Genomic DNA, 57,671 nt, shown 5'->3' on the forward strand with positions numbered 1-57,671 from the left:
GGCGTGGTTGACCGCTCACCGGCGTTTGGCCAGGGACTACGAGCGTGACCCCGCGGTGTCCGAGGCCATGGTGCGCTGGGCCGCGATTGGCCAGATGGCCCGCCGTCTCGCACGTGGACAAGATTCCGTCCGCCAGCGTGCCTGGACGGGCCAGGACCTCATTCCCTGACCCTTCTCAAACACGCTCTTAAGGTTCGTTCGATGATCCTGTTCAGCTCATTTGCGACAGGTGCGGTCTATTTCGTCCAAGGGGAAGATCGGTCCGCGTTTGAATTCTGCGAAGGCATATGTTCCCGAATCCCTATTCGTTCGCTTCTTTATCGAGTTTTTGGCGGAATCAATCGGGGATGTGTTCGTCGTCGCAGGGAAAATATTTGAGATCGTTGGCGTATCCCCGGTGTATCCCCACGCGGCGGGAAGAGAATGGGAGGATATTCGTCGTAGTTATATTCGACGTGGAAATTTCCAGGTCGAGTGATTGTGAATTTAATCGAAAAACAAGTCCCCTCTCCTTCTTGATGCATTCCTGCGCGTAAGTTGTCGAGAGAAGGTCCGGTAGTGCGGGGGCCCCAGTCTGCTATGTTCTTTCCATGTGCATCGCGCACTTGAAATTTAGAAGAGCCATGGTCGATTGCGGAATTGTTTCTATAAATTACCTTTCCCATCTTTGTGGTGCCCGCAAAATGATGGATCGACAGATCTCCTTGATGAGGTCGAGTTATTGGGTGTGGTCAGTATAGCCTCGTTTGGAATATTTACTCACCAAAGGATGTTCATTTTGTCAATCAAGTGGCGGTAGGTTGCTGTATCTCTGAGGTTCCATGGGGCACCATTAATGTTCCATTCCGTATTAAAGGCGGATGGTGGGGGTGTCGATGAACTTGCCAGATTTGGGTGGGTGTTCGATCTGGGGCGTGCTGGGATCGAACTCGCTAGTGATCTTCGCCTGGATGTCAGGTTTTCTAGATTTTAAGGAAATTGCATCGTTCCATTCGCCATTATTGAAATCCGTATTATTGAAGTTGTGCCACTCGTCTCCGTGTTTCAGTAGTCCGCGCCAGCTGCGCTCCAAGTTATAGAATGATCCGTCGATCGTCCCGAGTTCTTCGGAGAGTCGGTCAGAGAAGGCGATATTGCTCCGATTTTGGTTGATGTCGAAGCGCATGGGAGGCATGTTAAGAAGTTCTCCCGGGCCGAAAAACTGTGTGCCGAAGAGATGCCCTCCCTGAAATTCAACTTTCTGATATTGCGGAACCTCTCCCGGTTCCGGCCATCGTTTTTCTGTCCCTGGGCTCCTCATAGGATTTTCGTTGGAAGCGGTCAGAGGAGAGGCAGGCTACTCCAGGGAAGGTCTGTAAACCAAGGGGTGATCATCATTATCGAACCGTGATGCTATCTCCCATTTTGTCCTCCGGGCGAGAAGGTCAAAGAAGGCCTGAACCTTTTCGGGCGCGTCCATCCATCGAGCCTGGTCAACATCTATGACTGTGGGGTAGTCGTCGCTGGCGTCGGCTTCGATTCCGATCGTAATTCTTCCCATTTCTGGGCGCACCCCCTCGAAGGAAAATCGGAAGTCGCCTTCGATGATTTCCTGCTCTGAGGTCAATTCTGGGAATTCTCGAATTTCATTCAAAGCATCATCGAGCTCGGCGGAAATCCAGATGAATTCTACTCTCGACATGCCACTCCTTAGGGCCAGATAATAACGTAACCGTCGCCAATGATGATCAATTCATCTAGGTCTCCTCCATTTTGATGCAGAGTCCGCCCAATGGATTGCATGACTGTTTCGCTGTCGACTTGAGGTCCACGCAAATCCAAGGCCATCATGCTCGACTGCTTCCTCCCTTTTCGGATGTTCGCTTCAATGGCCCGGGGGCTACTGGATTCGAGAATTTTGAATTCAATTGTTTTTTCTGTGCCCGAAATGACGGCATCCGGAGTTGTTCTCCCATCCACTGTCGATTCAGCGACCGACTGAACCCTTATTCCGTGATCCAAGAGGAATTGTGCAACTTCTCGCTCCTTGGGCTCAAAGCTTTCCCAGCCTTCATCGATCAGGCCGTCGCGTCGCAGGTCGTCAACCGCAACTTGGGATTCTGAATATCGGCCCGGAGTAGTCTGATCGGGACGAGGGACTCTGCCTTCCGTGTCCACCTTATTCGGGAAAACATCCAGTAATCTTTCCTGGTTTTGCGTCGGCGAGTTCGTGGCATCCTCGCCATCGCCGGTGCCGTCACCACGGTCGTTGGTGCCGTCATCGCCGAGTCCGGTGCGGTCGTGGGGAGGTTGGTCGCCCCCACCTTCGCCTCCGCTGCCGGTGGCGGGTGTGGGGCGCTCGGTCTCCTCGTGTGGACCGGTCCTGCCCCTTGCATCATTATCGTGGTGCTGGTCGGGAAGGTCGTCCTGGCGGTCGGACCCATCATCGCGGGGGCCTTGACCGCCCTCCTCGTTCCGGGGAGCGCTGGAGCCCTCGGATTGGGGGTCGTTGCCAGAACGCGGCTTCGACGTGGAAGTCTCCAGCTCCCGTTCGGGGTTTCTCGGTGCGTCCATGTCTTCGCGTCGAGACGGGGATGCTGACTGATCGTCCCCCGTGGGACGACGTTGAGAGTCTTCGCTGCGGGGACGGTCTGTCGACCCCTCGCCTTCCTGCGACGGGCTGCTCTCGCCCCGATGTGGTGTGGTCGGGCCCTGAGGGGCCGGGGCGCCACCGGAAGTGGGCCGGTCTGGAGTGGGTGACGGCGTGGGTCGGTGCTGCTCGGGATCGAGCAGCGATTCCTGCGTCATCGCGAGTTGGTCGGCGAAACGTTCGTTGGTCGACGTGGCGCCATCCGGGCGATCCTGAGGGAGCGGGCTGCTGGGCCAGCCCTCGGCCCCGGGCCCACCACGCGCCCTGAAATCGTCGGAGCTCCCTGAACCGGTTCCGCCAGAGCCGGTGCCAGGGGAACCGTCGGAGCCGGAACCGCCGGTTGGCGCGTCCACCCCCGACCCGAGCACGATCTTGACCAGCTTGAGCGGCAGGCCACCGGTCATCATGACGGCGTTCGCGGCGATGGTGGTGTTGGAGTAGGCGACTCCGTCATCACGAGTGGACCAGGCGGTGTGACCTTCGATCAACTCGTCCTTGGTGGCCTCCATGTTGCCGAGCCACCGGTCCCACCCGGCACCGGCACCTTCTTGTCCCCCTTCGCCCGGTTCCCACAACCACCCGTGTTCGTCGTGGATGCCGATCAGGGCTGCCGCGTCCAACCTCGCGTCGTTCCAGGCGGCCTTGGCGTTGTCCCACTGGCCGGGCAGATCCATGCGCCACCCGTTGTCCGCGTGCCAGTAGCCGAGTTTGGACACCACTCCGACCGCCGAGCCCCACAACGCGTCGGTGATCACTGTGTCCCAAAGGGCTTGTCCGTAGGGATTGTCGAACTTCGCCAGTTCGGGGTGGAACTCACTGCCGGCCCAGGCGGTGAGATCGTTGGCGAACTGGTTCGCGCCCTCGTAGCCGAAGTCGGTGTTGATCTCACCGGCATCGGTGGGCAACCCGTAGACGAGAGTGTTGTCTCCACTCGCCTGGTCGGGTGAGGCGTAGGCGGGTCCGTCGAAGAGGTTCGAGATCCGGGTGGCGCAGTCGTTCTCGGCTTCGTTGAAGGTGGCCCAGGTCGTGTTGACCGCGCTCTTGAGCCGGAGGTTCTCCGCGAAGGCCCACTCATCGGTCTCATCGTCCTTGGTCAACCACCACACCTTGTTGTCATGGTTGCGGTTCCAAAGACTCTGAGCCTCGATCTTGAGGGTGTTGAGTTCGCTTCGGGCGGTCTTGGCGGCTTCGGCGAGATCCTCCAGCGCGCCGGCGACGGTGGACAGGTCGGTTTCCAGGCCATCACCACGGTCCACGACCGGGTCCATCTTGGCGAAGAGCGTCTCGCTCTCGGGGGCCTCGTAGTGGGCTTGAAGACCCTGCCAGGTGGAACGCATGTCCTCGGCCCCACTGGCGATGTCCTCCCCGCCGCTGCGTAGCGTTTCAGCGGCGTAGTTGAGGGACCACACGTCGGTCAGGGGATAGGGGATGGCCTCAGGGTCGATCAGCGTGAACGGATTCGGGTCCACGCCGTCCTGGGGCTCGGTGGGTTCGAAACTCACCAGGAAGCCTTCCGGGGGAACTGGAGCGGGGGGTGGGGTGGGGGTGATGCTCAGGGGAGGTCAGAGGTCGAGGTTCTCAGCTGTACCAGCCTGACGTTGCGCTTCGGCGGCCATGTCCTCCTGGCCCTGGGTATAGGCCGTGGTGGCGTCGGTGGCTCCTTGCAGGCACGACAGGCTCCCTGTGAACATGGAGTCGGTCTCGCCGCTGAAGTGTTCGAAGAATCCGGACAGGGCCGATTCCACCGGTGGGCTCTTGGCATTGGACAACGCCATGTCGATCCCGTCCGAAGTGGAGTCGATGGTGGAGGAGAAGCCGCCACCCTCCAAACCGAGTTGGTCACCGAGGTCGGTCAGCACCAGCGAGACCCCGTAGACGTCGATGCTCCATTCACTCATCGCTCCTCCTCGTCGGGGGTGGGGGTGAATCGGTGCGGGTGGAACTCCGCTCCGGGGTCGCTCTCCACTCGGCCGGCGGCGATACGGTCGGCCTCGACCATGTCCTGCTCGATGACATGGGCCCTCAGGCGGTTCAACGCGGTGCGAACACCGCCGACGGCCTTGGCCATCCGCTGCCCGATGGGTTTGGTGCCGGGCTCGTTCGTACCGAATTCGGAGGACCGTAGGTCCCCGGGGCGCTCATTCGTGGGTGTGGGGCGCGCAAGTCCGGAGACGGCATCGTCACCGGTGCCCTCCGGGGGCTCGGCCATCTCGAATTTCATCCACAGGTTCCTTGCGTCCGTTCCCGGCTCCACACGAGCCAGCCGCCTTGTGTCAGCAGTATGCACACATGGGGTGACTCTCCATGAGTGGTCATGGTTCGCCGGAAAGCGGTTGAAAGGAATTGAAGGGGCGATTGCCTGCCCTCCGTCACAAGGCGTGCAGGTGAGCGGGGACATGAATCTGAAGTCGTGATGTACGTCACTTCTTGGCAGGGTGATTTTATGGGGATTTGTGAAGGGCACCGCGCATCGGACTGGAGGGGGCGGGTCCCTTCGTGCCTGTGGGATCAGGCCGATGCGGACAGGTAGGCCGATTGCCGCCGTGCGAGTTCCAGGGCGCGCATGGGCGCGGCCGCGTCTTCCAACACCGGATACCAAACCGACTGCCGGTCGCCCTCACCAAGGAGCACACCCGGAATCGGTCCGGCCTGGGCGGCTCCGGGACCGATACGGAGCAGGTGCTCTGGGCCTATCGCCATGCCGACCGGAACGGCGGGTCCCGTCCACACCGGTTCGTAGGTGAGGTCGGGGCGACCGGGAAGCCGGCGCACACGCAACGCCTCCAAAAGCCCCGCCCCGGCCAAGGCCTCCACCAGAGTGGGTAGTCCCTCGAAAGGCACCGTGTTCTCGTTCTCGAACCCGATGACCACCGAAATCCGTTCCAGGACCTGCCTTCCACGCCAGGAGAGACGGAACTGTCCCGAGAACGCGGGTTCTCGCCCCAGCGGTCCGGACAGGTACAGGATCCATGGCCGGGGTCTGCGTTGAAGAGCCGGTTTCGCGATGCGTGCACGGTCCCAGGCCATGAGGGCGGGCTCGTGGGGGCCCCAGACCGATGGTTTCGCTCCGGTGAGGTGCTCGGTGATGATCTGCGTGGCCCGCCCCAACTCCGGGGTGAAGGGGTCTTGATGCAGAACGGACACGTCCACCACCAGGTGGGTTCCCGATGTTTCGGCGAAGTCGGCGAGGAACCCGGAGACCGGTGCCGCGTCGGGGTGCCTTTCGGTCCAGTTCGGCCCGATCGGTTCCTTGACCGGCCGGAAACCGTAGGTCTTGTCCCAGTGCACGGCCAATCCGGTGAGGCCGTCGAAGTGTCCACCATCCTCGCCCTGAACGACCCAGCGCCCCGAAGGTCCGGCCAGGAAGGCGCGGGTCGCGTAGGTGAGCCGCGTGGTGGCGGGGGTGAGCACCTGGAGCGTTTTCTCCCGTCCGTGGGTGGCCACCGTGTCGCTGAGCCAGGAGGAGAACGGGACCACGTCCCGGTCCTGGGCGACCAGGAGCGCCCGGTCCGCAGTTCGCTCGGCCGCGGGGTGCTGGGTGTCCTCCCACAGGTCGAAGTCGGCGATCCCTGAGGTCCACACCGCCCCGCCGAGTCGTAGCGCGAGTCCATCGGAGAACCTGTGCGCGACCTCACGGCCCTGTTCGTCGGGGCGTGCGCGGATCTCCACCCACCAGTAGGACTCCGGGAGGCCGGCCACGACGTCCTCACCGAGCAGACGGACTACGTCGTCGGTTCGTTCCACCTCCCGGCCGGGCTCCAGGGTGGCCAGCAATCGTCCGTCCTGGTCTCGAACCTGGAGGACGTCGGTGTTCCCGTGCCAGTGCAGTCGCAGTTCCGGGTCGACGTCCTGCAAGGCGTGCACCATCGCCTGTTCATCGGGTCGTCCGGCGACCAGGGCCACCACGTCGTAGCTCAACGACTCTCCTTCGTTGTCCGGTGGGGGTGACCGGCCATCGTCCGAAACAGCCACGGGCGGGCCACTTTTCGTGGCTGAGCATAACCAGATCCTCACGGAACATCCGACGCGTCCCCTTGAGCCCACGCTCCCCACCGGCCAGCGCGGTCGGCTTCCGATCTGGGAAGCCGACCACCGTACGTGTTCGCGGATCCTGTCCCGGTCCTCGGGAAAGACGGTTTCCCATTCCTGCTCCAGGGGGATCCAAGCGGCCGGTTGGCCGTCCTCCCCGGCCAGAGGAAGCTCCCGGCCGATGGTCGCCACGTACGAGAGCCCCAGTGAGGGATCCCAGTCCGAACGGTAGGAACGAACACTGACGGCGGCGGGCACGGGATCGAGGTCCCCGGCCACGCCGGTTTCCTCCAGGAGTTCGCGAGCGGCCGCTTCGATCGGTGTTTCCCCGAAGTCGACCTTGCCCCCGGGAGGTACCCATCCGCGCCGGCGGTGCCGAACGAGCAGGACATGGCGGTGCTCGTGATCGAGTGCCCAGACCTCCGCCGCGATGGGGGCCATGGGTCCGTGGCGCGCTTCCTCCAACCAGGCTCGGGCGTCATCGAACTCGCGGGTGGCCCGAAGAGCGTCGAACGGCACCGCGTCCATGGTTCTCGGGGAGATGGGGGCGTGCGTCATTCGAGCCACTGTAGAGGGGAGGAACTCGCCTTCACGCTCACCGAAGCCGACATCGACGGTGTGGAGTTCCTCGTCGGGACGGAGCTCGCGGCCGAGGAAGCGCACCTGATGAGCGTCGTGGAGGTCGTCGGCCTCGTGGTGGCCACCGTGGTCCTGTTCGTCATGTTGGGCACGTTCGTCGGCGTCGGCGTGGGTGTGCTGTTGACCGTGTCCGCCTCGGCGTTCGTGGAAATGATGGCCATCACGCCGACACTCGGGCTGATGCTCGGTCTGGCGGTGGGCATCGACTACGCGCTGTTCATCCTGCACCGACACCGAACCCAGCTCAAAGAGGGCATGAGCGTGGCCGACTCCGTCCCGCTGGCGAACGGCACGGCCGGCAACGCGGTGTTGTTCGCCGGTGCCACCGTCATCATCGCGCTGCCCACGTCGGGCCGTCGCCGACCTTCCCGGCGGCCTTCGAGACGATGCCGCCCAGCAGTACCGGATCGACATCGCCGAGGAACTCGGGCGGCACCCCGGCATCGTTTCGGTGGTGCCCGCCGCCCTCAACGACGAGAACACGGTCGCCGCGTTCCAGGTCATCCCGGTGGACGGCCCCACCGCCGAATCCACCGAAGCGCTGGTGCACGAGTTCCGCGACGGCGACCCGCTGGAGGGGACCCGACTGGACGAGGTGGAACTGTCGGTCGCTGGATGGCCCGCGGCCAACATCGACATCTCCGACATCATCGCCGACGCGCTGCCTCTCTACCTGGTGTTGGTCATCGTCCTCTCACTGGTGCTGATGGTCATGGTGTTCCGGTCGCTGCTGCTGCCGCTGATCGCCACCCTCGGCTTCGTCGGATCCTTCGCCGGGGCGATGGGAGCCGCCGTCGCGGTGTTCCAGTGGGGTTGGTTCGGTGAGCTCTTCCCGTTCGGAGACCCCGCACCCGTGCTCACCTTCATGCCGGTCATCGCGGTCGGTGTGCTCTTCGGTCTGGCCATGGACTACCAGCTCTTCACCGCCTCGAGGATGCGCGAGGCCTACGTCCAGGGCTCGGACCCGCGGCTCGCGGTCCGACAGGGCCTGCGCGCGGGACGCTCGGTCGTGGTCGCGGCCGCACTGGTCATGGCGTCGATCTTCGCGGGCTTCGCGTTCGGCCCGGACCCGATGTCGGCCCCCTTGGGGTTGGGGTTGATCGTGGGGGTGCTCATCGACGCCTTCGTGGTCCGACTGTTGTTGGTGCCCGCCCTGCTGCACCTGTGCGGACCCGCCGCCTGGTACATCCCGAAATGGCTCGACCCGATCCTGCCCGACGTCGATGTGGAGGGTGTGGCACTGGAGCGGCCCCAGGCCGCCAAAGCCTCGGACGGGCCCGCCGAACGAGTGGGAGCGGGCCGGGACTGAACCGGTTTCGTCAGGTGGCCACCGGGCCGGCGAAGACCGGCGGTCGCCGATCTGTGAGTCCGCCGCGTCGGCTCGCGTGCGGGGCAGGCCGAGGGCGAAGCGGGCCCGCGCGCGGGGTCGCCCGTGGCTGTCGTGCGTGACCCGAGTGGCGGAATGGATACACCCGGGGGTATGTTGTCGTCCACAGGGTGAAAGGAGGCCGACATGAAGCCTGAAATGGTGGGCGACGCGATCACGCGACTCAAACGTGCCCAGGGTCAACTCTCCGGTGTCATCTCCATGATGGAGGAGGGGGAGGACTGCGCGGCCGTCCTGCAGCAGTTGGCCGCGGTCTCCCGCGCCCTGGACCGGGCCGGGTTCAAGATCGTTGCGAGCGGTATGCGGCACTGCAACGCCGCGCGCGAGCGGGGTGAGGAGCCCGAGCTCACCGAGGAGGAGCTGGAGAAGCTCTTCCTGGCCCTGGCCTGACGCTTCGCGGGCGCGCGACCTCACGGGCCCGCGCCCGCGAAGCGAACCTCTGTAGGGACAGCCTTGTCCTCGACCGGGGTGTACCCCTGACGTTCGGATACTCCCCCCGGTATAGAGCGACCCCGGCCGTCCGACGCTTTCCCGAACCAAGGTCCCCATCCGTTCCCCGGATACTCCCCGGGGTATTCGGATCGGATCCGCCACCACGAAAGGAAAACCATGAGCGACCACGACATCGACGCGCGCGCCGTGCGCGACCTCCTCGAAACCGATCCGCACACCCTGCTCGTGGACGTGCGCACCCCCGCCGAATACGAGAGCTCCCACATCCCCGGTGCGATCAACCTGCCCCTGGGGCGCGTGGACGCGCACCTGGAGCGCATCGTCGCCGACGCCGGGGGCCGGCTCGTCCTGGTCTGTCAGTCCGGAAGTCGGGCCGGGCAATGCCGGGACAAACTGGCCGGGGCCGGGCTGAGCGACACGGTCGTGATGAACGGCGGCATGAACGCCTGGGCGGCCCAGGGCGCCCCCGTCGTTCGGGGCCGTGAGAAGTGGGCGCTCGAACGCCAGGTCCGGTTGGTGGCCGGCGTCATCGTCCTGACCTCAGTACTCGCCTCCTTGGTGTGGCCCCCCGCGGTGGCCCTCGCCGGGATCGTCGGCGCCGGTCTGGCCTTCGCGGCCATCACCGACACCTGCGCCATGGGCATGGCGTTGGCGCGCCTGCCCTACAACCAGCCGTACAACGACGTCGACATCGAGGACTCCCTCTCGCGGATCGGCGCTCGCCGTTGAGCGTCGTGGGCAGGGGTGAACTCTGTCCCTCGGATACTCCCCGGAGTATCCGGTCCGTGCGAGCACGCCACATCGAACTCTCCACACCGAACACTTCGACCAAGGAGCAAGCATGTTGCTGGAACGCGTCTACGATCACGACCTCTCCCAGGCCGGCTACTTCATCGGCTGTCAGGCCAGGGGAGAGGCCATCGTGGTCGACGCCCGCCGAGACATCGACGACTACCTCGACCTGGCCCGCGCACACGGCATGCGGATCGTGGCCGTGACCGAGACCCACATCCACGCCGACTACCTCTCCGGCACCCGTGAACTCGCGGCGGCGACCGGCGCCACTGTGTACGTCTCCGGGGAAGGCGGCCAGGACTGGCAGTACGGCTTCGAGGCGCAGCGGCTCCGCGACGGAGACACCATCACCGTCGGCAACGTCACCGTGCGGGCACGCCACACACCCGGACACACACCCGAACACCTGTCGTTCCTGGTCACCGATGGTGCCTTCAGTCGGGAACCGGGCTACATGCTCTCCGGCGACTTCGTCTTCGCGGGGGACCTGGGCCGCCCCGACCTGCTCGACGAGGCCGCCGGAGGGGTCGACACCCGGTTCGAGGGCGCACGTCTGCTCTTCACCAGTCTGCGCGAGGTGTTCTCGACCCTGCCCGACCACGTACAGGTCCTGCCCGGGCACGGCGCGGGCAGTGCCTGCGGTAAGGCCCTCGGCGCGCTCCCGGCCACCACGGTCGGCTATGAACGGCTCAACGCCTGGTGGGGGCCGTACCTGCGCGAAGACGACATGGACGGCTTCGTGGAGGAACTGCTCGACGGCCAACCCGACGTCCACGCCTACTTCGCGCGGATGAAACGTCAGAACAAGGAAGGCCCGCGGGTCCTGGGGCCGCTCACTCCGCCGCCCGAACTCGGCGTCGAGGAGATCCGACGGTCCCTGGACCAGGACGAGATCGTCCTCGTGGACACCCGATCCCACACCGATGTCCACCGGGGAACCGTGGCCGGAGCGCTGCACATCCCCGGCCCGGATAAGGCCGCGTCCTTCGGTGCCTGGGCCTATGACCCCGAGACCGAGACCCGGCCCCTGGTGTTGTTCACCTCCGACGCGGACGACGCCCGGAAGGTGCGCGACCACCTGCTCCGCGTGGGCATCGACCGCGTGGCCGGTCACACCACCACGATGGAGGGCCTGCCGACGTTCGTGCCGGAACGCGTCACCCCGACCGAGCTGGCCGAAGCCGACGTCGCGCTCGTCCTGGACGTGCGCAACAAGGCCGAACACGCCGAGGGGCACATCCCGGGGGCACGACGGCTCAGCGCCGGTCGGGTCCTGTGGGACCTCGACGCTCTGCCGAGCCAGGGCACCATCGTGAGCTACTGCCAGGCGGGCGTGCGTAGCTCCGTGGCCGCCGGGGCCCTGCGCCGAGCCGGATACCACGTCGTCGAGCTCGACGGAGGTTACGCGAACTGGGCGGCCCGGGAACAGGCCCGGGCCACCTCACCCGAGGCCACCACCGAGTGATGACCGGGGGCGGTGCCGGATCCGTGTCCCACACCAGGGGGAGAGGGCACCGCCCGCACCCGCCACCGGCGGCCGGCCTCAGCCGGGCCCACCAACGGTCGGCCGCGCCCACGTCGCCCGGCCTCGAGAGGAAATTCGAACATGGAGTTCCAACCCGTCCTCGTCCTCGGCCTCGCCATGGTGGTGGGGCTCGCCCTCGGACTGCTCGGAGGCGGCGGTTCCATCCTGATGGTCCCGCTGTTGACCTACGTCGCGGGGATGGAGCCCAAGGAGGCCATCGTCGCGTCCCTGTTCGTCGTCGGCACCACCTCATTCGTCGGTATGTTCACGCACGCGCGGGCGGGCAACGTCCGGTGGCGCACCGGGCTGGTGTTCGGGGCCTCCGGTATGGCGGGGGCCTTCCTCGGCGGCCTGGCGGGCGGGTACCTACCGGGCGCCCTGTTGATGATCGCCTTCGCCCTGATGATGGTGGCCACCGCCGCGACCATGCTCCGGGGGAAGGCCGCGGTCATCGACCGGGCCGCGGAGCCCGGAGCGCTCCCCCTGCGGCGGATCATCCTGGACGGTGTGGCGGTCGGGGTGATCACCGGGCTCGTCGGCGCCGGGGGAGGGTTCCTCGTCGTGCCGGCCCTGGCCCTGCTCGGTGGCCTGGCCATGCCGGCGGCGGTGGGGACCTCCCTGCTCGTGATCGCGATGAAGTCCTTCGCCGGACTCACCGGCTACCTGACGAGCGTGAGCCCGGACTGGGCACTGGTGGCGATGGTGACCGCCGCCGCGGTCGCGGGGTCGCTCGTCGGCGCTCTCCTGACCTCCCGAGTGCCCGAGACCGCGCTGCGCAAGGGTTTTGGGGGATTCGTTCTGGTCATGGGTGTGCTCGTACTGACCCAGGAGCTCCCGGAGCCCTTCGGCCCGGTCCCGGCGGTGGTCGTGGCGGTCCTGGTCGGGGTGGTGCTGGTGTGCCGACTGACCGGCGCCCACTGTCCGCTGATGGCACCCCTGCGGCCACAGACCTGAGACCCGACATCGCGCCCCGGGTGGAGCGGAACCGGCCCTGCCAGGATCGGTTCCACCCCGGCCGGGTTCGGGGATTCCGACGAAGAAAATCATCGAAGATCCGCTGGAAGGCGAATTCCACACGTGGGGGAATCCACGGATCCGGTGGACGGAGTCGGGTGTGTTCACCGTTCCCACGTGTGCGCCGTATTGGAACAGCGACCACCGGGTTCCGTTGGCGTGGGGGATGTCGGTGGTCTGGAATTTCTCCCACTGATCAGGGTCGGGTTTCCCGTTCACGCGTACCGGAAGACGGGGTGTCCGGGACGTTCGGTCTCGATGCGATCCACGCGATCGCGCGGTCTCCGCGGAGATCGAGGCCGTGGCCCGCTCGCGCCCGGAACCGGGCAGGACGGATCTCCTCGCAGGCGACCACGGGAGAACCCATCATCCGCTCGGCTGCGCCGCGCACCCGGGAGTCGGCCGCCTCGTCGACGAATCCACGCACCGAAGCGTCGACCCTCCTGGCGGAAAATGAGGCTCGTCCCGGAGATCTCAGCGGTTGCCGGGATTCGTGCGAGGTGGCGCACATGTGACTTCCGAAAACCGAGGAACGGACACCCGTGTCAAGGGAGCGGTCAAAGGACTGAAGAGGTCGAATTCCACCTTTCCTGGAATCGGGGGTGGTTTCTTCTCCCGGGCGGAGTTTTCATGGTGCTCCATGAGGGCCGGTATGTGTTCGTTGTCGAGGGATGGTCAACGGTTCCGCGGGATGTGGCGTCAACAATGTGGCGCGTGCGCTCTCGCTTCCGAGGAGGCGCCCCGAAACGCGCCGCACCCCCGTTCCCGTCATGGAAGGCGCACGATGTTCAGCCAGGGCCGCTTGACCCGAGGCCGGGGAACCGATCCACGACGGATGGTGTTCGCCGTCCTGGACCTGGAGACCACCGGACTGCACCCCGAGCAGGGGGACCGCGTCTGTGAGGTGGCCGTCGTGCGCATGCGCGGTGACGGCACCGTCCTGGACGAGTACTCGACCCTGGTCGCCCCCGGCGTCCCTTTGCGCAACGCCGAGTTCCACCAGATCACCGAAGCCCAGATCGCGCGGGCCCCCTCGTTCGCCGACATCGCGGGTGACCTGATCGCGTACCTGTCCGACGCGGTCGTGGTGGCGCACAATCTGCCCTTCGAAGAGGGGTTCTTGCGGGCCGAGTTCGGCGCGCTCAACATTCGGGCCTGGGGACTGCCCGGGTTGTGCACCCTGCACACCCTGCGCACCCAACTGGACCGGCACGGATACAAGCAGAGCCGGCTCTACCAACTCATGACGGGGGAGTGGATGCGTGGACAGCACCACGCCCTCGCCGACGCCCGCCACCTGGCGCGGATGCTCTCCCTCCTGCTCAACGAGTCGCCCGCGCCGCTGTCCTGGGTGGGGCCGGGGCCCACGGCGGCCCCACCGTTGCCCCGCAGCGGGCGCATCGCACCGCGCACCTTCGGTCTGCGCCGGGGACAGGAGGGGTGGTTGGCCAACCTCGCCGCGGGTCTGCCGAACACCAACCCCTCGCCCCGGCCGCACCCCCAGGGCATGGCGGCCTACCGTTCCATGCTCGGCCACGCCTTGGAAGACGGGAGGATCGTCGGTGAGGAGGCGCATCGGCTCGCCGAACTCGCCACCGCCGCCGGGCTCACACAGACCACGATCGGGCAGGTGCACGAACAGGTCCTGGTGGAGGCGCGGGTCAGGGCCGAGGCCGACGGGGTGGTCACCAGCGTCGAGCTTCGGGAGTTGGAGAGGGCGGCTCACAACCTCGGCACAGGCCACGCCATCAAGGACCTCCTCTACGTCGCCGAACAGGAACGAGCCCGCAAGAAGGGCCCGCTGAAGGGCTGGCGGGTCGTACCGATCGGGGAGTCTCCGGCGATGAGCGCTGTCATGGACTACGCCGTGGCTCAAGGGGCCACGGCCGGGGTGAACGTCACCAAGACCACGCGTCTGGTGATCGCCGAGGCGGGTGAAACCGACCCCAAGGTCGAACGGGCCTTGCAGAACGGACATCGGGTGCTCCCGCCGGCGCAGGCCTGGGACGCGCTTCGTGCCGCCTCCGATCGGCGAGAGGCCGGACTGTTCGCCGACGGTGGCAGCGCGCAGATCGCTTCCGGGGCGGGCGCGCGCCCGACCGAGTCGGAGGAGCAGGCGCCTTGGCAGAGCTTCTGGCGCCCCGAGGAGTTGGGAGAGGGCGAGTACCACCGGCGTTTCGTCGCGCCCTTCGCCGAGCGGGACCGTGCCACGGCGCCCGTCGCGGCGACCGAGAGCAAGGGCGGCTGTGCCGGCGTGCTGTTGCTCTTCACGGCGATCGGTGGGGCGCTTACCGGCGGCGTCGGCGGGCTCTGGCCGTTCTAGGCCAGGGCGGGGGCCGGCATGAAGCCGGTCCCCGCCACACGGCGGTGGGCCCCTACCCTCGGGAGACCTCGGGGAGTCGGCCTCCGCCGACCACCCCGACCAGACCCAGGGCGGCGAGGAAGACCAGCGTCCATTCCACCCCCAGGATCGCCAGCAACGAGCTGACACCACCGACCACGAGCAGGATCAGCCCCATCGCCGAGTTCGACACCGCCACATAGGTGGTGCGCAGGTCGCCTTCGGCCATGTCGATCACGTAGGTCTTGCGGCCCACCCTGATCCCCGTGTGCGTCAGCGTGAGCAGGAAATACGCCCCGATGAAAACGGCCGACCCCCACGCGGTCCCCCCGTTGAAACCGGGCAACGACACCACCGACACCAGCACGAGGATGATGACCGACGCGATCGCGGCCCCGAACGTCATCAGTTTGCGGCTCGACCAGTCGGCGAGCCGGCCCGAGAGGCGACCGCCCACCAGGGCCGCGACCCCGGAGGCGATGACGTAACCGCCCAGCCCGGACAGACCGGTGGTACCCGAGTCGGTGGCCAGGGTGACCACGAACGGTGGGCTGAGCGCCGACACCAGCAACAGCCCGCGCACCGTGACGAAGTGCCGGAAGGAACGGTCATCGCGCAACAACCGGAAGGTCTGCACGGCCCAGTCGTGCCAGTGCACCGGCTCGTCTTCGGACGCCGACGCCGCCTCGTCGGCCGGTTCCCGAACCCCGGCGTAGACCCAGGCCACACCCACCCACAGGGCGGCGCCGCCGACCAACACCCAAGCGAGCCGGCCGGCGTCCAGATCCTCTCCGCCCAGCACCCGGATCGCCACCCCCAGGGTGATGGCCACGAACCCGGCCGCGGTGGTGGCCAGCCCGTTGATCTGGCCGCGTTCCCCACTGGGCACGGTGCGCCCTTGGACGTCCTTGGAGGAGATCGAGCACAGGCATCGACCGAGGGAGAAGGTCGCCAGGGCCACCACGATGACCACACCGGCGGTGAGCCCCTGCGCGAGCGCGGCCGTCGCCGCCATCACCGCCACCGACAGCGCCTGGACCAGGGCCCCGAAGACGAACACCCGCTTGCGGTACCGCACCCGCAGGATCAGAGGGGTCAGCAACGCCTGTGGCAGCATCGAGCCGGATTCGCGGATGGGCACGAGCAGTCCCACGAGCGCCGTCGGCACGCCCAAAGCGTGGAAAAGCCAGGGCAGCACGGTCGAGGCGTTGACCGTCTGGTCACCGGACGACTGCAGGGCGTTGGCCGACACCAGGCGCAGGCCGTTGCGCGCCACATCGGCGCGCACGGGATCGGGCAGGTCGGACTCGGTCTCCCGGTCGCGTCTGACCAGAGCTGAGTAGATTCTCTCGGTCGGGGTCATGTCCTCAACGCTAGGGATGGAAGGTGTCGTGGTCCGGGTGCGCCACTCCGTCGGCGGGGCCCACCCGGGTGCATAGTGGAACCCCTACCCCCGACCAGTCATCGAAGGCCGACTTCGACGAAGAATCGGACCTGGAGAAGGAGCGCCGGATTTTGGGTACCTACGCCGTCACCGGAGCGGCCTCGGGAATGGGAGCCGCGAGCGCCGCCGTCTTGGCCGAGGCCGGGCACACGGTCATCGGGGTCGACCTGCGCGACACGGAGATCATCGCCGACCTGGGCACCCCGGAGGGGCGCGCCTCCGCGGTCGAAGGGATCCTCGAAGCGAGCGAGGGGGCCCTCGACGGCGTCGCGGCGGTCGCGGGCGTGGGGCCCGACATGAAGGACCCCGCAGCCGTCATGTCCATCGACTACTTCGGCCCGGTGGCCCTGTTGGAGGGACTGCGGCCGGCCCTGGCCCGTTCCGAGTCCGGGCGGGCCGTGGCGGTCGGCTCCAACTCCGCCACCACCGTGCCCTTCATCGACCAGACCCTGGTGGACCTGGCCTTGGCCGGTGAGGAGGAGGCCGCCCGTGGGCGCGCGGTCCAGGGGCAGGAGGAGGTACCCGACAAGGTTCGGGCGTTCGCCCCTTCCATAGGCGCCTACGCCACCTCCAAGTTCGCGCTCGCCCGTTGGGTGCGCCGCACCGCGATCACCCCCAGGTGGGGACGCGAAGGCGTGCTCCTCAACGCGATCGCGCCCGGTGCGGTGCTCACCCCGCTCATGCTCGGTTCGACGGGCACGGCCCCCGACCCGGACTCCTTCAACACCCCGATGCCGCTGGGCGAGTTCGGCCGCCCCGAGGAGATCGCGTTCTGGGTGCACCAGTTCCTGCGCCCCGAGGCCCGTTTCACCACCGGTTCGGTCCTCTACGTCGATGGCGGTACCGACGCCGCCCTACGGCCCGAGGACCTCCCCACGGCGATGACGCCCTGAACCTTCCGGGGAAGCGGCGCACCGGAGGGTGCGCCCGGACCGTGCGGGGCCGATACTGGGCCCATGGCGATCATCTACGACGCGACTCTGACACCGGATAAACCCACCCTGATCGGCTCCTGGCTGGACGGTATGCCGTGGGCGGGTGAGGGGCCCGACGAGATTCTGGGCACCTATCGGTTCGACGACCCGAAGGGAGAGGTCGGGGTGGAGGTGTTCCTGCTGCGGCGAGCCGGCCGCCTGCACCACCTCCCGCTGACCTACAGGGGCGCGCCCCTGCCCCATCACGGGGAACACCTCGTGGGCACCCTGGAACACTCGGTCCTGGGGCCGCGCTGGGTCTACGACGGAACCGCCGACGAGGTGGCCCTCGACTGCTTCCGTCGGGCCCTGAACGGCGAGCAGGAACAGGCGGAACTGGAGATCTGGGAGGACGACCGTCGGGTGGGGCGACGTCCGCAGAAGGTTCTGGTCACCAGGGAGGCCGGGGTGGAGTCCGATATCGGTGAGCCCGGCGACCGGGTCCTGCTCCCGCGCGTACTGGAGTCCGAACCCCGAGGAAGGTGGCGGCTGCGTGCCCGGTGGGACGGAGAGGAGGCGGTGGTCGCCGCGCTGAGCTGACCATCGGCCCGCACCCGGGGTCTTCCCGCCCGTCCTCGCCCCACCGGCGAGGACGGGCGCCGGATAGGTTCGAACGCGTGAGCACGGACACGCCGAACCTGGTCGTCCGGGTCGACCGGCGGGCACGGATCGCGGGTGCCGCGCCGTTCCTGACCAACGGTGCCCTGTTCGCCAACCTCGTCCCCCGGTTCCCCGAGGTCAAGGCCGCGATCGGGATCGACAACGCCGTCTACGGTGTGGCCGTGGCGGGCACCGTTCTCACCGGGCTCGGGTCGATCGCCGCCGGTCTGGCTCCCTCCACCGCCGTCTTCATGGCGGAACTGTTCTTCGCCGGTGCCATGGACGCGGTCACCGACGTGGCCATGCACGTTCACGGCGTGCGTGTGCAGCGCCGCTACAGTGGACAGTTCCGGTGCGGAGGTGAGTCGGACCATCGGGGCGGGCCGTCACGGCCCACCCCTGGCGTTGCTCCGCCTGTTCCCGGCCGTCGGTCACCCGGCCGAGCGCAGCCGTTCGATGGTGCCGTCGAGGTCGCGCTCGACGAGGTCGGGTCGGATGAAGTGGCCGCCTTCGGGCTCGTGCGCCTCGTAGGCGATGCCCGCGTCGTCGAGCGCGGCGCGGAACTCACGCTGGCCGAGGCGCACTTCGTTCTCGGTGATCCGGTCGAACCAGTTGATGGGGTCGGGGCTGGACCCCGCGGCGAGGAAGACGCGCTTGCCCCGGTAGCTCTCGATGTTCTCCATGGCGTTGTCGGCGCTGACCCGGGCCTCGTCCCACGGCACGCCGTAGACCATGCCGCCGCCGAGTTCGACCGCGGCCGAGGTGACGTTCGCCCAGTGGGCGACCGCCCCGAGGTCGCGGCGCATGCTGGCCGGGCCCGAGTGCGAGCTCACCGAGGCGAAGTGGCCGTAGTACTTGGCCGTGTACTTGAGCGCGCCGAAGCCGCCCATGGAAAAGCCCGACACCCCGCGCCCCTCGGGGTCGGCGAAGGTCCGGAAGTTGGCGTCGACCCAAGGGATGACCTGCTCCATGTGGAAGGTCTCCCAGTTGCGCGGGCCGACGTTGGAGCTGACCGGGTTGCTGTACCATCCGCAGGGCCCGCCGTCGGGCATCACGATGATGATGGGTCTGCCCGCGGACAGGTCCCGGATTCCGCTGCGGTCCCAGCTGATGAAGTCCTGGCCGACTCCGCCGCCGTGCAGCAGGTACAGGACCGGGTAGGTGCGGCCGTCGTCCCGGTAGCCCTCGGGGAGCAGGACGTTGACCGCGGGGTTCCAACCGATCTCGGGGGTCTCGAAGCGGTAGTACCACATGCGGGGGTCGGACTCGTCGCTCTCCACGACGTTCAGCCCGGCGGCGGAGACGGTGTCCGCGTGGGCCGCGGTGGTCGTGGAGAGGAATCCGCCGGAGGAGGCGGCCAGGCCGAGGGAGAGGCCGCCGATGGTCTTGAAAGCGTTTCTACGGCTGGGGTGGTGCTGGTTCACCTTGGGACTCCTGCGGAGGTGATGGGGGTTTCACGCGGCGGGGGCGCCGGTGCCGTATCGGTCTCGGGAGAGGCGGCCCTCGGTGGGGCGCGGTGACCGACCAGGACAAGGGCGGTGTGTGGGGGAAAGGAGCGGTGACCCCCTGTTCAAGCGGGTCCGGAACCTTTACTCTCCCTGGTACGTAGGAAACCAACGCAGCAGATGCTACATGTGAAACTAATCTTTGTGGAGACCATATGTGCGGTTCCTGCTCGGCCCCCACCCCCGCTCCGAGCGGTACTGACCGATCCCCTACCCCATGGTCCCGACGCGCGCTCATCGGGCTCGGACTGGGCGCGACCGCCGCCGTGGCCGGCCTCGGCGGTACCACGACGGCCCACGCGGCCTCGGCCATGAACGGGGCCTGGTGCAACCCCGCCCTCGGCTACTTCCCCAACGGCGGTCACTACGGCGCCCCCCGCGATGGCGGCCCCCACGCGGGCCAGGACGTCACCAACTCCACCGGAACGGCCGTCTACGCGGCCGCCGCGGGCACCGTCGTCCGCCGATCCTGGGGCGGTGGCCTGCCCGGACGCAGCGGTGAGGCGCTCGTCATCGACCACGGTGGCGGCGTCTACACCTACTACGGCCACCTGAGCGCCTACCGGGTCGCGCTGAACGCCTCGGTGTCGGCGGGGCAGCGCATCGCGGACATGGGTGCCACCGGTAACGTCACCGGGCCCCACCTGCACTTCGAAGCCCACAACGGGTCCCTGGGGTCGGACACCGACCCCGTCCCGTTCATGGCCACGCGCGGAGTCGACCTGGGCGGAGGATGGCCCAGCATCGACCCCGAATCGAACGGGGCCCGAGTCCGCGCCATCCAGCACCTGATGAACCAGCGTGGGAGCTCACTGGAGATCGACGGCTACTACGGTCCGACCTCCGTGACCGAGGTCAAGGCCTTCCAACGCGACCAAGGGTTGGTCGACGACGGCCAGGTCGGCCCCCTGACCTGGCCACACCTGGTCTACGAACTGGAGGAGGGCGTGGCCGACGGCTCGCACGTGCGCGCCCTGCAGACGGTGATGAACAAGCGCAGTGCCGGGGTCGAGGTCGACGGCAACTTCGGACCCGTGATGCACACCGCGGTGAGCAACTTCCAAAGCGCCAACCGCCTGGTCTCCGACGGCCAGGCCGGGCCCATCACCTGGCAGGCCCTGGTCGGCTGACGATCACCGGACCGGACCACCGGCCCGCGGTGACCACCCTGGGCCGGGTGGGCGCGTCGGGAACGAGGACCCTCCCTCGACGCGCCCACCCGGACCGGACCCGCGGCGTGAGCCATGGACGCCGACGGGTCAGCGCTCGTCGGTGACCAGCTTGCCGTCCCCGCCCTTGTCGATGGTGAAGGCGTCCACGACCTCACCGTCGGCGGTGGTGGACACGTACTCCAGGGTGGACCCGTCCACCGAGACCGACTGGAAGGTCTGGGTGTCGGTCACCTGAACCCGGGCCTCGGCACCGTTGGACGTCCAGTTCACGTCGTCGGCCTCGTACATCTTGGGCCCGGTCACCGCGACCACGTAGACCGGTCCGGTGTGCACGTCAGGGTCCTCGGTACGGTTCTCCACCAGGTTGCCGCGGCTGTAGGAGTGGTCGTGGCCCTGCAGCACCAGGTCCACGTCGTACTCCTCCAGAACCTCCGACCAGGCCCGGCGCAGCGGCTCGTTGTCCCGGCCGGGGCTGTTGGAGAACAACGGGTGGTGGAAGGTGACGACGGTCCACTCGTTGGGGTTGTCCTCCAGGACCTGGACGAGCCACTCGGTCTGCGACCGCAACCACGCGTCGACATCGTCGACGTCGGCGTCACGGTAGTTGGAGTTCAGGCCGATGAACCGCACCCCCTGGTAATCGGTGTGGTGGACCGTCTCGTTCAGGTCCACACCCTCCTCGGGGCCGTTGCCGGCGCCGGGGAACTGCAGCTTCCAGTGACCGCTGAGCGCGTTGGAGGAGTACTCGTGGTTTCCGGGCGTGGCCAGGTGGTTGATGCCACCGGTGCCCTCGGGGCCGAAGGCGTCGTACCACTCGCCCCACTGTGAGTCGTTCTCGGCGTGATCGATCAGGTCGCCCGCGTGCACGGCGAGTTCGGCGTCGGGCTCGGCGGCCAGGGCGGCCCGGACCACGGGGGCGGCCCCGGCGGAGATGTCGTTCTGGACGTCGCCGAAGTAGAGGAAGTCGAAGGGCACCGCGTCGGTGTCGGCGGTGGTGAAGCTCCGCCAGCGACCGGCCGCACCCTCACCGGGGACGACGCGGTAGCGGTACTCGGTGTCGGGGGTCAGGTCGGTGAGCGTGACCCGGTAGTACTGGCGGTCCGCGGTCCGCCCGGTGGGTTCGGCGGGCAGGAGCGCGGTCGAGGACGCTCCGCGCACCGGGATGAGCTCCAGGTGGGCTCCCTCGTCCAGGTCCTCGGTTCGCCAGGTCACGTGCTGGGAGGTGGCGGGGTCGGCGGCGGGGGAGAGCAGGACGCGTTCGGGGGCGGTCCGGGCCCAGGCGGTGGAGGGCAGGGCCACCGTGGGCGCCACGGTGAGCGCGCCGAGGGCGAGCAGGGCGAGGGTGCGGTGGGTCGTCGAACGGCGGTTGGCCGACATGGTCGGGCTGCCTTCCGTGTGGGGGCGTGAACACGGCGAACCTAGCCAGGTCGCGGTAATGATCCGTGAACACGCCGCTACCGCCGCCGTGCCCACCGATGAACGGGCGAGTCGGTCCGCGAACCGGGAGCCCGAGAGCGGGAAGCGCCTGGGGCCAAGGGACGTGGCGCTTGAGCCGGGTGCGTGTGGACCTATCATGGCGCGAACGACCCCCCACCCCGAAGGCGAAGCCCCATGAGCGAACACCCCCCGATCGACACCTTTGTCCCGCATTCGGCGCGTGTGTGGAACTACTGGCTGGGTGGCAAGGACAACTACCCCGTCGACCAGGAGGCCGGTGAGGCTTTCCTGAAGGTGTTCCCCGGAATGGCACAGGGGGCCAGGGCCTCGCGGGCCTTCCTGGGCCGAACGGTGCGTTACCTGGCGAGAGAGGTCGGAATCCGCGGGTTCCTGGACATCGGCACGGGGCTGCCCACGGCCGACAACACCCACGAAGTGGCCCAGGTGTTCGCACCGGACAGCCGGATCGTCTACGTCGACAACGATCCCCTGGTACTCGCCCACGCCCGGGCGTTGATGAGGGGTACAGAACAGGGCGCCACCGAGTACCTCCACGCCGACCTGCGCGAACCGGAACGGATCCTGGAATCGGCGGCCGGCACCTTGGACCTGGACCGGCCGGTCGCCCTGATGCTCATGGGGATTTTGGGACACGTCGCCGACCATGACGAGGCCCGGGACCTGGTTCGTCGACTGATGGACCCGTTGCCGTCGGGGAGCTTCCTGACGATCAACGACGGCACCAACGTGCACAGCGCGGCCAACGTGGAAGCGCACGAACAGTACAACCAGAGCGGGGGCACGCCCTACGTCCAGCGCTCACCGGAGGAGATCGCGGCCTTCTTCGAAGGCCTGGAGCTCGTGGAACCGGGGGTGGTGTCGGTGACCCGGTGGCGCTACGAGGAGAACGGGTTCGGGGTCCCACCCGAGGTCGACGGCTACGGTGGTGTGGCCCGCAAGCCCTGAGCGGCGGGTTCACGTCTGCCCCAGGTCGCACGGGTCGACCTCGGGGTCGTTCACGTACTCCACCCGGCCTCGGGCGGCACGGGTTCCCCGGGAGCCTCGGATCGCGACCGGAAGCGGGTGGGCGGGACCCCATAGGCCCGATGGAACAGACGGCTGAAGTGCGCCGGGTCGCCGAATCCGCATTCGAGCGCCACCTCGGCCACGCTCACCCCGCTCGATCGCGACAACAGGTCACGGGCGTGCTCCAGACGCCGTGTCCGAACGTAGGCGGCGACCGGCCCGATCCGCTCGGCGAACAGCGTGTACAAGCGGCGCCTGGACACCCCCAGGACGGCGGCGACGTAGCGCGGATCCAGGCCCGGATCGAAGAGCCGGTGACCGATGATCTCCCTGGCACGTTCCAGGAGCTCGTCCTCGTCGCGGTGCCGTTCGACCCGGGCCGGGGGAGTGTCACCGATGAGCGTTCCGATCGTGGCCAACGTGCGGTGGAGCCGGTCCGGAGCGGTCCCACCTTCCGACAGCGCCGACAGTTCGCGCCCCATGGTCAAAGCCCCGGGACCGCTCAGACGAGTGGCCGCGACGGCCGCCACCCGGTCCCGCGACACCCCGATGGCCTCGTGCGGAACCAACACGATGAGCAGGCCGAACTCCAGTTCGCTGCCCGCGCTGTAGGCCTCCGAGGTGTCGTACACCGCAAGGTCGCCGGGGCGCAGCAGGACCCGTCGATCGTGCTGGGTGATCAGGGTGGGTCCATGGAGGGCGAGGGCGATCTTGTAGTGGCCCGCCCCCGCGCCCGTCGCCATCAGCGCGGTGCGCACCCCCGAGTGCGGGGTGGCTCGCAGCCGACAGAAGCCGATCTCCCCGATCCGTCGGGTACCGATGACACCACGGACGCTCCCGGCGTCGGTACGGATGCGCAAGGGGACCAGGAACCGGGTCGAGACACGCTCCCAGGAGGTGGTGCGCACCCGGGCGGGCACACCGCGGGAGTCGAACAGCTCGCTCCGAACGTGAACGCGGGGATCGTCCACCTGACCTCCAAGAACGTCGCCGGGACCCGATTATGCTCCGTGGTCCCCCTCTCGCGCCACGGGTCGTCGGGATCGGCCTCGGTCGGTGGGCACGAGCACCTCGCCCCTGGCGGGGACCTCGTCCTCGGAACCCGTGGGGGACTCGGACCCGGGCGTGGTCAGACGCGTCACCCGCTGTGTGGTGAGGGGCTCTTGCGGGGTGCGGTCGACCCCGAAGGAGAACACGTCCGGTCGCGCGTAGTGTCCGGCCCCGTCCGCGAAGTACTTGGCGAACGGGATGACACCCAGGTCCAGATCGGCGTAGACGATCGCCTCGGTATCCCGATGCGGCTCGGACAGCCATTGCCCGTCGGGCCCCATGAACCCGGTCATCCCACCGCCGACCGTCGGCGCGTCGGGCCCCTCCGGGATCCCCAACCGTTCGACGATCTCCTCGCTGATCCGCCCCTGCACGAAGACGACGTAGGACTGGGAGGCGATCGCGTGCGCGCCCGCCAGGGTGCGCGAGTAGTGATCGAACTTGCCGGCGTTGGGGTCGGCGTGGGTGGCGTTGATCGCCGGCCAGGCGGAGACGTGGATCTGCTCGCCCAGGGTGGCCAGTGAGTAGCGGGCCAGATCCATCGTGTGCTCGAAGCAGATCAACCCGCCCACACGCGCGAACCCGGTGTCCACGACGAAGATGTCACGGCCGTCGCCACGCCCCCACACCGTCCGTTCGGCGTTGGTGGGGTGTAGTTTGCGGTGCCGGGCGACGAGTTCTCCGGCCGGGGAGAAATAGGCCTGCGTGTTGTACAGGGTGCCGCCGTCACGTTCGTCGAGTCCCATGACGACCCAGACCCCCGCCTCACGGGCGGCCTCTCCCAAGGCGCGGGAGGCCTCGCCGGGCAGTTCGACGGAGTTGGCGTACAGCTGGGCGAACAACGGCGCGGCGTGCTTGGGGGTGTGGGACCAGACCCAGTAGGGGTAGCCGGGCAGGTAGGTCTCGGGGAAGGCGACCAGGCGTGCGCCCTCGCGGCCTGCCTCGCGGATGAACCCGCGGGCCTGTTCCACTCCGGCCGCCAGGTCCAGGAACGGCGCGGCGGCGTGGACGGCGGCGACCTTCACGGTCGAAGAGGTGGTGTCCATGGCGCCAAGGTAGGCGTGGGCCGGCGAGGTGACTTGGATATGCGTGCACGTGGCCGGCGCCGCATATGAGGGGCGCCCACGAAGAGGGCCGGGCACCGACTCCTTGGAATCGATACCCGGCCGGGGCGGTCGGCGGGATCAGATGATCGGACGACCGTCCTTACGTGACCGGCTCCAGTCCTTGAGGAAGCCGCGTGCGAGGAAGTAGAGCACGAAGGCCACGATGATGGGCCAGATGAGCACGTAGCCGGTCAGCAGCAGAGTCGACATGGGGTTCCTCTCTTGGTCAGCGCTTCGAAGTGGTGTCGTCGTCGAGGGCCTTCTCGGGCTCCTCCTCGCTGTCGAACGAACCGATGCGCTTCTGGATCAGGGCGAAGTCGAAGGACTCCTTGCTGCGGAAGCTCATGAGGTAGCAGACCAGTGTGCTCACCGCGTAGGCGACGAGCGATCCGCTGAGCACGTGGTAGTCGTGCAGGAAACCGATCCCGAACGGCGCGGTGACGATCGCGGCGATCGAACCGACCCACAGGGCCGGCTTGAGCCCGAAGAAGCCGAAGGCCATCAGACCCAGGACCACGCCGACACCGACGACCGACAGCACGTCCACGACGAGGCCGACCGGGGTGATCATCGGCAGCATCTCGAAGCGGACGGGGATGAAGATCGCCACGGCCACCAGGGTGGACACGGTGAAGGCCGCGTTGGTGACCTTGCCCCAGTAGAAGGAGGCGATGACCGGGAAGACCAGGGCACCCCACAGGGCGCCGACGAACACGAGCAGGTCGAGGATGCTCATCTGCCCGCTGGCGAAGTACAGGGCCGCGGCGGTGGCGACGATCATCGTGACGCGGCCGATCAGCAGCATCGTCTTCGGGTTCGCCTTCTTGCGCCCGGCGACGTTTTGACCGTAGACGTCGGCCATCATGATCGACGACAGCGCGGCCAGGTCGGAGTCGGCCGTGGAGGCCAACGCACCGATGATCATGATGAAGAAGACGCACAGCAGGATCGGGCCCAGGAAGGTGGTCGCCATTTGGGGGATGAGGTTGTTGACGTCCCCACCCATCGGCTCCATGCCCAGGTAGAGGGCCATCACGCCGAGCATGCCGATACCGATGACGGTGGCACCGTAACCGATGGTGGCGGTGATGAAGGTCGGCTTGATGAGGTCTTCTCGAACCGCGAAGAGGCGCTGAGCGATGGTCTGGTTGCCGATCGCGTAGGCCAGTACGGCGGCGATGTAGGGCGCGCCCTGGTGCAGGAAGGCGTCCGAGGAGAAGAAGTTCGACTGCTGGGGGGTCAGGTTCTGTGCCCCGGCCTCGAACATGCCCGGGCCGCCGGCGGCGAAGAAGACGACCGGGATGATGACGACCACGGCGCCCAGCATCGCCATCGCCTGGGCGAAGTCGGTGAGCACCGAGGCGCGGAAGCCGGACCACAGTGTGTAGAGCAGGACACCCGCCGCCATCACCACGATGCCCTGGGTGAAGCTGAAGGGCGAGAGCATCGCCACCAGCGCACCACCGGCGATGAGGTTGGAGGTCAGTGAGATGACGCTGCCCAGCACGTTGGAGCCGGCGAGCATCAGCTGACTGGAGCGCCCGTGGCGGGCGTACATGACCTCGGCGAGAGTGTGCGCGCGAGGGGCGACCGCACGGATGCGTCGACCGAAGGGGTAGATGAACAGGATCATCAACGCGCCCCAGAGCCCGTAGTGGATGGGGCCGGAGATGCCGTAGGTGTAACCCGCCGTGGCCGAAGCGTACATGGAGGACGCCCAGATCCATGTCGCGGTCATGGAGGTTGCTGCGATGCCGAAACCGATGTTATGCCCGGCATTCATGTAACCATCGGCGTTCTCTTTCTTCTTGCTGATCATGATCGACATGAACAGCGTTCCACCGAAGAAGAGTGCGATGAGAAAAATGGTGACGGGCGCACTCAGTTGCTGAACCGCCATTTCCTCCGAGCTCATTCATTTCCTTTCTAAGGACGGGCGCCGGATCACCCGTCGGTTTTTGTTACACGTAACGGCCATGGAGCTTCGGCCCGTGCGCACGACGCTGTGCGCTGGGCATCCGGCCGTGGTTTCGCCGATACGTGCGCCCGCCGATTTCAGGTCGGCGAGGAAGGGAGTGGTTTGTCCGCCGCCCGATGTCGTGTGATCCGTGTGGGACACGTGGGGCGGTTGGGACCAACAGACGGACTATAGCAAAAGGGTTCAAGTCGGGTGATTTTCGGGTCTCAAATAAGCCTGAGCCGGATCACAGAGGGGCGATTTGGCGATACCGTTCTGTTATTTCCACGTGACCTTTTGTGGCAGAATGCGCTGCATTTCAGGACCTTCGACGTGCGCTGTGAGCTGTGAGAATGCCGCTTCTGGCTGGCTTCCCGCGTTCGGGGTGGCGTGACTCACGTCGAGGTCCGGAGTGCTCGGCGGATGCGTGGTGGCGGGGGGTGTTCGGGCTCGCCGGCGTTACATACCGACTGGTCGGTTGCCGCGGTGGGCGTCACGCCTCACGCTCGGTGCGCCCAGCGACCGCACGGGGATTCGCCCATGGTCGTCGCCCCCCTCGGAATCGGCCTTCGCGGACATGCCGGAGGAGGGTGGGAGGGTCCCGTGGTCATGCTCGGCCTGTCGCGCCTCACCTCTCGAAGGCCACCCCTCCTGCGAGGAGTGCCCACGGCGGGCGGCTCCTTTTTTGAAGAAATACGGGGCCGAGCCGCACTACCGCCGGAGACGGGTCCGCTCCCTGGGTCGCCGTTGGAGAGCGGGATGGGACGTGGTCCGGTTGATGCGTTATCCCGATCGAAAGACGTTCGGCCGTATGGTCGCCGATCCCGAATACCGGAAGATCACCCATCCGCGTTTGGAGACCCTGATCGAGGCCGTGCTCCAGCCGAACCGGTCCTGGGCCTGCGCCGTGCCCCCTGGGCGTGTCCTTCGGGGCCTGGCCCCGAGACTTTCGTGGAGAACGGCCGAGGCGGAGGCCCATCGGAATCGGGTATCTACGCGTGGAGGGCGATGGGGGCGCGCCCGCAGGCGGGTGGGCCCGGGGTCATCTTTTCCACGCCGCCCCTGTCCGTCGGCCGCGCTCTCGCGGGTCGAGGTGGTGGAGTCTCGCGGGGCCCAAGGCGAACCGGTGCGGATCGGACAGGGCTCACCGGCCGTTGCGCGGATCCGCCCCGACCCTCGGGAGTCGGGCGCGTGTGCGCTACCCGAAGGGGGTCGAAAAGTTTCGGAATGATGATCAATTCCCGCATGCGTGTTGGAACCGAGTGCCAGGGGAGATCTGAGGATGAAGTTGTAAAAATGGTGGCTGAACAGGAGAAATGATGACTAAATGGTTGTTAATGTCTCCGAAATTTTCCGGAAAACATTGACTCGCGTTCGTCGCGTACGGATACTTCGGGACACGGCGAAAGGCCGACCCCGCTGCGCCGCACGGCGCCGACACACGGTGACGCACCCCTGGTCGCCGTGGGTTCCCTCCGTGCCGTACCGCGCCGCCTGGCCCACCAGGAGGAAGACGACCATGAACGACACCCCCCACCCCCCGTTCGACCGCAGGAGATTCATCGGGCTCACCGGAGCCGGCTCCCTGGCCGTGGCGATGCCCTCGCTGCTGCTGCCCGGCACCGCACATGCCCAGACCATCACCGAGAACCAGACCGGCACCCACGACGGCTACTTCTACTCGTTTTGGACCGACGGCGGTGGCTCGGTCTCCATGACCCTGGGTTCCGGGGGCTCCTACAGCACCCAGTGGAACGACACCGGCAACTTCGTGTGCGGAAAGGGCTGGAGCACCGGCGGCCGCAGAAGCGTCGCCTACTCGGGCAGCTTCAACCCCTCCGGCAACGGCTACCTGTGCCTGTACGGGTGGACCTCGAACCCGCTCGTTGAGTACTACATCGTCGACAACTTCGGCACCTACCGGCCCGAGGGCGACTTCCGAGGCACGGTGGACAGCGATGGCGGAAGCTACGACCTCTACCACACGATGCGTTACGACTCCCCGTCGGTGGAGGGCGACAACGAGACGTTCCCGCAGTTCTGGAGCGTTCGCCAGTCGACCCGTACGGGTGGCACCATCACCACCGGAAACCACTTCGACGCCTGGAACGCCGCGGGCATGCAACTGGGCGACTTCGCGCACTACATGATCCTGGCGACCGAGGGTTACCAGAGCAGCGGCAGCTCCGACCTCAACGTCAGCGGTTGAGAGCGGGGGCGCGACGGGCCGTGACCGTCGCGCCCCCGTGCGCCCCGAGTGCTCGCCCCACCGCCGAGCGAGATCCCGGGACCGACCCGGCCCGTGCCGGCCTTTGCCGGACTTCGACTCAGGACCCGGTGCCGGCCTCGGCTCGAGACGGCGTACGGAAGTACTGGTGCGGCTGGAAGAGGCAGATGTTGGTCTGGCTCTGCACGTTGGAGTCGGTGGCCTCGACGAAGTAGGCATAGGGGGTGTCGGCCGCCAGATCGGCGCCCACCCGTACCGAGGAACGGTTCAGGCCGGCATCGGTGTGCCCGCGCATGCGCTCGACGAAGATGTTGTCCCACCAGGTCAGGTTCTGGGTGTCGAATTCCCTGGCCGATCCTCCGGTGGACAGGCGGAAGATGTAGTGGGCGTCGGGCCCGCCCAGGTCCTTCAACGTCGACCAGGAACACTCCAGCTCGCCGTCGGCCGGCACCGTTCCCAGCTCTGTTCGGCCCGAGGGCGTGAAGGACTCCGCGAGCCCGCCCCGGTGCGAGGTGTAGAACTCCACCATGCGTCGCGAGGCCGCTATGTCGTGGTGGCGCGAACGGGTCCGGACCTCACCGTCGACCCCCAGCACCTCGATGGAGTACACGCCCCCGGGAAGGAATCCGGTGGGGAGATTGACCATGTACCAGTAGTGGTCGAGGGCGTGATCGTAGATGTGGCCGTTGGTGTCGGCGGGGGTGAACTCCTGGTCGGCGAACTCCACCCGATACCCGTCCGGGCCGCGCGCGGTGATGGATCGGATCAGCTCCGGGGTGGGGACCCCCGGGGTGGGATGGAACGAGACGAGGAACTTGTGCTGCTCCGCGGGCAACGGCGTCCCGTCGAAGTCCCAGTAGACGTCGCAGGCCATGAAATCGTAGATGCGCAGGGGTTTGTCGTCCACGCGGGTCTCCCTTGCCGGTCGGATGTTCTCCGTCTCACTCTCCGCCCCGGCCGTGGGGACGCGCATCGGTGGAACACCGCGATCTGTTCGGGAACCGGGGGTGTGGGATCGGTGTTCCCACCCGTTCGTCGACAGGACCCGTTGACGCCCCGGTGCGTGGCGCGGATTTTCGCTTCCTGAACACCGGACAGCCGGTGTGTTTCCTTCACCCAAGGGAGAAGCGATGGGAACGTCGTCCCCCGCCCGAAGATCCACCGCCCTCCTCACCGGAACACTCCTGGCCGCCGCCCTGGTCGGGATCCCCTCGGGGACCGCCGCCTCCGCCGACATCGTGGAGGTCGCCGGAGGCAGCGGCCCCCATGAGGCCGGATACGTCACCGATCGTCGCCTGCCCGACCACACCGTCCACCGGCCCCTGGATCTGCCCGAGGACGAGCCCCTGCCGATCGTCGCCTGGGGCAACGGCGCCTGCCGCGCCGATGGGACGTGGTTCGAGAACATCCTCACCGAGTTCGCCTCACACGGGTTCCTGGTCATCGCCAACGGCCGCCCGAACGGTTCGGGCGGCACCGACGCGGAGATGCTCATCGAGTCCGTGGACCGGGCGGTCGACGAGAACACCCGGCCATTGAGCGAGTACCGCGGACACCTGGACACCGAACGGATCGCCGTCATGGGCCAGTCGTGCGGTGGGCTGGAGACCTACGACGTCGCCGACGACCCCCGCATCACCACCACGGTGATCTGGAACAGTGGCATGTTCAGCGACAGGGATCCGGGCCGCCTCGATCACCTGCACGCTCCGATCGCCTACTTCACCGGTGGGCCGAGCGACATCGCCTACGCCAACGCGCTCAACGACTGGCGCGACCTGCCGGAGGGGTTGCCCGCGTTCATGGGCCACCTCGACGTGGGGCACTACGGGACCTTCCCCGAACCCGACGGCGGCGAGTACGGGCGGGTCGGTAGCGCGTGGCTGCGTTGGCGACTCAAGGACGACGCCGAGGCCGCGGACATGTTCGTGGGCCAAAACTGCGGTCTGTGCGTCGACCCCGAGTGGGATGTGGAGAGCAAGAACCTGTGACCGGAGCGGTGGGCCGTACCGCTCCGGCCCACCGAACTCACGCCGGCTTCGCACCGGGCCCGGTGGGACCACACCGTTCTCCGGGGCGTCCTTCGGGAAAGAAGAGGCGGGGTTTCGGGCCTCTTGACGGAAAGCGCTTTCAGTGTCAGTTTGTTCCCCTTCGCACCAGGAGGTGGAACCTTGCCCCCCGGCACCCCCGTGCACATCCCTTTTCGGCTGACCGTACTCACCACCCTCGCCCTGCTCCTCATCCCCGACGTCGCCGCGGCCGCACCGGAGACTTCCGGGGACACCGGCCCCCGACATCTCATGGAACTCGAACGGCTCGATCGAGGGCTGGTCGCCGTCGACACCGACGAAGGGGTCCACCTCGGTTGGCGCCTGCTCGCCCACGAGGTCACCGGGCACTCGGACACGGGCCTGACCGGCCCTGACTTCCGCGTCTACCGGGACGGGGAGCCGATCACGACCATCGCCCACAGCACGAACCTTTTGGACGCCGAAGGAGCCACCGACTCCGAGTACCGGGTCGCCGCGGTGGTCCGCGGCCGAGAACAGGAGGCCTCCGCGGCCGTCACCCCTTGGGACGACGGACACCTCGACATCCCCTTGAGACGACCCGAGGGCGGCACCACCCCCGCGGGAGAGGAGTACACCCACACCGCCAACGACGTCTCCGTCGGTGACGTGGACGGCGACGGACAATACGAATTCGTGGTCAAGTGGGATCCCACCAACTCCAAGGACGTCTCCCAGACGGGCTACACCGGCAACACCCTCATCGACACCTACACGCTCGACGGCACCCTGCTGAACCGGATCGACCTGGGCGTGAACATCCGCTCCGGCGCCCACTACACCCAGTTCCTGGTCTACGACTTCGACGGGGACGGCCGCGCCGAACTGATGTTCAAGACCGCGCCCGGCACGAAGAGCACCACCTACGGGCCGGACGGGGAGGTGGTCGAGGAAGGCCACGTCACCCTGCCGGAAGAGGACGTCGCGGCGGGCGTCACCCACGACGACGACCACCGCATGAGCGCCGAGGACTACTACGACCACGTCGTCGACCTGTTCCTCGGCTGGCACGAACACCCCGAGGTGGTGGCCGGTAACTGGCCCCTCACCCTGGAGGAGGCCTTCGGGATCGACTCCCGGTACGACTACCCGCTCTCGCGCATCGACGCCGAGGCCCTGGCCGATCACTTCATGGACGTCTACGCGCCAGGCAGAAGTGAGAACAACCGGCTGCGCGGGTTCGAGGGGTTCGTCGTGGACGGGCCCGAGTACCTCACCGTGTTCGACGGTCTCACCGGCCAGGAGTTGGACACCGTCCCCTACAACCCCGGACGCGGGGACGACGGCCTCCTCTGGGGCGACTACGCCATGAGCCGTATCGAACCGGGCAACCGTGTGGACCGTTTCCTGGCCGGTGTGGCCCACCTGGACGGACGCGCCCCCTCCGCGATCTTCGCGCGCGGCTACTACACGCGATCGGTGATCGTGGCCCACGATTTCGACGGTGAACGGATTCGGGAACGCTGGGTGGCCGACAGCGGACACGTGCCCATGGCCAACCCCTTCGACGCCGGCCCGCATGAAGGTGTGGGCGTCGACCCCCGAACGGGCACCCTCGCCGGGCAGGGCTTCCATTCCCTGAGCGTGGCCGACGTGGACGGCGATCACCGGCAGGAGATCGTCTACGGGGCCGCCACCTTGAACTCGGACGGCACCCTGCGTTACTCCTCCCACGACACCCTTCCGCCCGCAAGCGGATCCCCGGGTGAGTACGTCAAGCTCGGCCACGGCGACGCCATGCACACCGGGCGGTTCACCCCCGATGGGGAGGTTCGGATCTGGACCGTCCACGAGGGCGCCACCATGGCCCCCTACGGTCAGGCCATGCGCGACGCCGACACCGGTGAGGTGCTGTTCGGTTCCTATTCCGGGCGCGACACCGGCCGTGGCATGGTCGGTGACGTCGACCCTGGTAGCCCCGGCTACGAGGTGTGGTCGTCGATGCCCCCGGGCGGGGACGGCGATGGTGGTTTGTGGTCGGCCGACGGCCGGCGATTGGGAGAGGAGGTCCCCGGTACCAACATGAGCATCCGATGGGCGGGTGACATGACCACCCAGATCATCGAGGGCGCCGAAGTCGACGGCGAGGTGGAGACCCCCACGATCGAGGACTGGAACCGTGGCGCGCTGCTGAACGCGGAGGGCACCTCGACCAACAACGGGACCAAGGGCAACCCGTCCCTGGTCGCCGACGTGCTCGGCGACTGGCGGGAGGAACTCGTCCTGCGCACCGAGGACGGATCGGCGCTGCGCGTGTACACCTCCACCGAGGAGACCGAACACATGCTGCACACGCTCATGCACGACCCCCAGTACCGGGTCGGGATCGCCTCGCAGCAGACCACCTACAACCAGCCGACCTACCCGGAGTTCTACCTGGGTTCGGACACCGATTGGTCGCGGGTGACCGTGCCACGCCCCCTCTACCCCCGTCCCTGATCCCCGGCCCGGGCGGGACCGGGGTGGTGCCGCCCGGGGGAGTGCCGAGCCGAACTCCGGGGCGGTCACCACGGTTCCCGCCTTCGCCACCGGGCGGGTGGGTGGGGCCACCCGCCCGGGTTCGACTCCCAGGATCCGGGTCAGGGGTGAGCCGCCGAACGGCGGTCTCACGTTCGATCACCGGAGGAGACCGGGGCTGATTCCCTTCTCGGAGGATCTTGAACAGTCCTGCCTCGGCCGGACCGTGGGGGATGACGAGCAGACCATGCGGGGTGGCTTCGGTACGGAGCGCCTGTTCGGAGAGTGTCCACCAGGCGTAGTGGATCTCGTCGCGACTGACGAGCCGGTCGCCTTCGTGGATCTGGTAGGTCATGCGCCAGGTGATCCGTTCGGTACCGACCGGCTCCGCCTCGGCCCAGCCGATGTAGTGCCGCTCTCCGATGCGGAGTTCGGCCATCCTGGTGCGCTCGACGCGTTCCGGCTCGACCGGTGCGGGCAGGTTGAGCAGGACGAACGCTCCCGGCGCCAGGTGGGCCGCCAGGTCCTCCCAGAGCCGGTCCCGCTCGCGCGGGCTGAAGTGGCCGATGAGGTTGGCCGCCACCACTCCGCCGAGCCGGTTCGGCAGACGGGCCGAGAGCAGGTCGTCGCCGTCCACGGTCACTCGCAGACGTAGGTCCGGATCCTCGAACACCCGTGACAGCAGGACCGAGCGCAGGGGAGGCGACGGCTCGATCGCAAGGACGTGTGCTTGGGGAAGGGTGCGGGCGATGAGCCGTGTTCCCAGGCCGCCGCCGGCACCCGCGTCGATCACCGGCCCTGCGGCGGCGGGTAGTTCCCGCAGGGCGTCGGCGACCGTCGTGCCGTGGTGTTCCCACCACCCGGTGATCATCGGGTCGATGAACTGACCGGAGTGGTCGTAGGGGTCGTCGTATTCGAGCAACGTTCGTCTCCTTGGTCGTACCCGGGAAGTGAACGAGAGCGGTTGCTCGGTCTTCCCGTCGATGGGTGTGGGTGGACAACGGTTGGGAGGGACTCTTCGTCGGTGGGTCGTTTCCTCCACTCCGGTTCCTCGGTCGCGTCGAGAGGTAGGAGCCGGGGAGGGGCGACGATCTCTGTCACCCCCGCCTCCGGTCATCGGTAAGGGGAAGGCGGTTCTCTCGCGTAAGTCGAACCAATCATCTCTGGGCCCGTGGCCGATTCCGGGAAAACATCCGGGTCAGATGAAAAGCGTTCTTGTTCGACGTTTTCAGTGACGATGGAAACCATTGTCATGGTCGCGTCGAGGCTGGTAGCGGCTTTGCTCGGTCGTCGAATCCATTCCGCTGTGTATGCCGGGGCAAAGTATTGTTTCCATCTTCGCGGATCCTTGAAGAGCAGATGTCGAATGGATACGTTGTTGCTGCTTTCGGAATCATCGAGAAGGAACTGTGTTCGGGGGAGAGTATGGCGTCCGCACATCTGGTGCACGAGGGACACCCGCACAAGCATGGTGAGGGGTGTGGTCACGTGTCCGTACCCCACCACGACCATGTGGACTACGTGCACGACGGTCACCTCCACCGTCGGCACGACGACCACTGGGACGAACACCCCGTGTCCTGAGCACAACCGTGGGTGCGGGTCCCCGGGCGGAGGCCTGCACCCGAGGGCCCGCGGATCGGTCGGGACGCGAACGGTGGGCCCGGCCCGAGGTCACCAGCTCGACTTGGTGATGCCGGGCAGCTCCCCTCGGTGCGCCATCTCGCGGAAACGAATCCGGGACAGGCCGAACCTGGCCAGATGGCCACGGGGTCGACCGTCCACCGAGTCGCGGTTGCGCACCCGGGTGGCGCTGGCGTCCCGGGGCCGGCGGCGCAGTTCGGCGACAGCGGCAGCGCGTTCGGCCTCACCGGTGTGCGGACTCTTGATGAGTCGCTTCAGCTCGGCGCGGCGCTCGGCGTAGCGGGCGACGACCGCTTTGCGCTGTTCGTTGCGGGCGATCTTGCTCTTCTTGGCCATCAGACCCTTCCTCCTCGGGCCCGGATGTCGGCGACCACGCGCTCGATGCCCCGGGCATCGATCACCTTCATCCCCTTGGTGCTGATCCGGAGCCTGACGAAGCGCTGCTCGCTGGGCAGCCAGTAGCGCTTGTTCTGGATGTTGGGGTCGAAACGGCGTTCGGTGCGGCGGTGTGAGTGGGAGACGGCGTTGCCGAAACCGGGTGCCTTTCCGGTCACCTGGCAGACACGGGACATACTGGATTCCTCCTGGTCAGCTTTGTTTTGTCGAGGACGGGTACGGCAGCAAGGCCATCTCGCGGGCGTTCTTGACCGCCGCGGCGATCAGGCGCTGTTGGCGTGCGGTCACACGGGTGACCCGGCGGCTGCGGATCTTGCCCTTCTCCGAGATGAACCTGCGGAGAAGGGCGGTGTCCTTGTAGTCGACCCGGTCGGCCTCTCCCAGCGGGTTGGCGAAACCGCGTTTGCGGGGTGGCTTGACGGTGCGTCGGTGGTCGGTGGGCATGGTCACCTCTTTGAGAACTCGGCGAAGGGATCGTTCTGGAAGTCCTGGTCGGCTTCGGCGTCGGTGACCAGGCATGACTCCAACAGGGACAACAGGCGTCCTCTGTCCATACCGATCCCGGTGAAGGACAGGTGCTGGCGGCGGTCGCCCACCACCGGGTCCCAGTCCAGGAGGGCGGAGGAACGTCGGGCAGGTGAGACCAGGTCCATGGCGGCGTCGGGGAGCGCGGCCATCCAGGGGCCACCGTTCTCCACCATGAGCAGGTCCTGGTGGGAGTCCCACACCAGGAGGGTGTCGGGCTGACCGGCCAGCCAGAACCTGCCCCTGCCTCGCAGACTCAAGGAGACGATCTCCTCCAACGCGTCGGAGAGTCGATCGGGGTGCAGTGGCCGGGTCCTGGACCAGGTCACCGAACTCACGCCCTGTTCCTCGGCGTGATCGGTGTACTGGGCCCAGGCCGGGTTGATCCGGGTGTGGGTCGACTCGGGGTCGAAGCGTCCGCAGAGGAACCCCTGGAGGTCCGAGCCCGAACGGACGATCGCGGCCGCGGGATTGAGCTGTTGGAGCAGGGTCTGCGCATGACGGTCGGACCCCGCGCCGTGCAGGACGATCACGTTCGGGTACTCCACCTGCCGATTGAGGACTTCGGCCACCGTGCGGGAGTCGTCCTGGGCGATGTGGAGTTCGCGGTCGCTCAGATCGTGGTCGCTGCCCAGGTCCGCGGTCAGGTGGGCGATGTCGACGGCGGTGGCGACGGTGGCGAGGTGCAGCCTCTCCTGCGCGGCGATGTTCTCGGAGATCAGTCGGGGCTCCACTCCGTCCCAGGACTCCACGACGCACAGGTCGTGTCGGTCGGCGTCCGCGGTGCGCAGGAGGAAGGGGATGAGGTCCTCGCGCAGGGTGCAGGAGGCACAGGCGTGGTCGAGGTTCACCTGCTCGCTCTCAGCGGGGCCCGTGCAGTCGCGCACCACACGGTGTACCGCTCCGTCACCGATGTCCTCCAAGTCGTGGTGCACGGCGATGGAACGTGGAACGGTGGCCAGCAGCTCGTTCACGGCCTGACGTCGCGCAGTCGCGTGCAGCCCGGTGACCAGGGCGATGCGCATCGGATGCTCCTCTCCGAGGTGCCTTCTCTAGAATGGAAATGAAAATCGTTTCCATACTCTACACAGCCTCGGGAGTGCTCGGTGTGGCCGCCCGGGGGTGGTGTGATTCGGGCGAATCGAGCTCGGGCATGTTACGGTACTGATAATCATTTTCACCTACTCGAGTCGTGTCCCCCAGGAGTCCTCCTCGTGTACGTAGGGCGATGCCGACACCGAGTCGGCCCCTTGCCCCTGGTGATCCCACACCGGGCGGTCGACTGACATGGTCAACACACCCAAGTACGACGAAGCCGTGCTCAGGGTCCTGGACCGTAGTTCCCGCTTTCGCAGCTGTCGGGAGATCCTCAAGGACCTGGATCGGTCGAACTCCTCAGCCACGGGTCCGCCGAGTCTGTCCACCATCTACCGCACGGTCCACCGGATGTCCCAGGAAGGTGTGCTGGACACGATCCAGTCGCCCGAAGGAGAGCGTCTGTACCGGCGGTGTGGAACACCTGTCCGCCACTACCACCTCTTCTGCCGCGTCTGTGGGGAGGTGGAGGAGGTCGCACAGGTCGCCGAAATCGCAGCGGTCGTGGAGAAGATCCGGAACCTGAGCGATTTCGACCAGGTCGACCACACCTTCGAACTGACCGGTGTCTGTCCGCGTTGCCTGTGACACCGCGTCGCAGCCCTGCTCGGGGCGGGCCCGGAGGCGGTACGGAACACTCGCGAAAGGAATCCCGTGACCACTTGTCCTGACAGACCGGATGAACCGGAAAGGCCCGAGAAGGGAGTGGCGCTGGTCACCGGTGCCGCCGGAGGTATAGGCGCCGCCGTCGTTCGGCGTATGGAGGCACAGGGATACGCCGTCGCCGCGGTCGACCGTCGCGAGCACTCCTCACGACGACTGGTGGCCGAACTCGAACACGAAGGACACCGGGCGATCCACTACGGCGCGGACGTCAGTGACGGGGACATGGTGGAGCGGGTGGTCTCCAAGGTGGAGAGGGGCCTCGGCGGGATCACCGCCGTGGTCAACGTCGCCGGGGTCCTGCACCACGGAACGACCTCGAAGTTCCCGGCCGAGCAGTGGCACGAACTCTTCGCGGTCAACGCCCTGGGAGTCTTCGACATCTGCCGCGCGGTCTCCTCCCGGATGGCCTCCCGAGGGCACGGCAGTATCGTCACCGTCGGATCCGACGCCGTCGCGTTCCTCGGCTCGCCCGGTGCGTAGGCCTGCCCGCGGAGACCGAACACGCGTTCCCGGGTCGACTCTCCGGCGGTCAGCGTCGGCGTGTGGCGATCGCCCGCGCCCTGGCCGCGCGTCCGCGGGTCCTGTTGGCAGACGAGGTGTCCTCGGCCCTGGACGCCGCGAGCGCGCGTAAGGTCCTGGACCTCCTGGACACCCTGCGTGCGGAGGAGGGCCTGGCCGTCGTCGTGGTCACGCACGATCAGGACGTCGCCGACCGTGCGGACCGCGTCCTCAGCCTGGACTCGGAGCGCCGGACACTCCTGCCCGTCTCACCTCGAACGTGACCAAGGCTACGGGCGTGCAGGGGCGACCTCCTCAGTCCATACGAGGCGGGGCGTCGACGTCGAAGGCCCGGGCGGCCTACTCCCGGTCCGGGACAGGGAGGACGGTTCCATGATGTGAAATGGAACCCTTGCTTATGGTTGGTGGTATTCACAGATCTTCGTGTATGGTGTGCGTGTCTTCGGGTTGGTTCAGAGTTCCGGAGACCTTCTCCCGCTGCGCGCCGAACCGCCCGGTTCGGTGTTCACACCCCACGGCCTTGTCGCCACCACACAGACCCGGAGCCCACCATGACCCAGCCCCAGCAGCCGTTCCAGCCCCAGCCGCCGAAGCAGGGCATGTCCACCGGCAGGAAGTTCGGCCTGGGTTGCGGGGCGTTCCTGCTCCTGCTCTTGCTGATGGGCGGCTGCGTGGCCGCTCTCTCGTCGGGCGTCGACGGCTCCGGTTCCTCACAGGAGACCTCCGAGCAGACCGAGGAAACGGTCGAAGCGGAGGTCGAGGAGGCAGCCGAGGAGCCTCAGGAGGACGAGCCCGTCGTGCTGACCGCAGAGGTCGCCGACTTCGTGCCGAGCATCCTGCACGACGGCGGCGACTACACCAGCGTGCACGTCACCGTCGAGAACAACGGTGACGATGCCATCGAGGTCAACCCGTTGTACTTCGCGATCGTCGCCGACGACGGCACCAAGAAGGACACGACCAGCGCCCTGGGCATGTCCGAGTCCCAGATCGACACCGTGACGCTCAACCCCGGGCAGCGTGCCGAGGGCGTGGTCACCGCCGAGGGCGCCTTCACCCCGGCCTCCGTCGAGTTCGAGGAGGCCCTTGGCCTGGGCGTGACCATCACCGCCGACGTCGGCTGAGCGCCACCTCGCCCCTGAAGCAAGACAAGGGCCCGCCCCCCCGGAAAGGAGGTCGGGCCCTCGTCGGCGTCGATCTACCGCCGAGTCGTGCGATCGGTGGTGAGCTCCACGGCCAGGTCGACGGCCTGGTCGGCCAGTTCCGCGCCCAGTTCCTGCAGCTCCCGTAGCGCCCGACGGAACCGTTCGACCCTGCGGAAACGCTCACCGTGGGAACGCTGCTCCTGGATGGACAGCACGGGCAGGCGGAACCGTTGCGGTTCCAGTCGCAGGGACCCGCGCACGCTGCTGCTCACCCGGGCGATGTGTCCGCGCTCGGCCTCGCTGCTGACGAAACCCGCCAGGAACCAGGGGTCCACGGCCGCGGGGTTGGTGCTCACCACGTACAGCCCGCCGTGGAGGTGGGCCCCGGCGTCCTCGGAGGTGATCACCCGGGCCAGGGGCCGTTCGGTGACCACGGGGATGACCACATCGCCCTCCCGCAACGGGGGATTGCGCATGGGATCGGCGTCGACGAGTTCGGTCCGGGTCGCCGGCGTCCCGCGCACCACGTCCTGCGGCGTCAGCACCCGCGCCTGGACCTGTGGGCCCCCCTCCTCCTCGGGGCGACGGGCACGGTGACGTCTGATGGTGACCGAACCGGCCTTGGCCAGTTCGCCCAGGGTGACGACCGGGGTGGGCGCGGCCTCGGGCAGGGTTTCGGGAACCTCCGGGAGCAGAGACCGCAAAGACCGCAGTGATCGCTCCATCTCGACGCGACGCCGGGAGAACAGGTCGAGGTCTCGGGCACTCGAACGGGGCGGGGGCAGGTGGCGACGAGGGGTGAGGTCGACCTCCTCGTCGAGCAGCTCCACCGGTGCCACGGCCCGTGCCGTTCCCGGGACCTCCCCGAAACTCTCCGGGGAGTCGTGGAAGTCCCCCCAGAGCCCGCGGATCCGGTCGATCACGTCCTCGGGGAGTTGAATCTCCTCGGGGTCGGTCGGCTCGGTGTCCACCAACAACAAAGGGGTGGGCGCCGTCGTCTCGTCGGTTCGGCGCAGCACCCACAGCTGCAGCGGAACGGCGTAGTGCGCGGCGAAACCGGAGGGCAGCGACACCACCGCCCGGAACGCGCCGGACCTCAACAGCGAACGGCGGATCCGCCGTCCGGAAGGACGTTGGGCCGCGGCCGGGGGCATCAACAGTACGGCGGTGCCACCCGGCCGCAGCTGGGACAACGAGTGCTGAACCCAGGCCAGGTCGGATTCCAGGCGAGGTGGTAGCCCGTGCACCCACCGCGTGTCCTCGACCAGGTCCTCCAGGCCCCAGTTGCGTTCACCGAACGGGGGAGCGGTGACCACCGAGTCGGCCGGACCCGAGGTGAACGCCGGTTCGCGCAGGGCATCGCCGACCCGAAGCTCGACCCGTTCGTCCAGAGAGTCGGCGAAGGCCAGACGCAGCGCGGTCAGCCACAGTGTCGCCCGGTCACGGTCCTGGCCGCGCAATGGCGCGTGCCCGGCTCGGGCCCCGGCCACCAGGACCTCGCCCCCGCCACAGGCGGGGTCGGTCAGGGCACCGCCGCCGGAGAGGTGGACCATCAGGTCGGCCAGGTCCGGTGGGAGATTGTGCGATCCGGCGGGGGAGCGTTGCTCAGCCCTTCGGCTCATGCGTTCCATCACCGGAGCGGGGCCGCTCTCGGCGACTGCGCGCACGGTCGTCTCCACCAGGGCGGGGAGCAGAGTGTCGGGGACCGGGACGGGCCGGTGGTCGGCCAGGCAGACCGAACCGGAGGCCCGCAACCGGGTCTCGAAACCGTCCAGGGCCGTGGCCACCAAAGCGGCCGGGTCCTCGGAAGAAGCGTCGGGATGGTCGCGCAGGTGCAGGGCCAGCGCGCCGACCAGTCCGAGGAGGTCCTCCACGGGAGCGGATCCGCGCAGGGAGTCCATCACCTGCCACAGCCGCTGGTCGGGGTCGATGCTCGGCACACTGCGGTGGGTGGACAGCCACTCCTCGACCTCCGCCAGGTCGAAGCGGGGGCTGCGATCGGTTCCTCCGACGGGGGTGGGGAAATCGTCGTGGCGTCGACGCCAGTTACTGACCGCTGTCGGTTTGACCCCGGCGATACGGGCGATGTCGGCGGAGCTCACCTCCACGTTGTCCATGATCCCAACCCTTCCTGGCCGACGGTCGGACCGACTATACACATGTGCTCCGGTCTCGACCCGGACACGACCATACGTGAGTGGTTGGGTCGCTTCACAGGTCAGATTCGGTGTCAGGGCCGCGAGACAGCACCCCGCCAGAGTCGAAGGGTGATGTTCGGGTGCCGGAAGCGGACATCCCGCGTGTTTCGTTCCACCGGTCAGGTTGGGTATCACCCGGGGGGATGGACATGGACTACGCCCACGTGTACGCGCTCCCGATCCCTCAACCGCGCCCTGCCCCCGACGACGGTCCGCCGCCGCGGTGGTTGCCGCCACCTCCACCGCGCCGCCCGGGCGACAGCGGAGCCTGACCCCTCCGACCGAACCGCCCGACCCGATCCCCCTCGATCGGGCCGGGCGGTGTTCCCGGCACGTCAGAATGGAAGGCATGGCCCAGCAGCGATCCCGCCGTTCACGGCGTTCCACCTCCCCGCGACCCCTGCCCACCGAGGCGCCCTGCCCATGCGGCCGGGATGAGCGATACGGCGCCTGTTGTGGTCGCCTGCACGCGGGTACGGTCCGCGCGGCCACCGCGGAGGACCTCATGCGTTCGCGCTACAGCGCCTTCGTCGTGGGCGACGAGGACTACCTCCTGCGCTCTTGGGACCCCACCACCCGGCCCCGGAACGTGGGGTCGGACCCCGACACCCGGTGGACGGGGCTGGAGATCCTGCGAACGAGTGAGGGGACCCCCTTCCACGCGGAGGGCACCGTCGAGTTCCGTGCCCACTACCGGGAGGACGGTCGAGACGGCGAGCTGCGTGAGCACAGCCGTTTCCGCCGACACGAGGGTGCATGGGTCTACCTGGACGCCCTCGCCGACTGACCTCCCACGCGCGGGGGCCGGCACCCCACGAGGCCGTCGACCTGCACGATGTGTAAGAAATCGGGTGCGCACGGTAGGAAGAGCGGGGCACGGTACCCTCAACGCTTCGGAGCCCCCGATGACCGAATCACCGCAGGGCGCAACGCCGCCCATGATCCGGCGGCAGCAGACCGTCCAGGAGATCGCCCGCGGCCTGGTCGATATCATGCCCGCGGACTGGCAGAACGTCATATACCTGACGCGTCAGGTGGGCGGCTTCACCTACGAGGACCTCGTCGCGGTGAGCACCGACGGCACGGTACGCGAGTTCGTCCCACCCGAGCCGGTCCGGGCGTCGGCCACGGAACTGAAGGACCTGGGCGAAAAGCCGGGAGCGGGCACCTGGCTCGAAGCGCGGATCTCGGTGGAGGTCTCCGGACGCTTCCGGATCGAGTACGAGTACGACGAGGTGGCGTTGCCCAACGGGCTCGCGCCTTTGGCCTACGCCCAGGAGATGCGCCGCTACCCCCGCACCCAGGAGCAGACCCCCGGCTGGATGCGAGCTCACCTGGAACAAGCGCGGACGTTCGACCTGGGCCCGGTCCACGCCGATTTCGCCACCGTCCTGATCCGGGCCTTCCAGGAGGAGGGCCTACAGATCGAGTACCTGCCGCCCACCAGCGTGCGCCTCCTCCTCCCCGGGCACGGACCCTTCGCACCCGGCGACATGGTGGAGACCTTCGAACGGGCCGTGGTCGCGACCACGGATCGGTGGCCCCGCATCGCGGCGGGCATGGCTCGACTCACCGCGGAGAACGCCCGCGGACAGGGGCTGATGGCGGTGCCCGACGACGCCGCCATGGCCGCGCTCCGCCGGGCCTTCGCCGGGCACGGGACCCGGATCGCCTTCCACGGCACCGACACACTGCTCGTCCCTTTGCCGAGCGGGCGTAACGCGACCACGGACATCACCGGGTTCCGTGCCGCCATGGAAGGTCACCTGCCCGAACACATCGCCTACCACGCGGACGTGCTCGCCCGGGAGATGAACGAACAGATCGCCCGCGCGGTGGCCGAGGGGAGGGCCTGATCCCCTCACCGCTCCGTGGGCCGCCCGAACGCTCGGATCCGATCGGCCAGTTCCCAGGACCGGGCGGCGGCTTCGGGAACGGGGTGGTGACGGGCCAACGCCTCCAGCACCGCCAGGGCGTCAGGGTGCGCCCCGAGCACGACCGGATCGGCGTCCACCAACAACAACCGGTGCACGTCGGGGCTGTCCTCGGCGGTCAGAAAGGAGGTCAGACCCGAACCGTCGGGGGACATCGCGGCGGCCACCATGTCGATCACCACCCACGGTCCGTACTCGGCCAACAGCCGATCGATGCCGCGCTGGTCCAGCATGCCGGAGGAGAGCAGCACCATCGCGGACAGGCAGGCCTCGGTGCTGTGCGGTGAGGTCAACAGGGCGCGCAGCCGCGGTTCGAGTTCGGAACTGGTGGTGTTGAGCACCTGGGCGGCCACCCAACGGCGCAGGGCCAGACCGGGCCCCCGCACCACCTCGGTGATCTGTCGCAGGGCCTCTTGCGGTCCACGCCGGTCCAACCACTGCGCGGCCTCCGGTGAGCGTTCCTCGAAGGGCAGCACGGCCAGGGCGTCCAGGAACCGGGAGGCGCACGCCTCGGCGAGGGTGTCCACGATGGGGGCGTGGATCCCCACCTCCAGGAGTAACCGTCGCACCCCGTGGCGGCCCAGCGCGGTGAGCTCCACGGTGCACCGATCCACGCTCTTATCCTCGGGAGCGTGGTCCAGGGCCACCGCCCCGGTGTCGGAGAGCTGCCACAACACGTTCAGGAGCAGATCGGTGGTGTGGGGCGTCTCGGCGGATGCGGTGCGAGGGACCGGTCCGGACAAGGCCTCCAGCGCCAGGGTGTCCAGATCGGGCCGGTGCCCGTCGGGGGCCTCGTACAGGAACCGCAACACCTCCGGAAGCAGGTCCGGGCCGGTGGTGCCGGGCACGGGATCGTGAGGACGGGACAGGTCTCCGCGTGCGTGCGCGATGGTGTGTTCGAACTCGTGGAACCACCACTCCAAGACCTGTTCGGGGTCGCGCACCCGACGTTCCAGGTCGGGGTCGGGGCGGGCCAGGGAATCGTCTATGCGGACCAGCCCCAGACGCAACGCGGCGGACCAGGGCACCACGAAGTGGGCGACATCGGCGACCGAATGCAGGGCGCCGAGCCAGCTCACCCGTTGGTCCAGGTGACCCGGAAGGTCGTGCGGCCACAGAGAGAAACGGGAGATCGCCGCCCGGGCGTCATCGATGCCGGGGACCCCACCGGAGGTGACCGGGATCGAAGGGGCGCTCCAGCGGGCGAGACTCAGGGCGTCGCACAGCAAAGGGGAGTCCAACGCCACGCGGGCCAGGACGTCGGTCGGTGGTAGCGACACGGGCCTGGCCGACAGGGAAGGTCGTCCCGGCCGTGACGGTTCGTGAGAGGGCATGTCCGGCCCCGTTTCCAGCATCGGGTGTGAGTGTGAGCGAGGGTGACCCCTTACTACCGTTCCACGCCGGTCCGGTGGGGTGGTTTCCCACAGATCGGTACGAAGCCGGGAGCCGGGGTACCCGTGACCGGGCCGTCCACAGGCCGGGAAATCACCGGTGCGCGTGGGGGCGGCGAACCCTAAGGTTGAGACCATGGACCGACTCGCCGCGTTGGACGCCCACCTTCGCACCATGCCGCCGGAACGGGTCGCGGACATCCTGTCCACCATCCCCGACGGGGCCGTCCGCTACCGGACGGCCACCCCCGACACCCTGCTCGACCTGATCATGATCCTGGCCTTTCGGCCCACGGTCTTCGAACGTCTGCCCCTGCCCCACCACCAGCTCCTGCGCGCGGTGGTCGCGGTCGCCGAGAACGCCCAAGAGCTGCTTCCGGGCGGGCCGGAGGGCGGATGGCCGCGCAGACGTCGATCCCTCGCCCAGGACCCCTTCCTGCTGGGGCCGGTCGATCACGAGGCCCTGCTGGCCAAGGTGGGCGCCGACCGCCCCGGGCCGGCCAGGATGCGTGCGGAGGAATACGTGTCCGACCTCCTGGCCCTGGCGGTCCTGTGGCCGGACGGCGACGGCGGCTACCACCTACCCGACGACGCCGGGTACCAATTCGGCATGCGAGGCTTCCCCTGGTCGGTCGAGGAGGCCCTGGACGGATACGGCCTGGCGACCTTGCGTCGGATGGCCTTGGCGTTGGGGCTCGACCCCACCGGGGACCGGTGGGAACTGAGGAAGACGTTGCAGGGTGCGCTCACCGACGAACGAAAGGTGGTGTCCCTGGTACGCGGTGCGCCGCACGGGGTGGGGCACCGGATCCTGCAGATGACCTTCTTCTCCGAGCAGGTGGAGATCACCTCGACCCACCTGGCGAGGGGCGTGGACCTACCGGTGGACGGAACGGGCGACGACGAACGGGACTGGCTGCTGGAGCACGGGCTGCTGTTGCCGACCGGGTACGAGACCGACGACGCCCGCATCTTCGAGGTCGCGCGCGAAGTGGCCCTGACGATCCGGCGCTTCTTCCCACACCGGTTCGATCCGGCCCCGCAACAGGTCACGGGACCCCCGGTCGAGGGGATGCCGCCGGGACGTGGACCCGGTGCGGTGGAGGAGATCTCCCGGGAGGCGCTCACCTTCCTGGCGGGGGCGGACACCCGACTGGTGGCCACGCTCACCGAACACCCCGGGAGGCTGCGTCGTGACGGTCGCCTCGCGGTGCCGTCGCGACGCAGGCTCACCAAGGCGGCGGGCGGCAACGAGGACCTGGCCAGGACCTGGCTGGAGGTGGGAGCGCGGACCGGGCTGTTGATCGCCGAGAACGGTCACATCACCCTCTCCGACCAGGCCGGAGCATGGTCGGCCGCCGCTCCGGAGATGCGCCTGGTGGCGCTCCTGGAGGGCTGGGCCCGTCGCGCGGAGGACGGCCTGTGGTGGCCCACCGACGACGAACCCGTGGCCTCCGGGGCCGTGGAAGAGGGCGCCGACGCCCGCAGCAGATGGGCCGTGGTGTGCGCGCTGACGCACGTGCCGAGCGGAATCACCCTGTGCATCGACGGCGCGCGGGCCACACGGGAACTGGCCGAGGAGAACAAGAAGGCCACGGGAACCGAGTGGCTGCTCTCCGCCGCCCACTGGTACCAGCCGTTGACCGCCGTGGACCCCGAACATGAGTTTCGGGTGCTGCGCGCCTTCCGTGAGGCCGAGCTCCTGGGAGTGGTGTGCGCCGGCGCCGCCAGCCGTGTGGGACGCGCGCTCTCCCAACGGATCCGCTCCGCCCCACGGATCGAGGACGAGCCGGGGGAGGGGGTCCTGGCGGCGGTTCGGGAGACCCTCGGCCTGGGAACGCCGGACCCGGGAGAAAGCTGGGGCGGAGCCCTGGACCTGGTCGGTCCGGAACACGCCCGCCACCGAGAACTGACCCGGTGGGCACGGGAACTGTTCGGGCGGCCCTGGATCCCCTGACCCCGCGCTCGGGCCCGGTACCGGTCACCGGCGACATCGGTCGAGTCTTGGGTCAGGGCGGGTGCGGGGCGCGGGCCCGAGCGGCCCTGGCCCGTGCCGCCACCTCCGGGTCGGGATGGTGACTGCCCAGAATCCGCAGGACCTCACGGGTATCGGGGTGCTCCGGATCCCAGAGCCGGTCGACGTCGTCGAACAAGTGCCGGTCGATACCCTCGGCGGCCTCCGATACCAGGAAGGACCGCATCCCGGACTCGCCCAGGGCGGTGGCCGCGGCGAACACGTCGATGGCGGTCCAGTGCCCGAACCGGGCGCTCAACGACTCGCGCTCCTGCTGCGGGAGCATGTGCGAGGACAACAACACCACCGACGCCAGACCCGCCACCGTGGGATCGGGTTCGGCCAACAACCGACGCAGGCGCTGACCGATACGTGAACTGATCAGGCCCAGGACCAAAGCCGCGTTCCAACGACGCAGAGCCCTGCCCGGCCCGGCACAGACCGCGATGATCTCCCTCAGGGTCTCCTCGGGCGCGCGGGCGTCCGACCACGAGGTGAGTCCGATGAGCTGACCGTCGGGGGAGAACGTGGCCAACGCGTCCAGGAAGGCGCCCGCGTCGAGCCGAACGAACTCATCGAGCAGAGGAGCCCGTCGGCCACGCGACAGCAGGATCTGCCGTATCCCGTACCGGCCCAGGTCGCTGAGTTCCACCCAGAGCGGGTCGGTCCGGTGGTCGCGGGGAACGTCCTTGGGCGCCCTGGGAGCGCTGTGTCCGACCTCGACGGCGCCGGAGTCGCACAGTTCCCAAGCTCCGCGAGCGAGCCTGCCGGTGCTGTGTCCCGGGCAGGCCGTCGGCAGGTGGCTCTCCTCCTGGGCGGTCACGACCTCCTGGGTCAGCATGCGCAGTGGGACACGAGCCCCGTCGGGGGACTCGTACAGCCGGCTCAGGGCGGTGTCCGGTGAGATGCCGGCGACCTCCCGCAGCGAACGCTCCACGCACTCGCCGAAACCGAGCATCCACCAACGCAGGACCTCTTCGGGGGAGCGCACCCGGCGGTCCAGATCCCGGGCGGGCCGTGCCTGGCCCGTTTCGCACTGGACCAACCCCAGCCTCAGGGCTGCGCGCCAGGAGCGGATGAAACGGTGAGCCTGTTCCGGGGAGCCGATCCGCCGCAGCCACTCGTCACGGCGGTGCGGGTCCCGGCACAGGTGGTGGGGCCAGAGCCCGAACCTGCGGATCGCCTCGCGGGTGTCGTCCAACCCCGGCAGGCCGTCCGCGTCGACGTGGGTGATGGGGCCGCACCAGCGGGCCAGATCCAGGGCGTCGCCCAACAGCGGGGTCGCCAAGGCGGACCGGGCCAGTTCCCGGGACGGTCGCAGGGACACCGGTCGGGCGGCGAAGCGATGGTGGGCCGACGCGTCCGAGTGGTGCGATGACATTCCTGCCCCCGAGTCCTGGTGTCTCGAACTCCCTTTCTCTCCCTTGTACAGCGACTCGACATGTCCGTGTGGTGGTTTCGCCGACATCGTGGCGACGAAACCGAGAGAAACGGGGTTTCGGGCATGGTGCGTCGGGCTCTACGCCGTGTCCCCTTGGAACAGGCGGCCGATGATCGACCTTCGGGCGCCTCACGTCGGGGCCCGCGCGGGCCACCTCCGGAGACGAACCCACGGGGCGGATCAGCGCAGGTACGAGGCCCCGTTCAGGTCCAGGACGGTGCCCGAGGCCCACTCCGCCTCGGGGGAGGCCAGGAAAAGCACGGCCGCGGCGACCTCCTCAGGGGCGGCCACCCGACCGAAGGGGCTCTGCGCGCGCACCTGGTCGGTGACCCGGTGCGCCACCCGTTCGGTCGCGACGAAGCCCGGCGCGACGGACGCCACCCCGATCCCGTGCGGAGCCAGTGCCACGGCCAGGGACTGGCCCATCGAGTGCAGGGCGGCCTTGCTCGCACCGTAGGCCGGGTGTTCCGGTTCCCCCTTGAACGCGCCCCGCGACCCGATGTTGACGATGCGTCCGCGCACCCCCTGGTCGATCATGTGCCGGGCGGCCCGGTGAGCGACGTGGGCCGCCCCCAAAACGTTGACGTCCAGGGTCTGGCGCCACACCTTCACCCACTCCTCGAAGGGGGTGTCGGCGATCGGGTGGGGCAGGTTCACGGCCGCGTTGTTGACCAGGACGTCCAGCCCACCGAGCCGTTCCAGAGCGGTCTCGACCAGTTCGGCCGCGGCGGTCGGCTGGCTCAGGTCGGCTCCGACCAGCAGGTGCCCGTCGCCGGGCAGCGCGCGGAGGGTCTCCTCGGCCTCCTCCCGACTGGAGCCATAGTGCACGGCGACCCGGTCGCCCGCTTCGGCGAAGGCGATGGCGATCGCGCGGCCGATGCCCCGCGCGGCACCGGTGACCAGGACGTGACGACTCATGAACGGACCCTTCGACGAAGACGACGGAGCACCGAGGCTACCCACCTCGAAAGAGCGACGGTTCCGAAACCGAAGCCGGGAAACCAAGTCGCGGGGTGCGGCGGGTGCACTGCTCGAAGCCCCGTTCTCGTAGGTGATCCCGCCTGCAACGCCGCGGTTACCGGACAGTAGACTCGCGCCGCGATCACAATGGCTGATCCCATCTTCCGGGGAGGCGACAAGGTGAACGGCGACGCATGCACGAGTGGAACGTTCGACCACCGGCGCCCGACCCCAAAATCGCCGAGCACCACCCCCAACACCTCCCCGAACCTCCGACCGCCGATGGGCACCCCACCCACGGCGCCGTCCCCTTGGACCGACGGCTCGGGCACGCACGACACGATCACCCCCGCCCGGAGCACCGAGGTCGACCGGTGACACCCGATCGGGCGGGCGCCTCTCAGCGCCGCACACCCCGAGACACCGAGCACATTCGGCAGGGCCCGCGGCCGATCACGCAAGAGGCCCCGCCCCGACGACCCACGGAATCTCCGCGCACGCTCGGCCGTCACCGTCGAAGAACGAAAGCGAGAACCCCCATGACAGACCCCCATCGGCCAGGCACCTTCGCCTATGACGACGACCTTCCCCGGCTGCCGCTGCCGGCGCTCCGTGACAGTGCGCAGAGGTTCCTGCGCTGGTGCGAACCCTTGCTGGACAGCGCGCAGTTCACCGCCACAGAGACCGCGGTGGAGGAGTTCCTGAGGCCGGAGAGCCCTGCCTGGGCACTGCAGTCCGAGCTGGAACGCGTCGACGCGAGCGAGGACTCACAGTCCTGGCTGGACGACTACTGGCCGAGCCAGTACCTCGGTGCCCGGGGGCGGGTGGCACTGGACGTGAACTACTTCTTCCTGCTCGCCGACCGTGAAGGCGACCAGTGCGAACGCGCGGCGGACCTGCTGGCCGCCGCCGTGGACTTCAAACGGCGCGTCGACGCCGAAGAGGTACCCCCGGAGGCGCCGCGCGGGCGACCCCAATCGATGGAACAGCTCAAACGCCTCTTCGGCACGACCCGGATCCCCGGCGAGACGATGGACACCGTTCGCACCCCCTACAGCCCTGAACACCCCGGGCCCTCGCGGGCAAGGCACATCGTCGTGTTCTCCCGCGGGCACGTGTTCGCCTTCGACGTGCTCGACCCCGATGACCGTCCCTACACCCCCGACGAGCTGACCGCCGGGTTGCGTGAGCTGCTCGCGGCCGTCTCCGAACAGGCCGCCCCCGGCCGGTCGGTCGGTCACCTGACCACCAAGGGGCGGACCGAGTGGGCGCGAAGCAGGCGCGCCCTGCTCGAAATCGACCCCGCCAACTCCGCGGCGCTGGACACCGTGGAGACCGCGCTGCTGTGCCTGACCCTGGAGGCGGACACCCCCGCCGACGACCGGGCGGCGGCCGAGCGTCTCCTGCACGGAGACAGCGCGAACCGCTGGTTCGACAAGGTCCTCGGCTTCGTCGTCTTCCCCGACGGCAGAGCCGGTCTCAACTGCGAGCACAGCACACTGGACGGCACCACGGCCGCCTCCTTCCTCAACGCGGTCGACGCCTTCTCGGCGCCTGCGCGTACCGGCACCGAAAGCGCTCGTGTGCCCGCGTTCGCGCCGGTGGAGTTCGTCCTCGACGAGGCCCTGCGCACCGACATCCGCGAGTCCGGTGAGGCCTTCGCCGACTACGCGGCCCAGGGCGTCAACGCCACGTTCAGCAGCCGCGAGTTCAACAGCGAACGCGCCAAGGCACTCGGTGTCTCGCCCGACGCCTTCATCCAACTGGCCTTCCAGCTCGCCCACAAACGCGCCAAGGGACGATTGGGCGCCACCTACGAGTCGATCTCCAGCCGGCAGTACCACTACGGCCGCACCGAGACGATGCGTGTGATCACCCCCGAGTCGGTCGCCTTCGTCGAGGCGATGGAGGACCCGGGTACGGCCGCGGACGCCCGAGAGGCCGCCGCGCGAGCCGCCGCCCGGGAACACGCGGCACGGGCCAAGGGCTGCCAGGTCGGTGAAGGGCCCGAGCGGCACCTGTGGACCCTCGAACTCATCCGTAGGGACCGTGGCGCCGAGCTCGGAGCCGAGACGCCGATGGCCCTGTACGACAGCCCGGGCTGGCGGATCATGCGCTCGGACCACCTGTCCACCAGTTCGGTGCCCTGCCGGCCGGTGCACCTGTGGGGATTCGGCTCGACCGGCCCCGACTGCATCGGCATCGGGTACATCCTGTTGCCGGATCGGATCGACCTCCACCTGCACGCCCCGCGAAGCCTGGCCGATGTACAGGAGCGCTTCGTTCAAGAGCTGAGTGGTGCCTTCGAGGAACTGGCGGATCTGTTGGCCGACGCGTCGACCATGAGCACAGCCCGCGGCTGACCCTTCGCCCCGTGGTATTCGCCGTCCGGTGTCCCGGAGCGTGGGCTTCGGGGCACCGAACGGCGGGACGTGCACCCACCCCGGCCCCGACCGGAACGCCGGTGGGGCAGGGGTGGGGCGGCAGCGCGTGCGCCGCACAGAGACGGCCCTACCCGTTGTAGAACACGGGTGTGCGGCGGGCGGCGCGAGCCGGACGCGGCCCCAACGCGCCCAGGGCGATCGCACTGAGCACGCTGTCGGCGGCCGGATGCCCCGACCCCCACATCAACTTCGTGACGGTCTCCGGATCGCGCCAGAGCTCGCGGTCCTCCGGCAACGGCAGTCCCGAATCCACCCGTACGGCATAGGTGTCGAGCACCGCCATCACCAACTGCGCGCTCCGGACCCGCCCGGTACGACACCGGGCGTGGGCCACCCAACCGCCCAGGACCGGGTGATCACGGTAGGTGTCCAGTACCTCGTCGGCCTCGGACCCCACCCCGCGAAGCACCCGGAAGGCGCGCACACGCAACCGCCAGTCCGCGGGGTCGGTACAGGCGGCCAACAGCGACCTGGCCGCCTCTCGCGCACCACGCTCGGCGACCCACTCCGCCCCCATCGTTTCGACGTCGACCGACCGTGAGCCCCAAAGGAGCAGCAACAGTGCCCGCGCCGAGAGATCGCAGACCCGCGGATGCTCCGACAACGGTTCGTCCCGCTCGTGTCGACGACGGGCCATACCGTGGTCACCCAAACGGGTGATGCGCACCCGGCCGTTCGGGAGGGGCTCCACCGCCCCCGAACGAATCAGGGAGTGCACCGCCGCAGGGACGCCTTCGGTGTCGTCGAGTTCGTGCGCCAACTCCTCCAGGGACCGACCGCGTCCGCAGGTGAAGAGGACCTCCAGAACGCGAAGAGCCGGATCGGGGCCCGCCAGCACCGGAAGGGCCCGTGACCAGGCCCGCACGAGGCGCTCATCGTCATACCAGATCCCCATGGCGTCCTCGGGCAGGACATCGGAGGCGCTGGTGTACAGGAACCCGGCACGCAGCGCAGCTTCGAACACCTGGGGGATCTCCTTGGGGGGCAGACCCAGATCGGCGGCGGCCCGACTCCGGTCCTCGGCGCGGAACCGCTCGGGCCCGCCTCCGCGGGCCAGGGGCACCGCCGAACCCACCCACGAGGTCAACCGCAGGGCGTCGATCAGACCCGGGCACCCCCGCGCCTGAAGAGCCGCCTGACCCACCGGTACCAGACGGATGGTCAGTGGACCCTCATCGCGGGTCTGCGGACGCCAACGAAGGTCCACTTCCTCAGCGGAGGAGGACATGGTCTCCCCGACGGACGCGCCGAAGTTCTCCCCCTGCTGATCAAACCTTCCACGAGGGCTTCCGTCCATCGCTGCGGGGGCGGTGCCCACGGTGACCTCCTCGAGCGGTTCGCGGTGATGTCGACCGATCACCTGGCCGGATGCCCGATCGACCTTGGAGCGATCACCGGTCGGCCGCCACATCGCCCTCGGCGTGCGGCCGCCACCCTCACCACGCAACGGGACGCCCATTCCACAACGGGGCCGGCCGGTGTACGGGGCCTTGGCCTCGTCGTGCTGTCGGCACATGTCGCTCATCGCGGTGCGCGGGGTCCTGGTCTTGGGCGGCGGCTCTTCGGGGACGCCGTGCCTCGGAACCCGTACGGGGCCCTTCGGGCCTGGAGGGGTGAGGGTGGGACGAGGGCGAAGGAACTCGTTCAGAGTGCGCAACCCCTCTTCGACGGCGAGGGAGATCAGATACGGGACGGTGCCTCGGAGCAGACGGAAACGGACGGGTTCGACGATGGTCATGGCGCCCCACGGGAATCAGGTGTCGAGATGGCCGTGACTCCATCGTCGGTGAAGGCGAAGAAATCTGCAGAAGGCCTGTGGATAACCCTGTTTTCCCAGGTCGGATGAGTGAAGGAAACGTGGAGGCGAGGGCAGGAGCCATTCTGCTTGAATACCGGGATGATGATTCGTACCGCACTGTCCACCGAGCACGACGTGATCGGGGAACTGAGGGTTCGGTCCTACCTGGGGCAGGGCCTGCTGGACGCCGGCCCTTCCTACGCCGAAACCCTGCGTGAACTGGGGTGGGACGCCCCGGACGAGGTCATGGCGGCCGTGGACGGCGACACCGTACTGGGCACGGTCGTGTACGTGCCGTGGGGACCGCGCTGCGAGGTGGCGCGAGGGCCGCGGGAGGCCGAGATCCGGGCCTTCGCCGTCGCTCCCGAGGCCCAACGCCGCGGAGTCGGCTCCACCCTGGTCAAGGCCGTGATCGAACGCGCCGAACGTGACGGGCTCGATCGCCTGGTGTTGTCCACCCAGCAGATCATGAGCGGTGCCCGGCGGCTGTACGAGGCTCACGGGTTCACCCGGTTGCCGGAGCGCGACTGGTCACCCGTCCCCGGGGTGGACCTCCTCGTCTACTCCCGGAACCTGAGGGATCGAGCGATCTGAGCCCCGACGAGTACGCCGAACCGGACGTCACCGCCCTGGTGGCGGAACTACGGGCCGGGGAGGTCTCACTCGCGGAGGTGGAGCCGGCGGCCAGGGAGGTCTTGGCCCGGGCCCACACCGAACTCAACGCCCTGCCCCGGCCGTTGTTCGAACAGGCGCTGTCCCACGACTTCGACCGACCCCAACCGGAGTGTCTGCCGAAAATCAGGAGGTCATGGCCCGTTTTCGCAAGGCGGGTCTGCTGGCGCCGGGGCAGAGCACCGCACCGGAACCGGGGTGAGCTTCGCTGCCGAGTCGGTGACTTACGGGCACGCCCGCAACCCATGGGACCTGGGGCGTGGGGTCGGTGGATCCGGTGGTGGAGCGTAGCGGGGCTCTCCACGTCCTCCGGCGGGTCAGTGACTCGACTCCGACTCCCAGTGCGGACTCGACTCCATGTAGGGCTGATCTTCGGTTTCGAAGGGGAACCCGTACCCATCGTCGGCTCCGTAGGAAGACGCGTCCTCATCGGCGAAGTCGAAGCAGGACTCGTCCTCGAACCGGTCCACGCCGGCTCTGGCGAAGGGCGACGGTGAGGGATCACAAGATTGCGAGGAGTCGACCCGCCGCACGGCATCGGCCAAGAGCGAGTCCTGGCCTGCGCACTCCAGAACGGTGCCGCCCCGAGGGCGCTCGGTCACGCGACGAACGAAGTCCTCGGGATCCTCCGGCGCCAATCCGGCGGCGAGAAGCCCACGGGCGGCCTCGGACGGTTCCCGGCCCGCCAACCACTGATCCAGCAGGGGCTCGATGTCGATCGGTCGAGCCGTCGCCGCCAGCTCCAGGAGTTCGGTGGGGCTCAGCCCCGGGGCCGGTGGGGTGCCGGGCACCTCGACCCCGCAGGCCCTCAGTCGGCGGGCCACACAGTGGTCGCCCAGACCCGTGATCAGGTACCGACCGTCACCTGTCGGCACGACCGCTCCCAGTTCGGTCAGGACCTCCAACACCCGGGGCAGACACGACTTCGGGTTCGGTTCGGCGCACACGTGGACCAGATCGTCCAAAGACAGGGCCCTTCCGGTGAGGAAGAGTTCGCCGAGCACCAGGAAGGGTGTGGCCCCGGGCCGGGCGGTCATGGTGGACAGGGCATCGGCCCAGGCGTCGGCGACCGCGCCCGGGGTCTCTTCGACCCATGCGTGCGCCGCCGGCCCGGGGCGGGCGTGCAGGTAATCGGTGCGCACCAGCCCTGCGGCACGGGCGACGGTGAACAGGAACGGGATCTCGTCGGAGCGAACGTCCAGGGCCCGGGCCGCCTCGGCGGTGTCGTTCTCACCGAGAGCGTCGTGTTCGGTGTAGGGACGGAGCAGCACCTGGGGATCCATCCACGCGGACAGCCGTGCGGCCAGGTGCAGGGTGGGACAAGCTCCGGCGCGGATGTCCAGGTCGGCCACGGGTGTGGGCAGGTGGGGGCGCGGAGGTTCGGGGCTCTCGGTCTCCCCGTACCCCAGGCGTTCCAGGAGAGGAACGGCGATCTCCGGTGGTGCCTCGGAGTCCGGTGGCGCGTGATCCGGTCGGGTCAGGTCCACGTTCTCGATCGCCGCGCGCAGCCGGCGCGGGGTCTCCATCGATATCAGGCGTGCGTCGGTGACCAGGTGGTCGCACCAGCTGAGCCAGGTCTCGCGGAACAGTTCGGGCAACCGGTCACGGTGACGGACCAGGGCGGCCACCTCGTGGACGTCGTCCACGGTCCAGTCGCCGGGATCGGTGGCGCCCACGTCCTGATGGGCGCTGAGCAGGAGCACCAGTGCCTCGATGTGCAGGGTGGGGGGTTCCTCGACGGTTTGCGCCCAGTCGAGGCAGGCGGAGATGGCGGGGAGAAGGCGCTCAGTCATCAAATCTTCACCCAAAGTGACGGTGGTGGCCGAAACGGCATCAGACTAGCCGCACGTGGGGGTCTCGCACGGAGAAACGCGGAAACCGGCCCCGCTCCGTGCGCCCGGCGTGCCTGTTCGGACGGCCGCCCCGGTTCACGGGAAGCGGTTCGCCATTCCTCGGGGTTGTGGACCGTCATAACGAAGGCGGGTGAAAACCCTGAAAAGGGAGACGAAAGATCCTGGTTCGGGACGTGAGTACGAAAGGGATCGCTACCGCGTTCCGAGGTTGGACGATCATCGTCGCGCCGGCCGGTATCGGCCATGATCCGGAGTTCATCGGTCGGGGTGCCGTCGATGTCCTGTCGCGGCCCGTTGCAGGATGAATCCGGACGGACCGGACGTAAAGGACAGGTTGGCGCTACCAGAAGGCGTGGAGGGACTACCCGCCGGTGAGGTTTGTTGATACCCCACGAGAGTACGTATTCCGGTAAATGCGATGATCAATCGTATTTCGCGCGTGCCCTCACCACAGGAGGACCCCCGGCGTGACAAGGAGTACCGGATCGGAAAGACCCACCGAATGGCCCGAAGGCATGGACGTCGACGAACTCCTCGGCCAGGGCTGGCGCCCCACACCCTTTCGCGAGTTCATCCTCAAGATCCACAGTCGCTGCAACCTCGCCTGCGACTACTGCTACATGTACGAGATGGCCGACCAGGGCTGGCGCTCCCAACCCAGACGCATGGCCAAGCCCACCGTCGACCGGGTCGCCGAACGCATAGCCGAACACGCTCGTGCCCACGGCCGTGACCGTGTCGACGTCGTCCTACACGGCGGCGAACCCCTGCTTGTGGGGCCCGACCACCTGAGGTACGTCGCCGAGTCGCTGCGCAAGACCTGCGACCCCGACGTACAGGTCGTCCTGCGCATGCAGACCAACGGCGTGCTCATCGACCGGCACTACCTCGACCTGTTCGAGGAGTTCGGCATCCGAGTCGGTGTCAGCATCGACGGTGCGTGCGAGGACCACGACCGGCACCGCACCCGCGCCAACGGACGCGGCAGCCACGCCGAGGTCCAGGCCGGCATCGAACGCCTCAACACCCGCGACCGCCGACTGCTGTCCGGACTGCTCACCACCGTCGACCTAGAGTCGGACCCCGTCGCCACCTTCGAGCACCTGATCGGATACGACCCGCCCGGCATCGACTTCCTTC

General features: G+C 68.1%; 48 protein-coding genes and 3 pseudogenes (1 of these 51 running past the window's edge). 26 read left to right on the forward strand and 25 right to left on the reverse strand.

Going from position 1 to position 57,671, the window contains the following annotated elements; translation table 11 throughout:
- Positions 1-850 precede the first annotated feature (850 nt).
- From K8V84_RS03000 to K8V84_RS03025, 6 genes are all read right to left on the reverse strand, one after another.
- The gene (locus K8V84_RS03000) at positions 851-1,165 is read right to left on the reverse strand and encodes a hypothetical protein (protein ID WP_304070038.1); all 315 of its coding nucleotides are present in this window, start codon (positions 1,163-1,165) and stop codon (positions 851-853) included.
- A 171-nt stretch (positions 1,166-1,336) separates the two neighbouring features.
- Entirely contained in the window at positions 1,337-1,681 is a 345-nt protein-coding gene (locus K8V84_RS03005) for a hypothetical protein (RefSeq protein ID WP_304070041.1), read from the reverse strand.
- Positions 1,682-1,689: 8 nt separating this feature from the next.
- The gene (locus K8V84_RS03010; protein ID WP_304070044.1) at positions 1,690-4,131 is read right to left on the reverse strand and encodes a hypothetical protein; all 2,442 of its coding nucleotides are present in this window, start codon (positions 4,129-4,131) and stop codon (positions 1,690-1,692) included.
- A 60-nt stretch (positions 4,132-4,191) separates the two neighbouring features.
- Complete coding sequence (locus K8V84_RS03015; RefSeq protein ID WP_304070046.1) at positions 4,192-4,527, reverse strand: DUF6507 family protein; 336 nt, start codon at positions 4,525-4,527, stop codon at positions 4,192-4,194.
- Positions 4,524-4,850 carry a cell envelope biogenesis protein TolA gene (locus K8V84_RS03020; RefSeq protein ID WP_304070048.1) on the reverse strand — a complete coding sequence of 109 codons (327 nt, stop codon included), beginning with the start codon at positions 4,848-4,850 and terminating at the stop codon, positions 4,524-4,526. Before K8V84_RS03020 ends, K8V84_RS03015 begins: the two co-directional genes overlap by 4 nt.
- A gap of 287 nt (positions 4,851-5,137) precedes the next feature.
- Positions 5,138-7,216: a DUF6177 family protein gene (locus tag K8V84_RS03025; RefSeq protein ID WP_369696598.1), complete on the reverse strand. Its 2,079-nt coding sequence runs from the start codon at positions 7,214-7,216 to the stop codon at positions 5,138-5,140.
- A 162-nt stretch (positions 7,217-7,378) separates the two neighbouring features.
- On the opposite strand from K8V84_RS03025, the pseudogene K8V84_RS25825 reads away from it, so the two are divergent.
- From K8V84_RS25825 to K8V84_RS03060, 7 genes and pseudogenes are all read left to right on the forward strand, one after another.
- Positions 7,379-7,579: pseudogene (locus K8V84_RS25825) on the forward strand (MMPL family transporter); the annotation flags it as partial.
- Positions 7,580-7,616: 37 nt separating this feature from the next.
- Positions 7,617-8,606 carry an MMPL family transporter gene (locus K8V84_RS03035; protein ID WP_304070051.1) on the forward strand — a complete coding sequence of 330 codons (990 nt, stop codon included), beginning with the start codon at positions 7,617-7,619 and terminating at the stop codon, positions 8,604-8,606.
- Between the two features lie 216 nt (positions 8,607-8,822).
- Positions 8,823-9,074 (forward strand): metal-sensitive transcriptional regulator, encoded by a 252-nt coding sequence (locus tag K8V84_RS03040; RefSeq protein WP_304070200.1) that lies wholly within the window; start codon positions 8,823-8,825, stop codon positions 9,072-9,074.
- A gap of 219 nt (positions 9,075-9,293) precedes the next feature.
- On the forward strand, positions 9,294-9,866 hold the full coding sequence (locus tag K8V84_RS03045) for a rhodanese-like domain-containing protein (RefSeq protein WP_304070054.1): 573 nt from the start codon (positions 9,294-9,296) through the stop codon (positions 9,864-9,866).
- Positions 9,867-9,978: 112 nt separating this feature from the next.
- Positions 9,979-11,397 (forward strand): MBL fold metallo-hydrolase, encoded by a 1,419-nt coding sequence (locus tag K8V84_RS03050; protein WP_304070057.1) that lies wholly within the window; start codon positions 9,979-9,981, stop codon positions 11,395-11,397.
- Between the two features lie 141 nt (positions 11,398-11,538).
- A complete protein-coding gene (locus K8V84_RS03055) occupies positions 11,539-12,411 on the forward strand; it encodes a sulfite exporter TauE/SafE family protein (protein ID WP_304070060.1) in 873 nt (290 codons plus the stop codon).
- A gap of 895 nt (positions 12,412-13,306) precedes the next feature.
- Positions 13,307-14,794: a 3'-5' exonuclease gene (locus tag K8V84_RS03060; RefSeq protein ID WP_304070063.1), complete on the forward strand. Its 1,488-nt coding sequence runs from the start codon at positions 13,307-13,309 to the stop codon at positions 14,792-14,794.
- A 52-nt stretch (positions 14,795-14,846) separates the two neighbouring features.
- Here the strand turns inward: K8V84_RS03060 and K8V84_RS03065 are convergent, their stop codons facing one another.
- On the reverse strand, positions 14,847-16,175 hold the full coding sequence (locus K8V84_RS03065; protein WP_304070067.1) for an MFS transporter: 1,329 nt from the start codon (positions 16,173-16,175) through the stop codon (positions 14,847-14,849).
- A gap of 152 nt (positions 16,176-16,327) precedes the next feature.
- On the opposite strand from K8V84_RS03065, the gene K8V84_RS03070 reads away from it, so the two are divergent.
- Both K8V84_RS03070 and K8V84_RS03075 read left to right on the forward strand, forming a co-directional pair.
- Complete coding sequence (locus K8V84_RS03070; RefSeq protein ID WP_304070070.1) at positions 16,328-17,149, forward strand: SDR family oxidoreductase; 822 nt, start codon at positions 16,328-16,330, stop codon at positions 17,147-17,149.
- Positions 17,150-17,212: 63 nt separating this feature from the next.
- Positions 17,213-17,770 (forward strand): hypothetical protein, encoded by a 558-nt coding sequence (locus tag K8V84_RS03075; protein WP_304070072.1) that lies wholly within the window; start codon positions 17,213-17,215, stop codon positions 17,768-17,770.
- Positions 17,771-18,261: 491 nt separating this feature from the next.
- Here K8V84_RS03075 and K8V84_RS03080 read toward each other — a convergent pair whose 3' ends face one another.
- Positions 18,262-19,254 carry an alpha/beta hydrolase family protein gene (locus tag K8V84_RS03080; RefSeq protein WP_304070074.1) on the reverse strand — a complete coding sequence of 331 codons (993 nt, stop codon included), beginning with the start codon at positions 19,252-19,254 and terminating at the stop codon, positions 18,262-18,264.
- A gap of 347 nt (positions 19,255-19,601) precedes the next feature.
- On the opposite strand from K8V84_RS03080, the gene K8V84_RS03085 reads away from it, so the two are divergent.
- Positions 19,602-20,465 (forward strand): peptidoglycan-binding protein, encoded by an 864-nt coding sequence (locus tag K8V84_RS03085; RefSeq protein WP_304070076.1) that lies wholly within the window; start codon positions 19,602-19,604, stop codon positions 20,463-20,465.
- Between the two features lie 129 nt (positions 20,466-20,594).
- On the opposite strand, the gene K8V84_RS03090 is transcribed toward K8V84_RS03085, so the two are convergent.
- The gene (locus tag K8V84_RS03090) at positions 20,595-21,884 is read right to left on the reverse strand and encodes a metallophosphoesterase family protein (protein WP_304070078.1); all 1,290 of its coding nucleotides are present in this window, start codon (positions 21,882-21,884) and stop codon (positions 20,595-20,597) included.
- A 234-nt stretch (positions 21,885-22,118) separates the two neighbouring features.
- Between K8V84_RS03090 and K8V84_RS03095 the strand changes: the two genes are divergently transcribed.
- The gene (locus K8V84_RS03095) at positions 22,119-22,910 is read left to right on the forward strand and encodes an SAM-dependent methyltransferase (RefSeq protein ID WP_304070081.1); all 792 of its coding nucleotides are present in this window, start codon (positions 22,119-22,121) and stop codon (positions 22,908-22,910) included.
- 50 nt (positions 22,911-22,960) lie between these two features.
- Here K8V84_RS03095 and K8V84_RS03100 read toward each other — a convergent pair whose 3' ends face one another.
- From K8V84_RS03100 to K8V84_RS03115, 4 genes are all read right to left on the reverse strand, one after another.
- Positions 22,961-23,941 carry a helix-turn-helix domain-containing protein gene (locus K8V84_RS03100; protein WP_304070083.1) on the reverse strand — a complete coding sequence of 327 codons (981 nt, stop codon included), beginning with the start codon at positions 23,939-23,941 and terminating at the stop codon, positions 22,961-22,963.
- Between the two features lie 30 nt (positions 23,942-23,971).
- Positions 23,972-25,066: a carbon-nitrogen hydrolase family protein gene (locus K8V84_RS03105; RefSeq protein ID WP_304070085.1), complete on the reverse strand. Its 1,095-nt coding sequence runs from the start codon at positions 25,064-25,066 to the stop codon at positions 23,972-23,974.
- A 138-nt stretch (positions 25,067-25,204) separates the two neighbouring features.
- Positions 25,205-25,336 (reverse strand): putative transporter small subunit, encoded by a 132-nt coding sequence (locus tag K8V84_RS03110; protein ID WP_304070087.1) that lies wholly within the window; start codon positions 25,334-25,336, stop codon positions 25,205-25,207.
- A gap of 16 nt (positions 25,337-25,352) precedes the next feature.
- Complete coding sequence (locus tag K8V84_RS03115; RefSeq protein ID WP_304070090.1) at positions 25,353-27,041, reverse strand: sodium:solute symporter family protein; 1,689 nt, start codon at positions 27,039-27,041, stop codon at positions 25,353-25,355.
- Between the two features lie 1,561 nt (positions 27,042-28,602).
- Here K8V84_RS03115 and K8V84_RS03125 point away from each other — a divergent pair.
- On the forward strand, positions 28,603-29,292 hold the full coding sequence (locus K8V84_RS03125; RefSeq protein ID WP_304070091.1) for a glycoside hydrolase family 11 protein: 690 nt from the start codon (positions 28,603-28,605) through the stop codon (positions 29,290-29,292).
- A 118-nt stretch (positions 29,293-29,410) separates the two neighbouring features.
- Here the strand turns inward: K8V84_RS03125 and K8V84_RS03130 are convergent, their stop codons facing one another.
- Positions 29,411-30,217: a hypothetical protein gene (locus K8V84_RS03130; protein WP_304070092.1), complete on the reverse strand. Its 807-nt coding sequence runs from the start codon at positions 30,215-30,217 to the stop codon at positions 29,411-29,413.
- 223 nt (positions 30,218-30,440) lie between these two features.
- Between K8V84_RS03130 and K8V84_RS03135 the strand changes: the two genes are divergently transcribed.
- Complete coding sequence (locus K8V84_RS03135) at positions 30,441-31,301, forward strand: alpha/beta hydrolase (RefSeq protein WP_304070094.1); 861 nt, start codon at positions 30,441-30,443, stop codon at positions 31,299-31,301.
- A gap of 309 nt (positions 31,302-31,610) precedes the next feature.
- A complete protein-coding gene (locus K8V84_RS03140) occupies positions 31,611-33,818 on the forward strand; it encodes a rhamnogalacturonan lyase (RefSeq protein ID WP_304070202.1) in 2,208 nt (735 codons plus the stop codon).
- Positions 33,819-34,347: 529 nt separating this feature from the next.
- Here the strand turns inward: K8V84_RS03140 and K8V84_RS25830 are convergent.
- A pseudogene (locus K8V84_RS25830) lies at positions 34,348-34,953 on the reverse strand (trans-aconitate 2-methyltransferase); the annotation flags it as partial.
- A 308-nt stretch (positions 34,954-35,261) separates the two neighbouring features.
- Between K8V84_RS25830 and K8V84_RS03145 the strand changes: the two are divergent.
- Positions 35,262-35,420, forward strand: coding sequence for a hypothetical protein (locus K8V84_RS03145; RefSeq protein WP_304070097.1), 159 nt, complete (start codon positions 35,262-35,264; stop codon positions 35,418-35,420).
- Between the two features lie 90 nt (positions 35,421-35,510).
- Here K8V84_RS03145 and rpsN read toward each other — a convergent pair whose 3' ends face one another.
- The 4 genes from rpsN to K8V84_RS03165 are packed head-to-tail and all read right to left on the reverse strand — an operon-like array spanning position 35,511 to position 37,426.
- On the reverse strand, positions 35,511-35,816 hold the full coding sequence (gene rpsN / locus K8V84_RS03150; RefSeq protein ID WP_304070099.1) for a 30S ribosomal protein S14: 306 nt from the start codon (positions 35,814-35,816) through the stop codon (positions 35,511-35,513).
- Entirely contained in the window at positions 35,816-36,052 is a 237-nt protein-coding gene (gene rpmB, locus K8V84_RS03155) for a 50S ribosomal protein L28 (RefSeq protein ID WP_304070102.1), read from the reverse strand. Before rpmB ends, rpsN begins: the two co-directional genes overlap by 1 nt.
- A 16-nt stretch (positions 36,053-36,068) precedes the next feature.
- The gene (gene rpsR / locus K8V84_RS03160; protein WP_304070105.1) at positions 36,069-36,320 is read right to left on the reverse strand and encodes a 30S ribosomal protein S18; all 252 of its coding nucleotides are present in this window, start codon (positions 36,318-36,320) and stop codon (positions 36,069-36,071) included.
- 2 nt (positions 36,321-36,322) lie between these two features.
- A complete protein-coding gene (locus K8V84_RS03165; RefSeq protein ID WP_304070108.1) occupies positions 36,323-37,426 on the reverse strand; it encodes a GTP-binding protein in 1,104 nt (367 codons plus the stop codon).
- Between the two features lie 262 nt (positions 37,427-37,688).
- Between K8V84_RS03165 and K8V84_RS03170 the strand changes: the two genes are divergently transcribed.
- The 5 genes and pseudogenes from K8V84_RS03170 (at position 37,689) to K8V84_RS03190 (ending at position 39,805) form a co-directional block, all read left to right on the forward strand.
- Positions 37,689-38,084, forward strand: coding sequence for a Fur family transcriptional regulator (locus K8V84_RS03170; RefSeq protein WP_304070110.1), 396 nt, complete (start codon positions 37,689-37,691; stop codon positions 38,082-38,084).
- A 66-nt stretch (positions 38,085-38,150) separates the two neighbouring features.
- Positions 38,151-38,642: an SDR family NAD(P)-dependent oxidoreductase gene (locus K8V84_RS03175; protein ID WP_304070113.1), complete on the forward strand. Its 492-nt coding sequence runs from the start codon at positions 38,151-38,153 to the stop codon at positions 38,640-38,642.
- 2 nt (positions 38,643-38,644) lie between these two features.
- Positions 38,645-38,698: pseudogene (locus K8V84_RS03180) on the forward strand (hypothetical protein); the annotation flags it as partial.
- A 6-nt stretch (positions 38,699-38,704) separates the two neighbouring features.
- A complete protein-coding gene (locus tag K8V84_RS03185; RefSeq protein WP_304070206.1) occupies positions 38,705-38,944 on the forward strand; it encodes a hypothetical protein in 240 nt (79 codons plus the stop codon).
- A 288-nt stretch (positions 38,945-39,232) separates the two neighbouring features.
- Positions 39,233-39,805, forward strand: coding sequence for a DUF4352 domain-containing protein (locus K8V84_RS03190; protein WP_304070115.1), 573 nt, complete (start codon positions 39,233-39,235; stop codon positions 39,803-39,805).
- Positions 39,806-39,879: 74 nt separating this feature from the next.
- Here K8V84_RS03190 and K8V84_RS03195 read toward each other — a convergent pair whose 3' ends face one another.
- A complete protein-coding gene (locus K8V84_RS03195; RefSeq protein ID WP_304070118.1) occupies positions 39,880-41,943 on the reverse strand; it encodes an N-6 DNA methylase in 2,064 nt (687 codons plus the stop codon).
- Positions 41,944-42,373: 430 nt separating this feature from the next.
- On the opposite strand from K8V84_RS03195, the gene K8V84_RS03200 reads away from it, so the two are divergent.
- Both K8V84_RS03200 and K8V84_RS03205 read left to right on the forward strand, forming a co-directional pair.
- The gene (locus tag K8V84_RS03200) at positions 42,374-42,811 is read left to right on the forward strand and encodes a YchJ family protein (protein ID WP_304070120.1); all 438 of its coding nucleotides are present in this window, start codon (positions 42,374-42,376) and stop codon (positions 42,809-42,811) included.
- Positions 42,812-42,929: 118 nt separating this feature from the next.
- The gene (locus K8V84_RS03205; RefSeq protein WP_304070123.1) at positions 42,930-43,880 is read left to right on the forward strand and encodes a hypothetical protein; all 951 of its coding nucleotides are present in this window, start codon (positions 42,930-42,932) and stop codon (positions 43,878-43,880) included.
- A gap of 5 nt (positions 43,881-43,885) precedes the next feature.
- Here the strand turns inward: K8V84_RS03205 and K8V84_RS03210 are convergent, their stop codons facing one another.
- On the reverse strand, positions 43,886-45,238 hold the full coding sequence (locus K8V84_RS03210) for a hypothetical protein (RefSeq protein ID WP_304070125.1): 1,353 nt from the start codon (positions 45,236-45,238) through the stop codon (positions 43,886-43,888).
- A gap of 247 nt (positions 45,239-45,485) precedes the next feature.
- On the opposite strand from K8V84_RS03210, the gene K8V84_RS03215 reads away from it, so the two are divergent.
- The gene (locus K8V84_RS03215) at positions 45,486-47,306 is read left to right on the forward strand and encodes a hypothetical protein (RefSeq protein WP_304070128.1); all 1,821 of its coding nucleotides are present in this window, start codon (positions 45,486-45,488) and stop codon (positions 47,304-47,306) included.
- A gap of 52 nt (positions 47,307-47,358) precedes the next feature.
- On the opposite strand, the gene K8V84_RS03220 is transcribed toward K8V84_RS03215, so the two are convergent.
- Together K8V84_RS03220 and K8V84_RS03225 are read right to left on the reverse strand one after the other, a co-directional pair.
- Positions 47,359-48,744 (reverse strand): hypothetical protein, encoded by a 1,386-nt coding sequence (locus K8V84_RS03220; RefSeq protein WP_304070130.1) that lies wholly within the window; start codon positions 48,742-48,744, stop codon positions 47,359-47,361.
- A gap of 240 nt (positions 48,745-48,984) precedes the next feature.
- Positions 48,985-49,722 carry an SDR family oxidoreductase gene (locus K8V84_RS03225; RefSeq protein ID WP_304070133.1) on the reverse strand — a complete coding sequence of 246 codons (738 nt, stop codon included), beginning with the start codon at positions 49,720-49,722 and terminating at the stop codon, positions 48,985-48,987.
- A gap of 581 nt (positions 49,723-50,303) precedes the next feature.
- Between K8V84_RS03225 and K8V84_RS03230 the strand changes: the two genes are divergently transcribed.
- Complete coding sequence (locus tag K8V84_RS03230; RefSeq protein WP_304070136.1) at positions 50,304-52,127, forward strand: choline/carnitine O-acyltransferase; 1,824 nt, start codon at positions 50,304-50,306, stop codon at positions 52,125-52,127.
- 148 nt (positions 52,128-52,275) lie between these two features.
- Here the strand turns inward: K8V84_RS03230 and K8V84_RS03235 are convergent, their stop codons facing one another.
- The gene (locus K8V84_RS03235) at positions 52,276-53,946 is read right to left on the reverse strand and encodes a hypothetical protein (protein WP_304070139.1); all 1,671 of its coding nucleotides are present in this window, start codon (positions 53,944-53,946) and stop codon (positions 52,276-52,278) included.
- A 159-nt stretch (positions 53,947-54,105) separates the two neighbouring features.
- On the opposite strand from K8V84_RS03235, the gene K8V84_RS03240 reads away from it, so the two are divergent.
- The gene (locus K8V84_RS03240; protein WP_304070141.1) at positions 54,106-54,600 is read left to right on the forward strand and encodes a GNAT family N-acetyltransferase; all 495 of its coding nucleotides are present in this window, start codon (positions 54,106-54,108) and stop codon (positions 54,598-54,600) included.
- Between the two features lie 395 nt (positions 54,601-54,995).
- Here K8V84_RS03240 and K8V84_RS03245 read toward each other — a convergent pair whose 3' ends face one another.
- Positions 54,996-56,471: a hypothetical protein gene (locus tag K8V84_RS03245; protein WP_304070144.1), complete on the reverse strand. Its 1,476-nt coding sequence runs from the start codon at positions 56,469-56,471 to the stop codon at positions 54,996-54,998.
- Positions 56,472-56,998: 527 nt separating this feature from the next.
- On the opposite strand from K8V84_RS03245, the gene K8V84_RS03250 reads away from it, so the two are divergent.
- On the forward strand, positions 56,999-57,671 hold the 5' portion of the coding sequence (locus K8V84_RS03250; protein ID WP_304070146.1) for an FxsB family cyclophane-forming radical SAM/SPASM peptide maturase. Its footprint extends 545 nt past the window's final position; the window shows 673 of its 1,218 coding nt (coding positions 1-673); the start codon lies at positions 56,999-57,001; its stop codon lies off the right edge, out of view.

Origin of the sequence: Nocardiopsis listeri (genome assembly GCF_020741345.1) — a bacterium.
Classification (GTDB): Bacteria; Actinomycetota; Actinomycetes; order Streptosporangiales; family Streptosporangiaceae; genus Nocardiopsis; species Nocardiopsis listeri_A.

Coding starts and splice junctions, on each gene's coding strand:
- K8V84_RS03000 (WP_304070038.1), bottom strand. CDS start 1,165: ATGCGCTTCGACATCAACCAAAATCGGAGCAATATCGCCTTCTCTGAC.
- K8V84_RS03005 (WP_304070041.1), bottom strand. CDS start 1,681: ATGTCGAGAGTAGAATTCATCTGGATTTCCGCCGAGCTCGATGATGCT.
- K8V84_RS03015 (WP_304070046.1), bottom strand. CDS start 4,527: ATGAGTGAATGGAGCATCGACGTCTACGGGGTCTCGCTGGTGCTGACC.
- K8V84_RS03020 (WP_304070048.1), bottom strand. CDS start 4,850: ATGAAATTCGAGATGGCCGAGCCCCCGGAGGGCACCGGTGACGATGCC.
- K8V84_RS03025 (WP_369696598.1), bottom strand. CDS start 7,216: ATGACGCACGCCCCCATCTCCCCGAGAACCATGGACGCGGTGCCGTTC.
- K8V84_RS03040 (WP_304070200.1), top strand. CDS start 8,823: ATGGTGGGCGACGCGATCACGCGACTCAAACGTGCCCAGGGTCAACTC.
- K8V84_RS03045 (WP_304070054.1), top strand. CDS start 9,294: ATGAGCGACCACGACATCGACGCGCGCGCCGTGCGCGACCTCCTCGAA.
- K8V84_RS03050 (WP_304070057.1), top strand. CDS start 9,979: ATGTTGCTGGAACGCGTCTACGATCACGACCTCTCCCAGGCCGGCTAC.
- K8V84_RS03055 (WP_304070060.1), top strand. CDS start 11,539: ATGGAGTTCCAACCCGTCCTCGTCCTCGGCCTCGCCATGGTGGTGGGG.
- K8V84_RS03060 (WP_304070063.1), top strand. CDS start 13,307: ATGGTGTTCGCCGTCCTGGACCTGGAGACCACCGGACTGCACCCCGAG.
- K8V84_RS03065 (WP_304070067.1), bottom strand. CDS start 16,175: ATGACCCCGACCGAGAGAATCTACTCAGCTCTGGTCAGACGCGACCGG.
- K8V84_RS03075 (WP_304070072.1), top strand. CDS start 17,213: ATGGCGATCATCTACGACGCGACTCTGACACCGGATAAACCCACCCTG.
- K8V84_RS03090 (WP_304070078.1), bottom strand. CDS start 21,884: ATGTCGGCCAACCGCCGTTCGACGACCCACCGCACCCTCGCCCTGCTC.
- K8V84_RS03095 (WP_304070081.1), top strand. CDS start 22,119: ATGAGCGAACACCCCCCGATCGACACCTTTGTCCCGCATTCGGCGCGT.
- K8V84_RS03105 (WP_304070085.1), bottom strand. CDS start 25,066: ATGGACACCACCTCTTCGACCGTGAAGGTCGCCGCCGTCCACGCCGCC.
- K8V84_RS03110 (WP_304070087.1), bottom strand. CDS start 25,336: ATGTCGACTCTGCTGCTGACCGGCTACGTGCTCATCTGGCCCATCATC.
- K8V84_RS03115 (WP_304070090.1), bottom strand. CDS start 27,041: ATGAGCTCGGAGGAAATGGCGGTTCAGCAACTGAGTGCGCCCGTCACC.
- K8V84_RS03125 (WP_304070091.1), top strand. CDS start 28,603: ATGAACGACACCCCCCACCCCCCGTTCGACCGCAGGAGATTCATCGGG.
- K8V84_RS03135 (WP_304070094.1), top strand. CDS start 30,441: ATGGGAACGTCGTCCCCCGCCCGAAGATCCACCGCCCTCCTCACCGGA.
- K8V84_RS03140 (WP_304070202.1), top strand. CDS start 31,611: ATGGAACTCGAACGGCTCGATCGAGGGCTGGTCGCCGTCGACACCGAC.
- K8V84_RS03145 (WP_304070097.1), top strand. CDS start 35,262: ATGGCGTCCGCACATCTGGTGCACGAGGGACACCCGCACAAGCATGGT.
- rpsN (WP_304070099.1), bottom strand. CDS start 35,816: ATGGCCAAGAAGAGCAAGATCGCCCGCAACGAACAGCGCAAAGCGGTC.
- rpmB (WP_304070102.1), bottom strand. CDS start 36,052: ATGTCCCGTGTCTGCCAGGTGACCGGAAAGGCACCCGGTTTCGGCAAC.
- rpsR (WP_304070105.1), bottom strand. CDS start 36,320: ATGCCCACCGACCACCGACGCACCGTCAAGCCACCCCGCAAACGCGGT.
- K8V84_RS03165 (WP_304070108.1), bottom strand. CDS start 37,426: ATGCGCATCGCCCTGGTCACCGGGCTGCACGCGACTGCGCGACGTCAG.
- K8V84_RS03170 (WP_304070110.1), top strand. CDS start 37,689: ATGGTCAACACACCCAAGTACGACGAAGCCGTGCTCAGGGTCCTGGAC.
- K8V84_RS03190 (WP_304070115.1), top strand. CDS start 39,233: ATGACCCAGCCCCAGCAGCCGTTCCAGCCCCAGCCGCCGAAGCAGGGC.
- K8V84_RS03195 (WP_304070118.1), bottom strand. CDS start 41,943: ATGGACAACGTGGAGGTGAGCTCCGCCGACATCGCCCGTATCGCCGGG.
- K8V84_RS03200 (WP_304070120.1), top strand. CDS start 42,374: ATGGCCCAGCAGCGATCCCGCCGTTCACGGCGTTCCACCTCCCCGCGA.
- K8V84_RS03205 (WP_304070123.1), top strand. CDS start 42,930: ATGACCGAATCACCGCAGGGCGCAACGCCGCCCATGATCCGGCGGCAG.
- K8V84_RS03215 (WP_304070128.1), top strand. CDS start 45,486: ATGGACCGACTCGCCGCGTTGGACGCCCACCTTCGCACCATGCCGCCG.
- K8V84_RS03220 (WP_304070130.1), bottom strand. CDS start 48,744: ATGTCATCGCACCACTCGGACGCGTCGGCCCACCATCGCTTCGCCGCC.
- K8V84_RS03225 (WP_304070133.1), bottom strand. CDS start 49,722: ATGAGTCGTCACGTCCTGGTCACCGGTGCCGCGCGGGGCATCGGCCGC.
- K8V84_RS03230 (WP_304070136.1), top strand. CDS start 50,304: ATGACAGACCCCCATCGGCCAGGCACCTTCGCCTATGACGACGACCTT.
- K8V84_RS03235 (WP_304070139.1), bottom strand. CDS start 53,946: ATGACCATCGTCGAACCCGTCCGTTTCCGTCTGCTCCGAGGCACCGTC.
- K8V84_RS03240 (WP_304070141.1), top strand. CDS start 54,106: ATGATGATTCGTACCGCACTGTCCACCGAGCACGACGTGATCGGGGAA.
- K8V84_RS03245 (WP_304070144.1), bottom strand. CDS start 56,471: ATGACTGAGCGCCTTCTCCCCGCCATCTCCGCCTGCCTCGACTGGGCG.